Origin of the sequence: Afipia sp. OHSU_II-C1 (genome assembly GCF_000497575.1) — a bacterium.
GTDB lineage: Bacteria > Pseudomonadota > Alphaproteobacteria > Rhizobiales > Xanthobacteraceae > Afipia.
In genome coordinates this window covers 1-57,671 of the sequence record NZ_APJI01000021.1, presented here as the reverse complement: position 1 = coordinate 57,671, position 57,671 = coordinate 1, and the positions used below count along the sequence as shown (strand labels likewise).

Genomic DNA, 57,671 nt, shown 5'->3' with positions numbered 1-57,671 from the left:
CTGCGCGGCGAAACAGGAACGCATATCGTGCGGAACCCATAGCCGCTTTCGTACTCACAATAAAAAAAGCTTCGCTGACTGGGAGAAAAGAACCGTAACTCGCCCTGGCATGGATTCAATGATCGCGCCTTGACGATCTCGCCACGCCGGCAAATGGGAAGGGATCACCAATGAACCATGTCACGAATAGAGCCCTCTCGCGAAGAGAGCTTCTTGTCTCGTCGGCGTTTGCGGCTGTTGCGGCGGCGATGCCGACCCCGGTACGTGCGCTCTCCAATCCGTCGGCGCTTGCCCAGTCCACAAAGGGCATTGTCACAAGCCCGCACGAACTGGCCACGCACGCTGGCCTTGAAGTCCTGAAGAAGGGTGGCAATGCCATTGAGGCCGCCATCGCCATCGGCGCGACTCTTTGCGTGACCTACCCGCACTTCACAGGTCTTGGTGGTGATTCGTTCATGGTCATGAGCGATCGCAGGGGCAACATCCGCACATTGTCCGGGGTGGGGCAGGCTGCTGCAAACCCTCCGAATTACAGCGGCAGCGTGCCGATACGGGGCCCCGGATCGACGCTGACCGCTGCTGCCACTGTCGATACCTGGGATCAGGCTTTCGACTTCAGCCGCAAGTCATGGAGCGGCAAGCTGAGCTGGGCGTCGCTGTTCGACCGCGCGATCGAATATGCTCGCCAAGGATTTCCCGTCACACCTTCGCAGCGTTTCTGGCAGGAATTTGAAACCAAGAATCTGAAAGACTGGCCCGACGTTCAGCGCATCTTTATGCCAGCCGGGAAGATGCCGGAAATTGGCGAAACGCTGGTGCAGCCCGAGCTCGCCAATTCTCTGGAAATGCTGGCCGCAAATGGCGGGCGTGATTTCTACGAAGGTCAGCTCGCGGAACGCATCGTTTCCGGGTTGAAGAAGATCGGCTCGCCGCTGACAGCCGAAGACCTCGCTCGCTGCCGTGCACGCGATGAAGCTCCCTTGCGTGTCAGCTATCGCGGCGGCGAACTAGTCGGGCTGCGCCCGCCGACGCAAGGCATCACCACCCTCGAGATCATGGGCATTCTTGATCGTTTCGATCTTGCAAAATATCCGGAAGGAAGCGCGGATCATTATCATTTGATGGTGGAAGCCGTGAAGTATGCTTTCATCGATCGCAATCGCTACATTGCCGATCCGGAGTTCGTCGACGTTCCCGTCAACCGGCTGCTTTCGAAGGAAAGCCTGGATGCTCATGCCAAGGCCATCAGCATGGAAAAGGCGATGTCCTGGCCGCACGTCTTCAAGAGAGGGGACACAGTCTATATCGCGGCAACGGATCAGAACGGAAATTGCGTCAGTATGCTGCAAACGGTCTATTTCGACTGGGGCAGTGGCATGGTCGCAGGCGACACTGGAATTCTCTGGCACAACCGCGGCGCCTCATTCAATCTCGATCCCGCGAGCCCGAATTGCCTCAAGCCAGGCAAGCGCCCGTTCCACACGCTCAATCCGGGCATGTATCTCAAACAAGGAAGACCTCATCTTCTCTACGGAACACAGGGCGCGGATGGTCAGCCGCAAACACTTGCAGCGGTGCTGACACGGCTGATCGACTACAATATGGACCCGCTCACCGCGCTATCCCGGCCGCGCTTCCTTCTCGGCAAGACGTTCTCCGATTCACGCGACAGCCTGAAGCTGGAAAAGGACGCCGGTGAAGAAGTGTTCAGGAAACTTGCGGAGCGGGGTCACGAAATGAGTCCGCTTCCTGCGCAAAGTCCGCTCGCCGGACATCCCGGCGCCATCCGCATCGAAGCCGATGGACGGATGACCGGAGCCCACGATCCGCGTAGCGACGGGCGAGCACTAGGCGTGTAACAGCCCAAGCGTTTCCGCTGTTGACGACGGAGTCACAGCGGAAACGGCTCGGCGGCGGTTGGCTTTACGGCTTGTCGCGCCCCCAGGGGAGCAGAGAAGCCGGGAAATCCGCCGCATAACGCCGTCCTTTTGGCGCGCGGGGTGGTTCCTGATAGGGATTTGGATCCGGCTCCAGTGCTTTGCGATATAGATGCCAGGTCGCATGTCCGAGTACCGGAAGAACGACGGCGAGACCCAGGAACAGTGGGATCGATCCAATCACCAGCAGCGCGGCAACGATCAGTCCCCACGTTGCCATGGCAACAGGATTCTTCATCACAACCCGCAGCGAGGTCCGGATTGCGTCGATCGTATTTGCATGTCGATCGAGCATCAGCGGAAACGCCACAACGCTGATGCACAAGGCGATGACAGCGAACAGGAAGCCGACGCTGCATCCGACCACCATCAGCTTTAGTCCTTCCTTGGTCGTGAAAATGCGTGAGGCAAAATCGGGAATGCTTGCAGCAGGGGTGTTGCCGAAGATCGCAACGTAAATAGAATCTGCGGTGGTGACCCAGACAACAAAGAGAATGAGCAGGATCACACCCAGACCGAGCATCGCTCCGAAGGAAGGTGATCTCAACACGGCAAAAGCGTCCCACGCTGAAGGCTCTTCCCCGCGTTCGCGGCGGCGGCTGAGCTCATAAAGACCAAGCGCGGCGAAGGGGCCAATCAACGCGAATCCAGCGGCCAGCGGAAACAGGAGCGGCAGTACCGAATAGCCCAGCACCGTCCTCGCTATCAAAAGTCCAAGCACCGGATAGATAATGCACAGGATAATCGCGTGACTTGGAATCGCCTTGAAGTCCTCCCAGCCCAGCCGCAAGGCTTCACGCAGGTCAGATGTGCGGATGTCGCGAACGACAGGCGTTGTTGCGTTATAAGACGCGTCTGGTCCAGCCTGTGAAATATTGTCGGAGTACGGTGTGGCCATGGTCACAATCTCCCATGCGTTCGCACCGGCGAGATTGGGCGTCTTTTTCAAGCGACGTTCAATCGCCTTCGTGCGCAGAAATGGCGACCAGACAAACGGCCAAGTTCACGAAAGAGCTTTGCCGAGCAAAAGCGGGTCGCGACCTGTGAAACAAGTATAGCGCAGCCTGATAAGAATAGCACGCGTTGTTAGCTCCATTGTGCATCTGCAAAATTTGCCACCGTGGAAGCAGCGCACTTGGCTGATCCAGATTGCAATGCGGCATCGCACGCCCACGCCGCGATCAACAAGCATCATTCATCCGCATAACCCGGTCTATTGACAATCAAGCCTGCCGAGGAACATCCTCTGGTGGTAATGCCCGCAGTTCAATGACACCAGCGATCGTGAATAGACCCCGACCGGCTTGAACCGCTCTTAAAATGATTACGTCGGGTTCGATGTTGCGACCGGTTAAGGGGGCAAGGCGGCCAGCATTGCGATGGCTAGGTCAAAGTTGTGCCATCCATGTCGACATGAGCCGTGCCCCTTAAGTCTTGTCCGTAGCCTCTAGAGGCAAGGATGAACAAGGGATGGCTGTAGCACTCATACTGCTTTTGGTCGCGGTCGCTTCCGTGCTGTTCCACCTCTGGAGTCCCTGGTGGTGGACGCCGATTGCTTCAAACTGGAGCTACATCGACGATACAATCACGATGACGTTCTGGATCACCGGAGCGGTGTTCTTCGCTGTCGTTGCTTTCATGGCCTATTGCGTCTTCCGCTACCATCACAAGGAGGGAAGGCAGGCTGCCTACGAGCCGGAGAACAAAAGGCTTGAATGGTGGCTTACCATAGGAACCGCGATCGGTGTCGGTGCCATGCTCGCACCGGGTCTGGTGGTTTGGCACCAGTTCGTCACCGTGCCGGCCGACGCCACGGAAATTGAAGTCATGGGCCAGCAGTGGCGCTGGAGTTATCGTCTTCCGGGAAAGGATGGCCGGCTCGGTACATCCGATGCCCGCAACGTCAGTGCCGAAAATCCTCTGGGTCTGAATCCCAAGGATTCCGCCGGACAGGATGATATCGTGATCGAAAACGGCGATCTGCATCTGCCGATCGGCAAGCCGGTCAAGGTGCTGCTGCGGTCGATCGATGTTCTGCACAATTTCTACGTGCCGGAATTCCGCGCCAAGATGGACATGGTGCCGGGCTCAGTCACCTATTTCTGGTTCACCCCCACGCGGACAGGATCGTTCGAGGTTCTTTGCGCTGAGCTTTGCGGCCTGGCGCATGCTCAGATGCGAGGTAAGGTCATCGTTCAAGAGGAGAAGGATTACCGCGCGTGGCTTGAGCAGCAGCAAACGTTCGCGGAGCTATCCGGTCAGCGCAACATCATGAAGGCGAACTTCAAGGCAGGAAGTGAATGAGAATATCAAGGAGGGGATGTCACATCTCGTGAGCAGGCCCCTCTCTGATGAGTGAAGACCAAGGAGGACATTCCCGATGGTTGATGTCCCGTCTGACGTGCTCGCAGGAATTCCGCCTGCTGAAGTGGGTGAGGTCGATCTTTATCATCCGCATAGCTGGTGGACTAAATACGTTTTCTCGCAGGATGCGAAAGTCATCGCGATCCAGTATTCACTTACCGCGATGGCCATCGGCATGGTCGCGCTGGTGCTCTCGTGGCTGATGCGGCTGCAACTCGGATTCCCCGGTACGTTTTCATTCATTGATCCAAGCCAGTATCTCCAGTTCATCACCATGCATGGCATGATCATGGTGATCTATCTTCTCACGGCGCTTTTTCTCGGAGGTTTCGGAAACTACCTCATACCGTTGATGGTCGGCGCTCGCGACATGGTTTTCCCTTACGCGAACATGCTGAGCTACTGGATCTATTTGCTCGCCGTGCTTGTGCTGGTGGCGACATTCTTCGTTCCCGGCGGGCCGACGGGCGCCGGGTGGACGCTCTATCCGCCGCAGGCAGTTCTCTCCGGAACGCCGGGGCAGGAGGCAGGCATCATCATGATGCTGCTGTCGCTGATCCTGTTCATTATCGGCTTCACCATGGGCGGCCTGAATTATGTGGTGACGGTGCTGCAGGCGCGCACACGGGGCATGACGCTGATGCGAATGCCGCTGACAGTATGGGGCATTTTCACTGCGACGGTGATGGCGCTGCTCGCGTTTCCGGCGCTGTTTGTCGCTTCGGTGATGATGCTGCTCGATAGGCTTCTCGGCACCAGCTTCTTCATGCCCACGCTGGTGGAGATGGGTCAACAGATGAAATATGGCGGCGGCAGTCCGCTATTGTTCCAGCATCTGTTCTGGTTCTTCGGTCATCCCGAGGTCTACATCGTGGCGCTGCCGGCGTTCGGCATCGTCTCCGATCTCATCAGCACGCACGCGCGAAAGAACATCTTCGGCTATCGCATGATGGTGTGGGCGATCGTTGGCATCGGTGCGCTGAGCTTCGTGGTGTGGGCGCACCATATGTATGTTAGCGGCATGAATCCGAAGTTCGGCTTCTTCTTCGCAACAACGACGCTGATCATTGCGATCCCGACGGCTATCAAGGTCTATAACTGGGTTCTGACCCTGTGGCGCGGCGACATTCATCTGACCGTGCCGATGCTGTTTGCGCTCGGCTTCATTGTCACGTTCGTCAACGGAGGGTTGACCGGCCTGTTTCTCGGCAACGTGGTCGTGGACGTCCCGCTATCCGACACGATGTTCGTTGTTGCTCACTTCCACATGGTGATGGGAGTGGCGCCGATCATGGTCGTGTTTGGCGCGATCTATCATTGGTATCCGAAAGTTACTGGGCGAATGCTAAGCGACGGACTTGGCAAGTTTCATTTCTGGGTCACGTTTCTCGGAGCCTATGCGGTTTTCTTCCCCATGCACTATCTCGGCCTCCTGGGTATGCCGCGCCGCTATCACGACATTGGTGAAACGGCGTTCGTCCCGGCATCCGCGCACGATCTGAATGCATTCATGAGCATTGCTGCTTTGATCGTGGGGGTCGCTCAACTCGTCTTCGTATTCAATCTGTTCTGGAGCCTGCGTAAGGGAAAGAAAGCTGGCGGCAATCCTTGGCGAGCGACCACGCTGGAGTGGCAGACGCCTGAAACCCCTCCGGCCCATGGCAACTGGGGCAAGGAACTCCCCGTGGTCTATCGCTGGGCCTACGACTACAGCGTGCCCGGCGCCGCGCAGGACTTTATCCCGCAGAATGAGCCACCGGCTGCTCTGGCACCGAAGGGGGCGCACCCGTGACAGCGATTGTCCTGTTCATGGCTGGAATCGCGGCCATTGCGGGATGGTGGCTCTCGCAGCAGCGCCTTGCCGCCAAGCCATGGCTGGAGGAGGGCGTCATCGGCGATTTTCCCGGTGGGAGCGTTTCGTCGCTGCCGCCCGCGAAGATTGGACTGGGTGTATTTCTGGCGGTTGTCGGATCGCTGTTTGCCGTCTTCATCAGTGCGTACTCCATGCGCATGGAGTTGATTGACTGGCGGTCGCTGCCGGTACCGAAGCTGTTGTGGTTCAACACCGGCGTTCTGATCGTAAGCAGCGCAGCACTTCAATGGGCGCAAGTCCCGGCGCGCCGGGATGACGGTGACAATGCGCTGATCGGCTTACTCGCAGGAGGCGTCTCTGCCGTCGTTTTTGTGATTGGCCAGTTGCTGGCGTGGCAACAACTCAACGTAGCCGGCTATTTTTTGACGGCTAACCCGGCCAATGCCTTCTTCTATCTCATCACCGCGGTTCACGGACTGCATGTGCTGGGCGGCCTCGCGGCGCTGGGCAGGACCATCGCCAAGGCCTGGCGCGGCGTTGAGGTCTCGCGGCTGCGCTTGAGCGTCGAACTGTGCACCATGTACTGGCACTTCCTGCTTCTGGTTTGGCTGATCCTGCTTGCGTTGTTGACCGGCTGGGCGGACGATTTCGCCGCCATCTGCCGCCAACTGCTGACCTAAGGAGATTGGGACCGATGGCGGAGACTGTGCTGACACACACCGGACAACCCCACGCGCGGGCCAAGGGCTGGCGAGGCATTACGGCCGACTGGTCGTCAGATCAGCGGGCGTTCAAGAATGTCTCGTGGGGCAAGGCCATGATGTGGATCTTTCTCCTCAGCGACACCTTCATTTTCGGCTGTTTTCTGCTGTCCTATATGACGGCGCGAATGTCGACGACGGTGCCTTGGCCGAACCCCAGTGAAGTGTTCGCGCTCGAGATCGCTGGACATCATATGCCGCTGATCCTGATCGCCATCATGACCTTCGTGCTCATCAGCAGCAGCGGAACCATGGCGATGGCCGTCAACTGCGGCTATCGCCGCGATCGCCGCAAGACTGCGATCCTGATGCTGGTGACGGCTGCATTCGGCGCGACATTCGTTGGCATGCAGGGCTTTGAGTGGACAAAGTTGATCATGGAGGGTGTCCGGCCATGGGAAAATCCGTGGGGGGCGGCGCAGTTCGGCTCATGCTTCTTCATGATTACAGGCTTCCATGGAACCCACGTCACCATCGGCGTGATCTTCCTCATCATCATTGCGCGAAAGGTCTGGCGCGGGGATTTCGACACCGAGCGGCGCGGTTTTTTCACGAGCCGGAAGGGACACTACGAGATCGTCGAAATCACCGGGCTCTATTGGCATTTCGTGGATTTGGTGTGGGTCTTCATCTTCGCATTTTTCTATTTGTGGTGAGGTGACAGATGGCTGAAGTCACGATGAACGGAGTTTCTCATGCGGCACCTGCCGCTGCGCCAGCTGCGACGCATGCGGAAGGACAACAGCACCCGATCAAGCTGTATCTCGTGGTCTGGGCATGGCTGTTTGTCCTGAGCGCCTGTTCGTATCTCGTCGATTATTTCGGTTTTCACGGATATCTGCGCTGGTCGCTGATCCTGCTGTTCATGATTCTGAAGGCAGGTTTGATCGTTGCCGTTTTCATGCATATGGCCTGGGAGCGGCTCGCGTTGAGTTATGCCATCCTGCTGCCGCCGCTGGTGCTGTTAGTGTTCGTGGCCATCATGGTTCTGGAGTCGGACTACACGTTGTTGACCCGGATCGTGTTCTTCAAGTCAGGGGCTTGAGACTGGTGGGGGCCTCGTACGCACGGAGGACTGCCATGACGACATATATCATGCTGGCGAACTGGACCGACAAAGGCGTGCAGGCCGTGAAGGATTCGCCGCGCCGCCTGGATGCGGCGAAGAAGGCGCTCAAGGATATGGACGGCGAGTTCAAATCATTTTTCCTGACCATGGGACAGTATGACATCGTCGCGGTTTACGAAGCTCCAGACGACGCGGTTGCCGCGCGTTTCAACCTGCAACTTGGAATGATGGGAAATATCAGGACGCGCACGTTGAAGGCGTTCCCCGAAGCAGCTTACCGGGAAATCATCAATTCGCTGGGCTAACCCGCCCAGCCAACAGCGCGCTCGTTTCAGATTTGGTTTTCTCAGCCGTTCTGTTTGTCAGACATGGAGTGGTCGCATGCGCATTTTCGTTCTCGTCGTAGGAGCAGGGCTTCTCTCGGTTGTTCCCGCCATCGCCCAGGATGTCGCCGCGGGGGAGAAGGTTTTTGCTCAATGCCGGGCATGCCACCAGACCGGCGAGAGCGCGAAGAACGCGGTCGGTCCGGTGCTTAACGGATTGTTCGGGCGGAAAGCTGGGACTATTGAAGGCTTCAACTACTCGGCGGCGAACAAGAACTCCGGCCTCACTTGGGATGAAGCGACCTTCCGGGAATACATCAAGGATCCAAAAGCCAAGATTCCGGGCACCAAGATGATTTTCCCGGGCCTGAAAGATCCAAAGCAGATTGACGATGTCGTCGCCTACCTCAAGCAGTTCGATTCCAAGGGGAAGAAAGCAGAGGCAGTTCCGCCCGGCATCAGGCAGGCAAGTGTACAATAGGTTCCAGGAGGCTCGCGAGGCGTCGGAGGTGGCGGGGGCAACTGCGGAGCGCGGGAGGTTCCCGGCGGCCTGACTGTCAACGCCAGCCCGGACGCAGGGCGTCACTCTTCACCGCAATGCGGTACCAGGCTGCCAGCCAGGGGCTGGCGTTGTCACACTCGGCGGCCTTCCAGTGCGGCGGCGCTAGATATTGCTGGTGCGGCATGTGATCCCCGTGCCGGGATTTTGATAATTATTTAACTGCATCAATAGCTTACACATGTGTTACCCAGCGGTAAACGGTGTCACACCGCTGTCATGTGGATTTCATAAAAAGTGCAGGCTCGGCCTTCTAAGAAGGCGGCCTCGAAGCGCGATAACGATCTCGAACGGTCAGGCGCTTCGCTCACACGATGGAGAGACCCAGTGAATTTCATTACAAAAACGATCGTCGCTGCCGGCCTTGTTGCCGCATCGACCTCGGCCTTTGCCGCCGACATCACCGGCGCGGGTGCGACGTTCCCGTTCCCCGTCTACTCGAAGTGGGCTGACGCTTACAAGAAAGAGACCGGCAACGGTCTAAACTACCAGTCGATCGGTTCCGGCGCCGGCATCAAGCAGATTCAGGCCAAGACCGTGACCTTCGGCGCGACCGACGCGCCTCTCAAGGCTGAACAGCTCGAGAAGGATGGCCTCATTCAGTGGCCGATGGTGATGGGCGCGATCGTGCCTGTCGTGAACCTCGAAGGCATCAAGCCGGGCGAACTGGTGCTCTCCGGCGAACTGCTGGGCGACATCTATCTCGGCAAGGTCACCAAGTGGAACGACCCCGCAATCGCCAAGCTGAACCCGAAGCTGACGCTGCCGACCGATGCCATCACCGTGGTGCGCCGTTCGGACGGTTCGGGAACGACCTTCAACTTCACCGACTATCTGTCGAAGGCCAGCCCTGAGTGGAAGGCCAAGGTTGGTCAGGGGACCGCTGTTGAATGGCCCACCGGCGTCGGCGCCAAGGGCAACGAAGGCGTGGCCGGCAATGTTGGCCAGACCAAGAACTCGATCGGCTATGTCGAGTATGCCTATGCCAAGCAGAACAAGCTGACCTACGCTGCGATGATCAACAAGGCCGGCAAGACCGTTCAGCCGACCGTTGCTGCGTTCCAGGCGGCGGCTTCCAATGCTGATTGGGCCAAGGCTCCGGGCTACTACGTGATCCTGACCGACCAGCCGGGCGAAGCTTCGTGGCCGATCACCGCCGCAACCTTCATCCTCATGCACAAGACTCCGGTCGACAAGGCCGCCTCCGTGGAAGCGATCAAGTTCTTCAAGTGGTCGTTCGAGAAGGGCGCCAAGATGGCTGAAGAGCTCGACTACATTCCGATGCCTGAGCCGGTGGTCAAGCTGATCGAAAAGACCTGGTCGGCTGACATCAAGAGCTAAGCAAACGTTCCGGAGGAGAGGGTAACCTCTCCTCCGTTTTCTTGGACGACCGCTGGCGCAACGCGTGTGCAGCCGGCAACTATGCAAAGTGAATGGGACAGGGGACTAGCGTGGCAGAGATGGCGGTTCAGAGCACCTCAATGGAAGCAGCCGGACCTTACGATCGCGCAAAAGCTCTGAGCGCATTCAAGTTCGGCGACAAAGCATTCTACTGGACCACCAGGGCCTGCGCGATCGCCGTCTTGCTTATTCTCGGCGGCATTATTCTCTCTCTGATCGCTGGCGCGTGGCCCGCGATGAAGGAATACGGGTTTGCATTCCTCTGGACGCAGCGCTGGGCGCCGTCCGCTGATCCTCCGGTTCTGGGCGCGCTTGGCCCAATCTACGGCACACTGATAACCTCGGTGATCGCGATGATTATCGCCATCCCGGTTGGTATTGGCATCGCGGTGTTTCTGACAGAACTCTGTCCGCAGTGGCTGCGCCGTCCGATCGGCATCGCCATCGAATTGCTCGCAGGCATTCCGTCGATCATCTACGGCATGTGGGGCTTCTTCGTACTTGGCCCATTCCTGGCAAACTCATTTCAGCCTTTCATGATCCGGCTGTTTGACGGTGTGCCCATTCTCGGCACGATTTTCGCGGGGCCGCCGTCCTATCTCAGCCTCTTCAACGCCGCGCTGATTCTGGCGATCATGGTGCTGCCGTTCATCACCGCCATTTCCGTGGACGTGTTCAAGACCGTGCCGCCGGTTCTGAAGGAGGCGGCCTACGGCGTCGGCTGCACCACATGGGAAGTCGTCCGCAACGTCGTCATTCCCTACACCAAGGTCGGCGTGATCGGAGGCATCATGCTCGCGCTCGGCCGCGCGCTCGGCGAGACGATGGCGGTGACCTTCATTATCGGAAACTCGTTCCGGATATCCTCATCGGTCTTTGCTCCGGGCACGACAATTTCAGCGGCCATCGCCAGCGAATTCGCGGAAAGCGACGGTCTGCATCAGTCGGGCCTCATTCTGCTCGGCCTGCTGCTGTTCGTGCTGACGTTCTTTGTGCTGGCTGCTGCGCGGCTGATGCTGATGCGTCTTGAAAAGAAGGCGGGGAACTAAGTCATGAACCCGATCTATGCCTCACGCCGCCGCTGGGACATCGTCGTCCGCTTCCTGTGCCTTGGCGCCGCTGTTTTCGGAGTCACCTGGCTCGCGCTGATCCTGTTCACGCTGTTCTACAACGGCTTCGCCGGCCTGCATCTCGGTGTCTTCACCGAGAACACGCCGCCGCCCGGATCCACCGAGGGTGGATTGCTGAACGCAATCGTCGGCTCGATCATCATGACAGTGCTCGGCGTTGGCATCGGCGCGCCGATCGGGCTGTTTGCCGGGACCTATCTCGCTGAGTACGGCAAGCACGATCGTCTGACCTCGGTGATTCGTTTCATCAACGACATCTTGTTGAGCGCTCCGTCGATCATCATCGGTTTGTTCGTGTATGGTGCGATTGTTGTCCCGATGGGCGGCTTCTCGGCGCTGGCGGGTACGCTGGCGCTCGCCGTGATCGTGATCCCGGTCGTCGTTCGGACCACCGAAGACATGCTCGGCCTGGTGCCTAATCCGCTGCGTGAAGCTGCGTCCGCGCTCGGCCTTCCGCGGTCGCTTGTCATCAAACGCATCGCATATCGTGCTGCACGTTCTGGTCTCATCACCGGCGTTCTGCTGGCGACCGCGCGTGTCGCCGGTGAAACTGCGCCGTTGCTGTTCACAGCCCTGAGCAATCAGTTCTTCAGTCTCGACCTGACCAAAACGATGGCGAACCTGCCGGTTACCATCAACAACTTCGTCCAAAGCCCCTACGATTACTGGAAACAGCTCGCATGGACCGGGGCTTTGCTTATCACCTTGACCGTACTTGCCCTTAACATTGGCGCGCGCATTCTTGGCGCCGAGAGGACATCGAAATGAACGAGCAGCTTTCTGTTAGCGTAGATATTCCTCGCGGGCCCGTGCCGGGTGTTGCCGGCCGGCTGGATGCGCGGCCCAAGGTGACTGCGCGCGATCTCAATTTCTACTATGGCGAACACCACGCCCTGAAGAACATCAACCTTGCTCTCGGCGAAAATCGCGTCACGGCGTTTATCGGTCCGTCGGGCTGCGGCAAGTCGACGTTGCTGCGCATCTTCAACCGCATGTACGACCTCTATCCCGGTCAGCGTGCTGTCGGTCAGTTGATGCTGGATTCGACCAACATTCTCGATCCGAAGCTCGATCTGAACCTGCTGCGCGCCCGGATCGGTATGGTGTTTCAGAAGCCGACGCCGTTCCCGATGACGATTTATGAGAACATCGCGTTCGGCATCAGGCTCTATGAAAAGATTTCGAAGTCCGAAATGGACGGCCGCGTCGAGGCCGCGCTGAAGGGCGGCGCGCTCTGGAATGAGGTCAAGGACAAGCTGAACGCCAGTGGGCTCAGCCTGTCGGGTGGCCAGCAGCAGCGCCTGTGCATCGCACGCACTGTCGCCGTCCGTCCTGAGGTCATCCTGTTCGACGAACCTTGCTCGGCGCTCGATCCGATCTCGACCGCCAAGGTCGAAGAACTGATCCAGGAACTCAAGGAGGACTACACGATCGCCATCGTGACGCATAATATGCAGCAGGCGGCGCGTGTGTCTGACAAGACAGCGTTCATGTATCTCGGTGAACTGGTCGAATTCGACGACACCAACAAGATATTCACTTCGCCGACCGATCGGCGAACACAAGACTACATCACCGGCCGCTTCGGCTGACGCGCATTTGCGGGAGAGACATACCATGGGTTCAGATCATACCGCCAAAGCGTTCGACGACGATCTTCAGGAGCTCAACCGGCTTGTTGCCGAGATGGGCGGCCTGGCTGAACGGCAGATCGTCGATTCCGTAGACGCGTTGATCCGGCGCGATGTCGCGCTGGGCAAGCGCGTTGTCGCCGCCGATCTCGAGATCGACAAGTTGCAGCATCTGATCGAAGAGCGTGCCGTGCTGACCATCGCTCGCCGTCAGCCGATGGCTGTCGACTTGCGCGAAATCGTCAGTTCGATGCGTGTTGCGACCGATCTTGAACGGATCGGGGATCTGTCAAAGAACATAGGCAAGCGCGTCGCAGCGCTCGATAGCGACTTCCATCCGCTGAAGCTGATCCGTGGTCTGGAGCACATGACCGACCTGGTTCAGTCACAGGTCAAGTCGGTGCTCGATGCCTATGCGGCGCACGATCTGCCTGCCGCGATGACCGTCTGGAAGGGCGACGAAGAGGTCGATGCAATCTGCACTTCTCTGTTCCGCGAACTTCTAACCTATATGATGGAAGATCCGCGTAATATCGGTTTCTGTATTCACCTGATGTTCTGCGCCAAGAATATTGAGCGTATCGGCGATCACGCAACCAATATCGCCGAGACGGTTTTCTACATGATCGAAGGCCAGCAAATGCTCGATCAACGTCCTAAGGGCGACATGACGAACTTTGCAACGGCCGCGTCAGGCAGTTAATTTGTACGACGAACTAAAGGACTGGAAATGAGCGCCCGAATTCTTGTGGTCGAAGACGAAGAAGCGTTGACCACGCTGCTTCGCTACAACCTGGATGCCGAGGGCTACGACGTCGAAACAGTCGCGCGCGGCGATGATGCGGATACCCGGCTCAAGGAGCATGTTCCGGATCTTATCGTGCTCGACTGGATGCTTCCGGGTCTCTCGGGGATCGAACTTTGCCGTCGGCTCCGCGCAAGGCCGGAGACCAAGCAGATCCCGATCATCATGCTGACTGCGCGTGGCGAGGAAAGCGAAAGGGTGAGGGGGCTCGCTACCGGAGCAGACGACTATATCGTCAAGCCGTTCTCGGTGCCGGAGCTGCTTGCGCGCGTGAAAGGATTGTTGCGGCGTGCGAGTCCCGAGCGTCTCGCGACGGTTCTAGCCTTCGGCGATATCGAACTTGACCGGGACCGCCGGCGTGTTGCCCGTTCCGGCCGTCCGATCGATCTTGGTCCGACCGAATATCGGCTTCTGGAGTTCTTCCTGGAGCATCCGGGGCGCGTGTTCAGCCGTGAGCAGTTGCTTGACGGCGTGTGGGGCCGTGACATCTATATCGACGAGCGTACGGTGGACGTGCACATCGGCCGCCTCAGGAAACTGCTGAATCTTGGGCGTGAGTCGGATCCGATTCGCACAGTTCGTGGCGCGGGTTATGCGCTCGACGATCGTTTCGCCAAGGCTGATTCACAGAACTGAGCCGCGGGCTAGCTGACCTTCACCTCGCATACGTGAGGTGTCGGTTCAGCCGCGTGCGGGCGGTCAGATCGCGTTGATGACTTCTCCGTCCTCCTTGACGAATCTGCCGATGTGGGGATTGGGCAGAATATCGAGCACCGCCTCCGACGGCCGGCATAGTTTGGTGCCTTTGGGCGTCACGACAATCGGCCTATTGATCAGGATGGGATGTGCGACCATCAGATCGAGAAGTTCGTCATCTGTCCATTTTGGATCGCCGAGCCCAAGTTCGGCATAGGGCGTGTCCTTCTCGCGCAGCAGCGCGCGCACCGAAATTCTCATCGCCGCAGTAAGCTCGAGCAACCTCGCGCGGGTGGGCGGGTGCTTCAGATACTCGATAATCTCCGGCTCGGCTCCGCTTTGCCGGATCATTGCAAGTGTGTTGCGTGACGTTCCGCAATCCGGATTGTGATAAATGGTAACGCTCATGGATGTACCCGGCTCGCTTATCTGGGCTTTTCGACAAGCTTTGTACGTGGATGGTCGGATGGCGTCGAGCCTATTGGTTGACGGTTGCTTGTTTTATCAAGCCTCCAAGTCTACGCTCGTTGCGCGGGGCATTGCTTGGGATATTGGAATCGATGAGGCCGAGATTAGCCGATGTTGCGCGTATGGCGGGGGTGGACGTATCCACCGCTTCACGCGTGTTGCGCGGCGAGGAAAGCCAGCGCATTCGCCCGGAGACGCGCGAACGGATTCTTGAAAGCGCTCGTAGCCTGGATTATTCGCCGAATACGCTCGCGCAGAGTTTGCGGACCTCGCGCAGCCGAACACTCGGTCTTATCGTTCCTCAGCTCGACAATCCGGTGTTTGCGTCTGCTATTCGCGGCGCCGAAAAATCTTCAGCACGGCATGGCTATTCATTGCTGATCGCTCATCGGGAGTCAGGTGCGACCGACGCTGTGTATCATCGCCTGTCGCACGGTAATCGTGCTGATGGGCTGCTCGTCGCGAGTCTCGACGACGACAGTTTGTTGCGCGAAGAGCTTGAATCCACTCACACGCCTTTCGTCCTGCTGAACCGGCAATTGTCGGGTAGTCCTTATTGCGTGGTGCTGGACAGCCGCGCCGCTGCAGCGATTGCCGTCGATCATCTGGCGCAGATGGGACACAGGCGGATTGCGCATCTTGCGGGCCGTCCCGGCGGATTCAATGCTGGCGAACGATTGGCCGGCTATCGCGACGGATTGAAGCGGCACGGTATTCCGTTCGATCCGAAACTCGTCGCCGTCGCTGGGTACACTGCGGAGGGCGGAGCGGATGCGATGCGCAGCCTTCTTGCGCTAAAGCCCACGGCTGTTCTTGGTGCGACGCTGGTCACCGCAGCTGGTGCGATGGCGGTGTTGCATGAAGCCGGTCTCCAAATCCCGCGCGACATATCGGTGGTGGGCCTGCACGACGCACCGGTGGCGACGATGCTCTATCCGCAACTGACGTCGGTGAAAATGCCCACGGAATTGATGGGCGAAATTGCGTCCGATCTTCTGATCGACCTTTTGAATGGCGGTACACCGCAACCCGTCGCGCCATTGGCGCCAGATGGTCTCGTCATCCGCGCTTCCACAGGCCCAGCTCCGCTCTGAAATTTTAACTTGACCACTGGCGTAGTTTATACGACGTTTGAACAAACGATTGCTCAAGCTGCTTGTTCAATCGCCAGAAAACATAATGCGATCAGGGGAGTGCGCCGAGTGAGCGTGACGAATTTGGCCTCTGAAAAGGGGTTGTCATGACTGCTACCACCATCGCCGCAGTGCGCGAAACCGATCGCGTTGATGAAAGCCTTGTCTCGGCTTTCGGCGCAATTGTTGGCAACGCCAACGTTTTGGCATCGTTCGATCAGCGTCTCGGCTATGCACGCGACCGTCTTCCGTTCGCGGTTTTCCGCGAACGCGCAGGCACGCTCGCCGGAGCGGTGCCGCGCCTGGTTGTGCGTCCAGCGAACGAGGATGAGATCATTCGGATCGTTCAGCTTGCGAAGGCGCGCAACATTCCGATCATTCCCTATGGCAATGGCTCGGGTGTGCTGGGTGGTGCTATTCCGCTCGGCGGCGAAATCATGCTGGACACGCGCCGCCTCGACAAGATTGTCTCGATTAATCCGACCGACGCTATCGTGACCGTGCAGGCGGGCATGAACGGCGCGGAGTTCGAGCGCCAGCTGAATGAAGCGGGATATACATGCGGCCACCTGCCGCAGTCGATTGAGATTTCGACTGTCGGCGGATGGCTGGCATGCCGTGGCGGCGGGCAGGCCAGCAGCCGTTATGGAAAGATCGAAGACATTGTTGTCGGCCTGAAGGCGGTGCTGCCGGATGGTACGCCGTTAGAAGTGCGTCCTGTCGCGCGGCGCTCGGTCGGACCGTCGATCCGCGATCTGATGATCGGCGGTGAGGGCGCTTTCGGTGTTATCACTGAAGCTACGCTGCGAATCTGGAAAAAGCCTGAGACCGAGCGCGGCGTCGTGCTAGCGTTCCCGACGCAGCAAGCGGCCCTGGACTGCGCGCGCCTCATCATGCAGGCGGAGCTGCGCCCGGCTATCGTGCGGCTCTACGATCGGGTCGAGAGCGATGAGCGCACCAAGGACATCGCCTTGTTCAAGACCAAGCCGTACCTGGCGATGATGATGTTCAGTGGCAGTGAGCCGCTGGTTTCGGTCGAGCAGGATATGGCGCTGGGCATCGCCAAGAAACTTGGCGGCGAAATCGGGCCGGATGCTCCTTTCCATCATTGGAAGGAAAACCGCTACGTTGCCTATTCGCAGAAATGGCACGATGCAGGCTATTTCAACGACACCATCGAGGTGACCGGCAACTGGTCAGCGATTCCTGCGATGTATGAATCCATCGGCAATGCCGTGCGGAAGATTCATCCGGGCATCCACTTTGGCGCGCACTGGTCCCACGTCTATCCGGAAGGCGCTTGTCAATACATGACGATCCGTCTGCCGCCGATGGCGGATGAGGTGGCGTTGCCGATTCATGCCAAGCTTTGGGATGCTGTGCAGAAACTGACGTTGGAGCATGGCGGCTCGATCGCGCACCATCACGGCGTGGGCCTCTTCAGAAACCCATGGATGCAGCGCGAACTCGGCGCGGGCCTTGGAGTGCTCCAGAAAATCAAGGATGCGCTCGATCCGGGCAATCTTCTGAATCCCGGCAAGCTCGGTTTGCGCGCCGGACCGAACGCGAAAGACATCCGCCGTGATTGACAGGGCGCGCAACGGCGCGGCATTCGGGGAGGGTGTGCATGGCCGTGTCTGATCCTCTCCTGGTTGGTATCGATCTCGGTGCGGGCTCGCTCAAGATCAGCATCATCAAGGGGGATGGTTCGCTGGTCAGCGAGGCGTCGGCGCCGGTCGCGACATCGTCGCCGCACCCGGGCTGGAGCGAGCAGAACCCTGATGACTGGTGGCTGGCGGCATGTGACGCACTGCTCCGTGGGTTGAAGGCGTCGGGGCATCCTGCGTCCGATATCGCCGCGATTTCGTTCTCCGCGGGCGCACATACGCAGGTGCTTGAGGATGCTGACGGCCAAGTGATCCGTCCCGCGATCTTGTGGAACGACCAGCGCAGCCGCGAGGAGACGCAGCAACTCCGCGACAGGGCTGACGCGCGTATTCTGGAAATCGGGGCCAACCGCGCCAATCCAACCTGGACGCTACCGCAGATGCTGTGGTTGCGTACACACGAGCCGCAAGCGTTTGCACGTGTCAGACGGCTTTACCTTGCCAAGGACTGGCTGCGTGCACAGTTCACCGGCACTTGGGAGACCGACACCATCGACGCGCTGGGCACCCTGATGCTGGATGCGCAGTCGGTAGAGTGGTCGAAAGAGCTGTGCGACATGATCGGCTGGCCGATGGCGACGTTGCCGACGATCGTCAAGCCGAGCGCCGTTGTCGGCAGGGTGACGGCGAAAGCAGCGCAGGCGACGGGTCTTGCAGAAGGCACGCCGGTGGTTTGCGGTACGTCAGATACCGCTGCGGAAACCTTCGGCGCCGGTATGGTCCGTGAGGGCATGGGCGTTGTGAAACTTGCAACGGCTGCCACCGTGAATGTCCTGTCACCGAAGGCGCGGCCGGACTTCTCATTGATCAACTATTACCACGTCGTACCGGATCACTGGTATGTTATCGCCGCCACCAATTCCTGCGCGTCCGCGCACAAATGGCTGCGTGATACATTCTTCCGCCGTGAAGGCGAGGATGGCAGCGCCATATTCGACGCCATGGACGCGCGTGCTGCTGTGGTGCGCCCGGGTTCAGAAGGGCTGTTCTTTCATCCTTATCTTAATGGCGAACGCAGTCCGTATTGGGATCCGCTGTTGCGCGCGGATTTCGTCGGTGCGGGCTTCAATCATAGCGGCGGTCATTTCGTCCGTGCGCTTTATGAAGGCGTGGCGTATTCGCTGCGGGATTGCCTCGAGGTCCTGAAATCCAAGGGGCTTGGGTTCTCGGCGACGCGCTTGACGGGCGGCGGCGCACGCAGCGCGTTGTGGCGGCAGATCGTAGCGGATGTCCTGAACATCACAGTTGAGCTTCCTGCCGTTGCCGACGCTTCATATGGAGCCGCATTGCTGGCAGGCGTCGGCATTGGTGTGTTCGAGGACGAGCACGCGGCCGCCGGTGTCGTCCAAATCGTGTCCCAGGCGATGCCGGACCCAGCTCGAGCGGCTGTCTACGATCAGGGTTTTCCGATTTACCGCGATATCCAGAAGGCGCTCGCGCCGATCAACCATCGCATCCACGGTTTCGTGGCCGGTCAGAGCAAGTGATGCATGTCAGAGATTAGGCTCGAGAAAGTTCGCAAGGCTTATGGTCCGGTTGTTGCCGTTCACGGCGTCGACTTGACGATTCGCGATGGTGAATTCGTTGTTTTTCTGGGGCCGTCAGGCTGCGGAAAGTCGACGACGCTTCGCATGATGGCCGGCCTTGAGGAAATTACCTCAGGCAGGCTCTTCATTGGCGACCGCGATGTCACGGCGCTGGAGCCAAAGGATCGCAACATCGCGATGGTGTTCCAGAACTACGCGCTGTATCCGCACAAGACGATCTACGAGAACCTCGCCTTCGGCCTTCGGATGCGGAAGATGGAGCCCGCGCAGATCGACATGCGGGTTCAGCGCGCAGCGAAGATGCTGGGCCTTGATGAATTTTTGAAGCGCAAGCCGAAGCAGCTTTCGGGTGGCCAGATGCAGCGCGTTGCACTCGGCCGCGCGCTCGTGCGTGAGCCAGAAGTGTTTCTGTTGGACGAGCCGCTGTCGAATCTGGACGCCAAACTGCGCGTCCGGATGCGCGAAGAAATCGCGCGGCTTCACCAGGAAGTCGGCACCAGCATGGTGTATGTAACCCACGATCAAGTTGAGGCGATGACACTTGCCAATCGCATCGTGATCATGCGCGACGGTCATGTACAGCAGGTGGGAGCGCCCCTCGAGGTATATGATCGCCCTGTAAATCTGTTCGTAGCGGGCTTCATTGGCTCGCCGGAAATGAACTTGATCGAAGGACGGGCTACAAGCGGCGTGTTCGAAAGTGGCCAACTTCGGATCAGGCTTCCTGAGCAATACCGGGCAATCAACGAAGATGCCGTGCTTGGCATTCGCCCGGAACATATCGCGCTAGGCGAAGGCGCCGATACGCTCGCATTTGAGGTCGGCGTCGTCGAGCAGCTCGGGGCGCAGACCCTCAGCATCGGCGAGGTGAGCGGCGCTCGCCTGCGTGTTCTCACCGATCGTGTTGATAACTGGAAATTCGGACAGCGAATTCCCGTACGGCTGCAAGCCGGGCGGCTCCACCTGTTCTCGAAGGCAACGGGACAGCGACTTTAGACGACCAAGAACCAGAACAAGCATTCACAACAGTGAAATTTCTAGGGGAGACAAGGGAAATGGCTAAGGACAAGATATCGAATATCGATCGCCGGACGCTCATTAAGGGGGCGGGTGCCGTTGGCGCAGGTCTTGCTGTGGGCACCCTCGGCGCGCCGGCGGTTTGGGGACAGGGCAAGAAGACCTTGCGTTTCCTCAACACCGAAACGTCGATTGACAGCATTCGTGCGCTGAAGGTTGCTTGTGCCGAGTACGAGCGGATGACGGGTACGCAAGTCATCGTCGACTCGGTGCCGCTTGACGATGCCTTCACCAAGGTGACGACCTCTCTGCGCGGCGGTCAGCCTTACGATATTGCGACCTTCGCATTCGTTGGTCACGTTCTGCTGTTGCAGGCAGAAGGTCATCTGATGCCCTTGACTGAACTGACCAGCCAGCACAAGTGGGGACCGAAGATTCTCTTCCCCATCAAGGGGGAGACCTACTGGTATCCCTACGATTACAATCTGGCCTGGGTCTATTATCGCAAGGACCTTTACGAGAAGAAGGGCCTGAGCATTCCCAAGACCTGGGCCGACATGCTCAAGAATTCGCAGGCGCTCAATGAGGACGGCCGCTCGGGCTCGCTGTTTCCGATCGGCAGCAACGGCGCGACCAACTGGCTCTCGCCGGGATTCATGTGGGCCGAGGGCGTCAAGCTGTTCGACGACAAGTGGAATGTCGCTATCGACAATGCCGCCAACGCTCCGAAAGTTGCGGCCTATCTCGACTTCTTCGCTGACCTCTACAAGACCATGCCGTCAGGCACCAGCCAGGCGAGCTTCGGTGAAGTTCTGTCGAATTTCTCCTCGGATAAGGTGGGGCACACAGCTTATGCGGGCCGCATCATTGAGGCCCTCGAGCGCACGTCGCCGGCTCTCGCGACCAAGTATGGCATCATGCCGTACATGGACAGCGCAGGGAAGGCGAAGGCCGTCAACCACGGTTATGACGGCTGGGTCGTGCTGAAGACGCCGAACTCCAGTGAATCGATGAAGTTCATGAAATGGTTCACCGAGAACCAGTACATCAACTTCCTGCACACCGCGCCGCTGCACTTCCAGCCGCCACGCCTCGATGTCTATGAGGACGCTCGCTGGCGAGCTCATCCGCTGATCGAGAAGCACAAGGACGCTGTTGAAACGATGAAGAACTTCATCGTCGACAAGTCGATGATCTTGACGTCCGTGGATACTGAAGGCCCCGTGCCGGATCTGCGTCCCGGCAAGGTATTTGAGGGCTTCGTGATTCCCGAGATGTTGCAAAACCGCATCCTGAAAAATATGCCCGCAGCCGATTGCGTGAAGGCGGCAGGCGACAAGATGCGCAAGCTCACGGCATAAGAAACGCGTGTGCCAACTGCCCGGCCGGATGCTCCCGGCCGGGTTTTTCCACGGAAAGACGAATTTTGAGTTCGAAGGCGACGATATACACCTTCCTGGTGATCGGACTTCTCGTGACGCTCGTTCTGATCGTCGCGCCGGTGGCGTATGCCATCAGCCTGAGCTTCTACAAGCTCGACTCGTTTGTCGGTGCGGCCAAGTGGGTCGGTTTCGACAACTATGTTACGATTCTGCAATTGCCAGAGTTCTGGCGGGCGCTCTGGAACGGCATCGTATACTCCCTGGGATCGATCGTTCTTCAGGTGATCCTCGGAATAGGCTTTGCACTGATCCTGAACGAGGTTTTCCCGGGCCGAAACTTTGTGCGCGGCCTCTCCATTCTTCCGTACCTGTTGCCAACGGTCGTTGTCATCCTGACATTCAAGTGGATGGTCGATGGCAGCATTGGCATTATCACCAAGGCCATTGCGGCGATCGGATTGCCACCGGTGAACTGGTTCGAGAGTTCCGGCGCGGCGATGGGTTCAACCATCCTGGTTAGCGTCTGGATGTGGACGCCGTTTGTCACGACGTGCTTCCTCGCAGCGCTTCAGACCATTCCGGTATCTCTTTACGAGGCCGCCAAGGTCGACGGGACGACGGCTGTTCAGCGCTTTTTTCACATCACGCTTCCGATGTTGAAGCCGATCCTGACGGTTGTTGTGCTGCTGCGTGCGATCTGGATGTTCAACAAGTTCGATGTGATCTGGCTGCTCACAAAAGGCGGTCCCGTCGGTTCGACGGAAAATCTTGCCATTCTCTCGTATCGTCACGCCTTCAGTCTGTTCGACATCGGTGGAGGTGCTGCGATTGCCACGATCTCGTTTGCGATCCTGTCAATAGCGGTGTTCTTCTATTTTCGTATTTTCCCGCTGGAGGATGATTAATGGCCATCACCCGCCGTTCGCTTCCCGCTCGTCTCGGAATCTATATCGCGGCGGCTGTTATAGCCATTTATTCGGCATTTCCGATCTATTGGATGGTGATTTCAAGCCTGCGCGAGCCGACGAGTCTCTTGAGCCGCGTCTCTTTGCTGCCCGGACCGTTGACGCTTGAATACTATCGAAATCTCCTTGAGCTGACCGATTATCCGACGCACTTCCTGAACAGTGTCATCGTTGCAGTGGTAACCGTTGCCGTAACGATGATCTTCTCGATTATGATTGCTTATGCGGTAACGCGTCAGCGTATTCGCGGCAAGAAGCTGATCGTCGGAGCCATGTTGTATGCCTACATGTTTCCGCCGTTGCTGATCGCGATTCCGATGTTCACGATCTTCGCGCAACTTGGTCTTAGCGATACATTGACCGGGCTCATTGCGTCGCATTTGACGCTGACGCTGCCACTGGGTGTCTGGTTCCTTTGGGGATTCTTCAAAGGAATGCCTTTCGAGCTGGAGGAAGCCGCGATGGTCGATGGATGTACGCGGCTTGGTGCATTTCTGCGGGTCGTTCTGCCGTTGTCGTTGCCGGGACTGATCACGGTTGCGATCTTCTCGTTCTTGCTGTCGTGGACCGACTACACTTTCGCGCTAATCATGATCGGAAGTGATGCGAACAAAACGCTCCCGGTGGGACTTGCCTCGATGGTTGGATCATTCGATCTGCGCTGGGGGGAAATCATGGCGGGATCGACGCTGATAGCGCTGCCATTGTTCGCGGCATTCGCGCTGCTGACGCAGTATTTCATTCAAGGCCTCGGTGCCGGCGCAGTAAAAGGCTAATCATGGATCTTGGACTGAAAGGCAAGGCCGCACTGGTGACCGGCGCGGCAAGAGGTATCGGTAAGGCTGAAGCGCTTGCGCTTGCTGCGGAAGGTTGTTCGATTGCGATCAATGATATCGATCGCGAGGCCGCTGACGCCACGGTCGCCGAATTGCGCGCGAGCGGGACGAAGGCGGTAGCCTGCATTGGCGACGTATCCGAGGAGGCCGGCGCAGAGGCGGTCGTGGGCGAAGCGCATCGCGGTCTCGGTCATCTCGATATTTTGGTGAATAATGCTGGAGCGGGCGGACGCCACCTCGGAAGCCTGGCCGAAAACATGTCCCTCGACGACTGGGATATTATTGTCCGCACCCATCTGCGCAGCACCTTTCTGTGCAGCAAGCACGCAGTTCCGTTAATGCGCGAGGGACGTTTCGGCCGCATCGTGAATACCTCGTCGATGAATGTTACGGGTGGCGGACGTCCTGGCGTGACGAACTATTCGGCTGCGAAAGCAGGGGTTATTGGGTTTACACGGACGCTCGCAAAGGAAGTGGGCAGTGCTGGCATTACCGTGAATGCGATCGCGCCCGGTTATGTCGAGACCGCGCTGATCGCGGGGTTTTCCGCGGAGAAGCGGGCGATCATCGCCGGGCAAAATCCGCTCGGCCGCTTCTGCCAACCGGAAGAGGTAGGTTCGCTGATCGCCTTTTTGTGTTCCGCTCAGGCTGCTTTTATCAATGGCGCGCTGATCTGCATGGACGGCGGCAAGCGTGATTTTTTCTGGGGTGATCAATGACCATTCGAGCATTCGGCGGCCCGCATCGATACGTTCAGGGCCCCGGCGCTCTGAATGAGCTTGTGACGCTGGCTCCGCTATATGGCCGCCGACCGTTCATTGTGGCGGATGTGGCGGTGATCGGCACCCTTCGCAAGCAGCTCGAAACATTGCTCCAGCCATGCACCGACGGCGTGGAGTTCGCTGAGTTCTCGGGAGAATGTTCTGCTGCCCAGATCGACGCGATGACGGCCATGGCGAACGCTGCTAGGGCCGATGTCATCATCGCGATTGGGGGCGGCAAGGCGATCGATACTGCGAAAGGTGTCCGCATCCAGCGAGGCGGAGGCATCATCGTGGTGCCGACGGTGGCCTCGAACGACGCGCCAACCAGCCGGCTTGCAATCATCTACACCGACGATCATGTTCTGAAGGAAGTCAGGCTGATGCCGACGAACCCGGACGTGGTCGTTGTCGACACTTCAATCATCGCGCGTGCACCGCGTCGTTTCTTCGTTGCCGGAATCGGCGATGCGCTCTCCAAGAAATTCGAAGCGGAACAGTGCTTTGGTTCGGGCGGCATGAATTTCTATAAGGCGCGCCCCGCCGCGCTCGCAGTCGCGATTGCCGATCAGTGCTATCGGGTGATCAGGAAGGAAGCGGTTGCATCACTTGCGGCGATTGATCGACAGTCGCCAGACGACGCGTTTGAGAATATTGTGGAAGCGACGATTCTGCTTAGCGGGCTCGGTTTTGAAAGCGGGGGCTTATCGATCGCGCATTCGCTGACACGCGGGTTCTCGGCGGTTCCGTCACTCAATGGCGCGCTCCACGGCGAACAGGTGGCATTTGGTCTGTTGACGCAGCTTTGTCTTGAGCAAAGATCGCCTGAATTTCTCGCTGACATGGTTACCTTCTTTAAGACCATTGGCCTTCCGACCAGCCTGAAAGACCTCGGTTTTTTCGGCGACGAGCAGGCTGGCATCCGGACGATCGCTCAGCGGTCGATCGCTGAAGCGCCATATCTCAGGCAATTTACCGGAACGGTGACCGAGCAAAGCCTGATTGATGCGCTTGGCCGAGCCAACCGCAGCACCGCGTTTCTATAGAGATGGAATCGCAGCCTCTAACGTGCTGCGCTTCGTCGGTATGACCTAGCTTGGATTCGATGGAGGCTACCCGACGCGATTCAGGACGACTGAGCATCCTTAGGGGAGGCGGCACCGGAGTCCAGCCACCTTTGCTCATTTGTTTTTTCAAAGAAGTCTTTGGTCAGGACGGCAACTTCCGTCCGGTTCCTGACTTTGAGCTTTCGCATGATGTGGCGAAGATGAACCTTAACGGTGTGCTCGCTCATTCCGAGTTCATAGGCAATCTGCTTGTTGGCCATTCCCTGGCAAAGTGCTTCGACAACCATCATCTGCCGTTCTGTCAGAAGTTCGTTCGCTTTTGATGTCGCCGATTGCTTGTTTCTATCAAGCTCCAGGCTGCTGACAGGCACAAACGTGCCGCCAGCTTCCACCAGACGGACGGCTTCAACTGCGACATTGAATGGCAAGCTTGTGGGAATGTAACCGCGCGCGCCATTTCGCAATGCATGCATCACATAGTTGGTGTCGTCTATGTCGGACATGATGACGACAGGAATACTTGCCGCACTTGACTCAAGAAACTGGAGATCGGCAACGCTGGATGATCCGCTGCCATCGACGAAGAATACGATGACCGTCGGGGTGAGGGCGCTTTGTTCGGTAGAATTTCGCCATTCGCAGATATTTGTGAACGCGAAGATGTCGTGGCTTCTGTAAGAAATTTCAAGACAGCGAACAAAGCAGTCTCGAAAGAATGCGCGTGGATGGATCACAACGATTCCCGGCTTCTTCGCCGCAGGTTTGTGGTCTTTCCCGTTTACGCCGTTGAGACGCGTGATCTCATTCGGTTTGGTGTGGGTTTTGGTGTCTGCGCGATGATGCGGTGGGTGAGGATGCGGATCCTGGGAGTTGATCTCGCGTCGAAACGCCGGTTCTGGGCGGGGATTTGTCTCGCGCTGGATACGTTGGCCATCGGAAGGAGCTAGTGTGAAAAGACGAGCTCTATTCGGCAACGATCGTTTTAGAAGAGATTGCTTGATTGCAAATTGCTGAAAACGATCGCTGGGATGAATCTTGTGCGGCTGGATCGTATTCTGGTTGGCACGAGGTTCTGGAAATTCGTTACTAGAAAATTGTTCAGACAAATCGTCCAAAGGTTGGTGTCGTTTACGGAATGAAAGTGAGTATGAATAGCCGTTGATACTCATAATACGCCCCTACTCATTACTTCGGTCGTCGCACGTACCTTTCCATTTCAAAATCGATATTTCCGGATCCGATCAATTTGCCTCTAATACTCAATATAGTCCTCTTTTTTTGCAATCCTGCAACGTTTTTGTGTGGAGGCTCATCGCGCTGCACAAAACTTGCGATTTGAAAGTTGATCGCTTGTTCTAGGCACCTCATCGCGGGTTCCGCGAGGGAACTTCAGAGCACAATTCGGCCGGGCTCTGCCATAATGTCACTGATATGTATCGAGACGTGCGCATCGAAAAAGCGTTCCCATGCGGCTGACACGTCGTCTCGCTCCGCCATCGTGTCGGAATCCGCATCTTGCAGGTCGCGATGCCGATCCTGCCATCCGCTCCCCAGGCCGGCGACGAGGATTGAATTCCCCACAAGCATCGAGCCGAACGCGACCGCATTCCGGCAGCCGGTTTCAAAGTCTCGATTATGCGACGTACTCAGCAAGAGCACTTCTTCCCCGATCAGACCGGATCGAATTGTCGTGATGTCTTCCCAGGATTTCGCCTGCACACGGCACAGAGCCTCGCCCTCGATCTTGCCGGCTTCGATCCTCGCGGCGATGGTGATCAGCATGACCATGAAGCCGACCATATACGGTTCCGACCATGTAAGGTCAGATATACCGCCGAGCCGATGCCGGCTTTTTTCGACCATCGGCGAGATCACAGCGGTAGCAGCCCTGTGTGCTCTGCGGACTTTGGACAGATCAAGGACCCAGCGCCACATGTCGCTGCTCTCCGTAACGTCTCCAAAAAGTGTCAGAATGCAAAAGCCGCCCTTGTTTTGTTCAAGGACCTGCTGGATCATACCTCAATAATCGCGTGGTGCTCCAGACCAGTCAGGAGTGGACTTCTTCATGACGTCCAGCCAGCTTCCGCAAAAGCCGGATTTCGAGGCGCTCGCGGCATCGGCGCCCGCATCAGCCGACCGCCGTACACTTATTCTGGCGCTGATCGGAAACCTGGTTTCAAGCTGGACCAACAACGAGAGCCTGTTCATTTACGTTCTCATGCTTCTTTTGCGAACGGACCAGGCCTCTGCCGCCCTGGCTTTCGCCACGCTTAATACAACGCGCGCGCGGCTCGACCTTATCCAGCGCTTGGCAAAGATCACTATCCGGGACCCTAATCTCGAAAAGTCGCTTTCCAAGATCATTGAGCGTTTCAATGAGTCCACCCACGTTCGGAACGAATTCAATCACTGTATGTATATCGTCGATGCAAGCGGGCAGATAACCCATACGCAATCGATGCGGATTGTGCAGACCAAAGATAGCCTTCGGTTTGGCGAAATGAAGCCGATGGATGAAGCGCGGCTGAAGGGCATGGTGAAGGCGACAAAGGACATGACGCGCATCAACCGTGATATCTGGGATTTTCTGCCGCGTCTGGAAAGCCACCTGGCTTCGACGAATAAGCCACCGCGCTGATGCGACTGACCACTCAGCGAGGTCGCGGGTGAAGGCGGTGATCAACTATTCCCGGTGGACAAACTGCTCGGCGGCTCATTTTCGCGCTGCGCTCCAGGGGGCTGTGGTGTAGGCTATTTCTATGGCCGCTGTCTCATGCAAGATGGTTATGGCCAATTCTCACCCATTCGAATAGGCCGGACTAAGCCAATAGGATTAGTCTGGTTATGACCGAATGACGTATGCGCCGTCGAATTCGCACCGAATGGTGACATTTGTCTAATTCTTAAGACGATGCGCGATGCTCGAATGTGCGGCTATTCCAAGACTTCCACATAAGTAACGCTGATGATGCGGAGTCTCGCAAATAATTGCGAGGGGATCGCAGTCGGGAGACCGACATCAACCGCATCGCAGCGCATTGATTATCGCAGACGTAGAAGATCAGCGATCTTCAAGGCGACGAGATGCTCCTTATCCCATAGGAGTTCGTCATGGGTTATCACAAGCCAAAGAAGAACGATCCGAACCAAGACCAGAAGCAGGATCAGGATCAGGATCAGAAGCAGGCCAATTTGCAGGCACAGCTTCAGGGACAAGGTCAGCTTCAGGGGCAGGGACAGGCCCAAGGTCAGGCCCAGCTTGCTGTTCAGTCGCTCGATTCCAAGAGCGATAACGACAACAAGAACGATAACAAGAACAGCAACGACAACAAGAACAGCAACGACAACAAGGTCGACAATAACCTTGACAACAAGGTCGACAACAAGGTCGACAACAGCCTCGACAACAAGGTCGAGAACAAGGTCGAAAACACCATCGACAACAAGGTCAACGTTGACGTTGACGTCAAGGTCGACCTCGACCTGAAGGCAGACGGCCTCAGCAGCCCGGTTATCGATCTGTCGTGCCTGAGCGATGTTCATGGTTCGGTGATCATGCCGGACGTGGTGAACCAGAAGCTCGACGGCAATGGTAACCAGTTCAATCTCGATCAGGTCAACAACCTGGTGGACAATGACACGCTGTGCGATCCGAAGGTTTCCTTCAAGGGTGGCGATGATGGCCACGGCTTCTCGATGGACGCCAAGATCGAGGGCGGCGACGTCAAGATGGACTCCAAGATCGACGACGTGGCTGGCAACAGCGCGACGGGCGCCATTGCAAGCGCCGACGCCGCTCTGACGCAGGACGCATTCAACCAGACCATCACGCAGGGTGCGAACATCCAGTTCAACAGCGTCACCGCGAATATCGCCGGCGATGACTGGACCGACTCCCATAATCTGGGTTGATTTCACGGGTTTCCCCGCGCGGCGTTCGCCGCGCGGGTTTTCCTTGAACTTCACACGATTGAACGATTTGCTTTCGCGGCTAACCCCGCAGGATCGTCGCTTGCTTGAGCCTGACATAGGAGGCTCCCATGGTACCCGGCGGCATAACCGAAGTAGTTTGGCATTTCGCGGGATACTTCCAGATCATAAATGACATCGCGCGAGATCGTATCGATTACGATCCCTCGGCATTCCGAAATCTGCAAGACGACTACGTCACGCCGCGTCCAAACTATGAAAGCGATCCGGTTTTTGACCCTCTCGACAGCCAGGGCCTGAAGACGCTGGAGCCTGCGCCATTTGAGGAGCTTCATACTCCTCGTCTCCTCCCGATAAAATCCCTCAGCCCGTCGCCCCCACAGCCGGATCTGGATTCTGACGGGCTGGCTGGGCTTCCAAGGCTATCACTGCCGCGTGGCGCCGGCGGTGGAGGTGGAGGTGCAGAGTTCAAGATCACCGTCCAGCATCAGGAAGGTGGCCAGCAGACTGAGCTTGAGATCAAGCAACACAACTTCATGGTGGACAACGACAATTTGCTTGTATTGGCGCATGGCGAGGACCTTGTTTGTGGCCTTCCTCTCGATGCTGCGTTCGTCGCAGCTCAGTCTGATCTGATCGCGCAGCACAGCGAGGCTGTTCTTGAGAGAATGGCGGACGAGGCCAACGATCAAATTCCGAAGGAATGGTGGATTCCCCAGAATGGAACCGGCATCACCGAGTTCGTCACGACGTACAACGAGGATCAGGTCTCTCAAGATGGTGCGCCTGGAGCTCATTCTGTTCAGCCTGGCTATTATCTGAATGGAGTATTGCAGGATCCGGCACCTCTTCCGCCTTACGAGACTCCGATTCCGCAACCTGAGCCCGCGACGGATCTCGGCAACGGTCTGGGACAATGGGCAGAAACCGGTGCCAACAACAGCTGGAACGCCAGTCTGATTGTCGATCTGAGCGAATCCGGACGCTCGATGATCGTGATGGGAGACTACTTTAAGACCAATGCGATCTTTCAGACCAACTCGATTGTTGATCATGATCATGTCGAGATGGCCGGAGGCGACCCCCTTTCAATCCTAAAGGGAGACAATCTGACGGATAATATTGCTGACTTCGTCCAGCACCCCGGCATTTACTCAGACGTGAAAGCGACCTTTGCCGGACCGCATTGGAACGTCGATGTGGTGGATGGAAATTACTACAGCATCCACACCGTGGTGCAGATGAACTATCTGCTCGATAACGACATTGTCGTTCAAAAGAGCGCGGACTCGCACTATGAGCTATACAGCGGCGGAAACGAGCAGGGCAATTTAGCCGAGGTGTTCGACGGAACAATTCACTACGATCTGATCATTGTTGCCGGCGCTTATCACGGCATGAATGTGATTTTCCAGAATAACCTACTTCTAAACAACGATTTTATAAAGATGCTTGCGGACGGTACCGATCCGTCACAGTCCGTCGCTTCGGGTCAAAACGAGCTGAACAACAAGGCAACAATCGAAAATTATGGTGACGATAACTTCGAGCCGATGAATCAAAATCTCGAAAGTCTAGTCTCCGCGGTTGGAGCCGGAACGACGACACTCGATCCATCCTACGGAAAGTTTATTGACGGATCCGGCGGCGTGTTCAACGTGCTGTATGTCAAGGGCGACTATTACGATCTCAACGCTGTCTGGCAGACGAATGTCGTTTCAGACGTCAACATGGTTATGCAGTTCCTCGATCCACCATCGGCCGCAGCTCTCGCGCGTGATACGGATGGCGCAGAGTCCCAATCTGTAACAACCGGAAAGAATCTTCTTACCAACGACGTCGCAATTATCGATGTCGGTGCGACGAATACTTTCGTCAACGGTCAGGTGTACGGCGATACGATCCTCGTGCAGGCAAATCTGCTGCCGGACGACAAAGGCCATATGCTGACGCAGGATGCGCAAGCTCTGGTTCCGGAGTTGATCGCCTTCGTCAACGAGAGTCAGGAAGAGACGCCGGCGGCGCAGCCCATACTGTGCACGCCCGTGCACGAAGATCCAATAGCCAGCGTCACGCACTGAACAGCATGGCGCGGACCGGAAGGAAGGCATCTAGTTAACAAGAGCGACGTATTACGGAGGCTGGGGTTGATGGCACGGGGCGACAACGAACCTCACAACGAAATTGGTGCATCGACGCACCTGACCGAGGAAGAGAGCGCGAAACTGCGCACAGCAGAGGTCGTTCCGTTCCCCGTCCGGAACGATACAACGGATGCCACGAATGACGTGCCGCGTGCTCCCGAACCGGCAGGAGATCAATCCTCAACAGCCGCTGCTATTCGGCAGGCGTTGTCAGCGGCAGACAGCGCAGCCAAGCGATCGGATGAGCATGTGTCGCCGGAGGTGGCGAAGACACCGCCGGAACCACAGAATGAGGCCCGCCCACCAGCGCCGGTCAACGCCGGCGCAACAGTCCCAGCTGTGGTAAATGGAGGCGGTGGCGGTGGTAACGGGCCGTCAAATGGTGGCGGTGGAGGCGGTGGAGGAGGCGGAGGCTCTCCACCTCTCCATAAACGGTCCAGCGACAACGAATTCCGTGATGTGCTCGGCAAAGGCTTGGCCAACGCGCGGCGGAATCTTGTGACCGTTGGAATATTCTCTGTTGCGGTCAACCTCCTTGTTCTCGCGATCCCGGTATACCTTTTCAATATGTCGGACCGCGTGATGACCAGCAGAAGTACCGACACGCTTGTTATGTTGTCGATGATTGTCGTGGTGGCGATTGCGGCGCACGTTCTCATGGACATGATGCGCAGGATCATTCTCATGCGCGTCGCCGTAGAAACCGAAGCGCGGTTGGGCGGCCCTGTCCTAAGCGCCGCCGCGAAAGCGGCACAGGGCGGTTCGAGCCGCGAGTTTCAGACGCTGGCGGACCTCCAGCACCTGCGCGCATTCATTACCGGCCCGGTGCTGCTCACGATGTTCGACGCGCCGGTAGCTCCTGTCTATTTTGCTGTGGTCTTTCTGATTCATCCCCATCTCGGGCTGATTGTTCTGTCGTCCGGCTTGGCCCTCATGGCTGTCGCCATACTCAACCAGAAGATCACAGCCATTCCGTTTACGCGCGCCAATGCTTTTGGAACGCGTGCGAATCTCCAGGCCGAAGCGATGGCTCGCAACGCGCAGGTCATCAATGCCATGGGGATGATCCCGGAAGGTGTGCAGGTCTGGGGCCACGAAACAGTCGAGTCCCTGAAGGCACAGGTTGCCGGGCAGGATCTCAATATTATGATGACCGGAATCTCGAAATTTTTGCGCCTCTGTACGCAGATCGCGATTCTCGGCTGGGGTGCGTGGCTGGCGCTGGAGAGTCAACTGACCAGCGGCATGATCATTGCTGCTTCGATTGTGGCAAGCCGCGCTCTCGCTCCAATGGAAGGGACCATCGAGGGGTGGCGCGGCTTTGTACAGGCGCGCTCAGCCTACGGGCGTGTCAAAGCTCTCCTTCAAAATTCGCCGTTGAACCTGGACCGGCTGCGGCTTCCGCGTCCGCAGGGGCACCTGAGCGTCGAGCGCATTCTCTACGTTCCGCCGCCTACCAAGAAGGTCATTCTGAACGGCATCAGTTTCCAATTGCAGCCTGGGGAATCGCTGGCGATTGTTGGCGACTCCGGAACAGGTAAAACCATGCTCGCACGCATGCTCGTGGGCTCAATCATCCCTACGGCCGGCAATGTACGCCTGGACATGATGGATCTTCGGAATTGGGATACACGGCAGTTCGGCGAAAGCGTCGGTTATCTGCCGCAGGACGTCCAGCTTTTCCCCGCGTCCATCAAGGCGAATATCGCTCGAATGCGTCAGGACGCGGTCGATGAAGACATCTTCGATGCGGCTGAAACAGCGGATGTCCATGAGATGATATCCAGTTTTGCACAAGGGTATGAGACCGTTGTCGGCATGGACGGAAGCCCATTGTCCGGCGGTCAAAGACAACGAATTGGGCTCGCGCGCGCATTCTATGGAAATCCGCGCCTCATGGTTCTCGATGAGCCGAACTCAAATCTTGATGCGAATGGTGAGAGGGCGCTGGCCAAGGCACTCGTTCGCGCCAAAGAGAAGCAGATAACGGTTGTTACCATTACGCAGCGTGCAGCGCTTCTCAGGAGCGTCGACAAGATCATGATTCTCAACAACGGATCGGTTCAGGCGTTCGGTGCTCGCGATGAGATCATTCCGCTTATTTCCGGACGCAAGCCGAATGGCGGCGATGGACCGCCGATGCTGAATTCTTGACGACGATTGCTGCTGCGAGGCCGATATTGACATTTAACTGACTGTCGAGGTGCTGTGGTGTCAGGCAAAAAGCTCACTGCGCAGGAACAGGTAACCGGGGGAACTTGGTACGATACGCTTCCGCGGTCGACGCGGCTGCCGACCATTGGCGGAGTTCTCATCATGGCAGTTGCGGTGATGGGTTTCGGCGTATGGGGCAATATGGCTCCGATTGCGGGCGCTGTTGTTGCGTCGGGCGTATTCGTCGCGACGGGACAAAACAAGATTATTCAGCACCTTGAAGGTGGCGTTATACGAGAGATTTACGTTCGCGAGGGCGATATCGTCGAACAGGGGCAGTTGCTGGTTGACCTGGATGAAACCGCGCCGCGTGCCGAATTACGCCGGCTGTTTCTTCGCCGGACGCGCTTGACGGCGATGGATGCCCGCTTACAGGCCGAAATGCGCGAGGCTCCCGAGATCACGTTCCCTGATGAACTGGATCAGACGCTGAACGAGCCCGAAGTGAAGGAAATTCTGGAGAGCCAACGATTAACCTTTACTGCCCGCAGGAACAATATGAACAGTGAAATCGCGGGCATTAATGAGGGCATCAATGCCTTGAACGAGAGAATTCAGGGATCGAGAGTCCAACTCGATGGTGTGCGTCGGCAAATCAAGTTCATTGAGGAGGAAATTGAGGCGAAAGAGTATCTGCTGAAGACCGGATTGGTCAGGAAGCCGGAGGTTTTGCTGTTGCAAAGAAGTCAAGCGAACCTTGAGGGAGAAGTGGGCCGGATCATGGGCGATATAGGCGACGCCAAGGAGCGTATCGCGAAATCTCTCGAACAGATCAACGGCGTCAAGAAGACCGCCATCAAGACCGCAGTCGAGCAGATGCATGAGGTGCGCGGTGAACTGGTCGACGTGCGTGAGAGAATGCTGAGCGCGAAGGGTGTGCTGGATCGCATTCGCATCACAGCACCTGTCAGGGGTGTCGTCGTCAAGCTGCGGTATCATACGCAAGGAGGTGTGATCGAAGCCGGCAAGAACATCATGGAAATATTGCCGCTTAAGGACGAGCTTATTATCGAAGCCCGCGTGCGCCCGCAGGATATCGATAGCGTCAAGCACGGACAGCACGCAACCGTCCGACTCACCGCGCTGAATCAGCGCATCACGCCGATGGTTTCGGGAGAGGTCATCTATCTCTCGGCCGATACGCTGGCCGACGAGAAGAAGTCACAGCAGGTTGGACCCACCGATATCTATATCATCCGCGTCAAGCTGAATACCCATGAAGCGGCGACCATTCCGGGATTCAGCCCGACGCCAGGCATGCCGGCAGAAGTCTACGTCAAGACATCGGAGCGAACCTTCTTCCAGTACCTCGTGAAGCCGATCCACGACAGTATGACTCGTGCGTTCCGCGAGCGATGAGGAAGGAAATTGCGATCTTAAACGAGGTTTGCGGAGGAAGGTTGAAGCGCTGGTTCAAGGTATTGAGCATCACAAGCGAGGTCACACCGTGCGAATTGATGTCATAAACACGCTACCGGATTTCACCCGGCTGGAAGAGAACTGGAACGCCGTTTATGACGCGGATCCGGATGCCCAGTTGTTCATGTCCTGGAAATGGCTTTCGGCTTGGCTCGGGCAAATCTCCAGCCCCTGGTTTGTTCTTGGAGCAAAAGCGAGCGAAAAGGCAGATGCGCCTTACGTGGCATTTCTGCCGTTGCGTATCCAAACGAAGCTGGAGAACGCGCGTTTCCACAATGAACTAAATATGGCCGGTAATTTCTCCGCCGATTACACCGGCATTCTCTGCGCGCCGGGATTAGAGCATCAGGCCATTCCGGCATTTGCCCGGCATCTGAAGCGGATGAATTGGGCCCGCCTCAACCTCGAAAACATTCGTATGTCGGAGCCACGTATCCGACTTCTGTTGGCGCATTTTCCGAAAGCCAGTTTCCAGACCAGCGAGATCAACCGCATCGGAAAGGTCGACAATATCGACAATAATCTATGTCCGTTTGCGGCGCTTCCGCCGGACTGGAATGCATACCTCGATATGCTGAGTGCGAACACCCGGCAGAAAATACGACGCCTGTTGAGGCTTGTTGACGAAACCGGTGAGTACCGCATCACCGTCGCAACATCAGAGACGATTGAGCGAGATCTCAATACATTGCTTCGATTCTGGGAGGTTAAATGGACGCCGCGAAAAGGCGACCTGGTTCATACCCTGATACGCTCTAATCGGGCCATGCTGACGCGAAGCTTCAGGGCCGATCTTCTATTTTTGCCGACACTCTGGAAAGAAGACCGACCGCTCGCGGCGCTTGCGACACTGATCGACAAGCGGAAACGCTCTTTCCTGTTTTACATGACCGGACGAGATGAGACATTCGATGGCCCGCCGCCAGGTGTAATTTTGCATGCCCATAGCATCCGGCATGCAATTGCGAACGGATTTACCGAATATGATTTTCTGCGCGGCAATGAAACCTACAAGTACTCATTCGGTGTGAAGGAGCGCCGCATTCGTTTTGTCATGATAGGCACAAAGAATGGACTGAATCTCGGCGGCAGGCTCGATCAACGAACCATCCCCGACGTTCTACAAGAGGCGACGGAGCTTCATCAGAAGGGAAAGCTCGTGGAAGCCGAGCATGGCTACCGGCAGATTATGGAGATCCAACCGAAGAATGCCGATGCGATCCACCGGCTCGGTCAGCTGTTGGTCAGCAAGGGAGACCACGCCGGCGCCAAGAGGCTCTTCAAGACGCTCACCGGGATCAGACCCGAGATTTACAAACCCTGGCTCTGCCTTGCGCAGTCGTGTGATGCGCTGGGGCACCATCTTGAAGCCGTCAGCGCCTATCGAGAGGTCATTCGATTGAAGCCAGATCTACCGGAGGCCTTCTCCAGTCTAGCGGCGACACTCGTCAAACTCGGTCGGATCGAAGACGTCAATATGGCGCTTGTCGCGGCTATTGGACGAGTGGAAAGCGTACCCCAGATGAACGGTCGGGAGCCGAAAACACGACGTGTTATCAATGGCAGTATAGCGCAGGGTGAAGCAGCAGCAGTGTAGCCAAGTCTGGCAAGAAACCGAGGCACCAGAACCCAAATGAGCAGCAATCTCAGTATGCAAGGGTTGGCCGGGACTGTAGTTTCTGACGGGTTCGTATTTGCTGCGAACGAAATTGAGTGCCCCGCTGTATGCGCCCCGGCAGTCTTTGTCGATGCCGGCCTGTTGTTTTCCGGTCATTACGATCGGGTCGGCCTTGATCTGGTTATTTCCAGCGGACCGGAAAGTTTCACCGTACATGAATATTTCAAGGGCGAGTACCGCGCATCGCTGATGTCTCCGGAAGGAGCGAGCCTTGCGGGGCGCGTGATCGAAGCAATGACGGCACGTGTCCAGTACGTTCAGGCTGACCAGATTGCGAGCGCGGTAGCTGCTGTGGGAAATGTCGCGAAGGTGAGCGGCACCGCAGTCGTAACGCGTAGTGGTGTGCCTGTCGAACTAAAGCAGGGCGACAGGCTTCTCAAGGGAGACGTCGTCCAGACCGGTCCGGACACGACGATTGGAATCAGCTTCGTAGATGGCACGGCGCTGGGACTTGCATCGAATGCGCGCATTGTTCTGGATGAGATGACGTATGATCCAAACGGGTCGTCCAATTCGTCGCTTTTAAGCCTGATACAGGGCACGATTACCCTTGTTGCCGGGCATACTGCGAAATTCGGAAACATGCGCGTCGAAACGCCGGTTGCCACAATGGGAATCCGGGGCACGGCTGTTATGGTGGAAATCGTCTCAGACGATGGGCCGAGCAAGTTCTCCGTACTCAAAGAGCCAGATGGAAAGATTGGATCGTTTCATCTTTACGACAAGGGGACCGGAGAGCTCCTCAAGGTTGTATCTCACGCTGGTCTCGTCACGATTGTCACACCGCTCGGCGCAGGGCAGCCGGTCTCCGCGATAGATCAGCTAAAGACGCTTGCCGATATTCAAAGCGAGAGAGGTCTTATTCAGCAGGTTTTCCAGATCTACTATCCCAACTACAATCCAAACGGACCGGGAGGCGACAAAACCGGTTCCAGCGTAAACCCCCTTGCAAATTTTGCCGGGATTTCTTCTGCGCAAGGAATCGAGTCCGGTGTGCCGGGCCTGATCGCTCTTGCAAGCGGCGTTGTTATTACGCCGGCCCTGGCGACGCCGCAGGATCTCCTGATTTTTCCGGATGCTCCCCCGGCTCCGGCGGTGCGCGCGATTGCAGTGGCAAACGTCGTGGATGTTCAGGCGTCGCAAGGCCCCGTTGAACGGAATTTTGCCATCAGCGATCAGGTTACGGTTTCAATCAATGGACAGGTGGTAGATCAGTCGACAGGGCGCTATGTATCAGGCACTGGTAGCGTGACCGGCGTGGAAAGCACTGTACCGGCCCCTCAGGGCGTCAATCTCGCCAGCCTGGTGCATATCGATCCTGCAACGGGCGTCGTAACATACGACGCGAGCCAGTTTGCATTTTTGGGCGTTGGGGAATCGGCAATCTATACGATTGGGTTCGATAGCCAGCCCGGAACATCCATTGTTCCTGAGACTTTAACGCTGACCATCAATGGGTTGAACGACAAGCCAACCGTCGAACATCCTATTCCGGACCAGCGGGCTAGGGAAGGCTGCAGATTCGAATATGTCATCCCAGCGTGCGTGTTTGCCGACCTCGATGCAAACGATACCTTAAATTTCCGTGCGACGTTGGCGAACGGCGATCCACTTCCAAGCTGGCTTACGTTCGATCCCGTGTCGATGACGTTTTCCGGAACACCGCCGAAGGGAGAAGAATGCGTACTCCATATCAAAGTTATCGCGAGCGACGAGCACAATGCGACAGCCGTTGATCAGTTCGATATCGTGATCGCGGAAAGTCACCAGCACCATCATCATTTCCACGATGACAGTGCGATTGCCTTGAGTGGCCAAGATTTGACTACAGTAAGCGACAACCGTGAACCGGTGACAGGAGCTAGCGACGTCGCCTCGGAAAATCAGGGAGAAGATTGTCACAAATCGGAAATGATAGATTCTGCCGGTTGCAGCGATAACTGCTCCCATGAATCAAAACCAGAAAGAGACGATCGACCAAACTCGTCGACAGACATAGCTTCATTATCTCACAGGGAGCATGTCACATATGAGTCAAATAGCGGAAGCGGCATCAGCGATATGCGCGCCCATGGATCAGCCCAGACGCCTGTTCCGAGCAATTTTGATTCCGATCGTTCGGACCACACGGAGATGCATACTGGATGGTCTCGCTCAGTGGTCGACTATTCAAGTCAGATGAATTCATCGCACGATAATCACAGCTCTTTCTCGACCAGCTACAGCGTGACATTTAACTGGAGCAGCACGTCCGGGAGAGGGCGCGATGCGGACAGCTTCGATTTCAGGTCGGATCTCGGTCGCAATTTGGACCACAGCCATTCGACATCCGATTTCACGCAGTTCGAAAAATCGTGGTCCGGTAACGGGAGCGATGTAGCCGCTCTTGTTCAAGCCGTGACAAGCGTCGAGTTTTTCGCCAGCCATGACGATCACGCGATAACGACGCGCTTCAGTTCATCGGTAGAATTGCATACGCACCAGAACGATTTCCACCTGACCTAGGTAGTTCGGAGCATATCCTGGCCGCTAAGGTCCCGCTCCGACTGGCTGCGAGGCGGCCTTCTTCGTCTTGCGCTCGGCGAGCCAGTTCTCGAACCGCTGTATCACGACAAAGAATGTCGGAACGAACAGAACGGCAAGGCAGGTCGAAGCAAGCATCCCGCTGAACACGGTGATGCCGATTGACTTACGGGCACTCGCGCCGGCGCCGGTAGCGAACACCAGCGGAGCCACGCCGAGGATAAAGGCAAACGACGTCATCAGGATTGGCCGGAACCTTGCCCGCGCGGCTTCGACGGCAGATTCCAGCAGTGGTCTGCGATCCCGGACATGGAGTTCCAGCGCGACTTCCACAATGAGAATGGCGTTCTTGGCCGACAACGCGATCAACAGGATCAGTCCGATCTGTGTGTAAAGGTTGTTTTCGATCCTTAGCCCTGTGAGGACTGCCATAGGTCCGAGCAGGGATAGCGGCACGGCAAGAATAACCGCAATTGGTGCAAACCAGCTTTCATACTGTCCAGCCAGAACCAGATAAACCAGCAGCAGGGCGAGGCCGAACACGTAGTAAATCTGGCTGCCGACGGCTTTCTCCTGATGTGACATCGCCGTCCACTCGTAGCCTGTGCCCGGCGGCAATGTCTTGTCGGCAATTTGCTCCATCAGCGTAATGGACTGGCCAGAACTGTAACCCTGCGACGGCAATCCAATAACGGTCGCGGACGGGTAGAGGTTGTACAGGCTGATCAGAGAAGGGCCAACAGCCGGGGTAATTGTCGCGATCGTGCCCAGCGGGATCATCGCGCCTTGTTGATTACGCACCGTCAGGTTTGCGATATCCTTAGCAGTCAGGCGGAACTGTGCATCGGCTTGGGCATAGACCTGAAAGGTGCGTCCAAACTTGTTAAATTGATTGACATAGGACGACCCGAGATAGGCCGCCAGTGTCGAGAATACCTGATCGGTCGTGACATGCAGTGTTTGTGTCTTGATCCGGTCAACCTCGACGTCGAACTGCGGGACCATTGAGCGGAACGGAGAACTGACACGTTGTAGCGCGCTTTGCGTCTGGGCGTTAGCGACCACCGCTTGGGTGACGGCCTGGAGCTTGCCGAAATCGGAATTGCCGTCACGCAGCTCAACCTGCATCGCAAAACCGGCGGCATTGCCGATACCTTGAATGGGCGGAGGGGGAAGCACGAAAATCCGTGCTTCCGGAATCGCCTCGAGCTTCTGATTTAGTCCCACGACGAGAGAGCGCAAATCTTCTCCGTGACCACGTGCCTCCCAGTCCTTCAGGATGAGATAGGCAACGCCTGCATTGGCGAGACTGGAACTGTTATCAAGTGCCGAAATGCCGGAGATGCCGATAACCTGCGCAACGCCGGGTGTCTTTCCGGCGATTTCAGTAACCTGATCCAGCACGCGCTGGGTGCGGTCGAGCGCGGCACCATCTGGCAACTGCACGGCTGCCAGCAGATATCCCTGATCCTCGATCGGAATAAATCCCGTTGGCACGCGAGACAGGCCATAGCCGCCGATAGCAATCAGGATCAGCGCGATGATCAATGAGATACTGCTGTGCCGAACCATGCGATCGATAAATGAACTGTAACCCCTCTCGATCCGGTCATAGATCGAGTTGAAGCCGCGATAGAACCAATTACGCTGCTCTGGCGGGATTGGCCGCCGAAGCCAGAGCGCGCATTGCGTGGGCTTCAGGGTCGCAGCATTGATGGCGCTGATCAAAGCGGTTGCGGCGATCACCAGCGCGAACTGCGCATAGATGCGGCCGGTCAGACCAGGAAGGAAAGCCGCCGGAAGAAATACCGACACCAGGACCAGTGTGATTCCGATAATCGGCGCGAATAACTGATCCATCGCCTTGATCGCGGCATCGTGACCCGACAGGCCCTGCTCAATGTTGTGGGCAGCCCCTTCAACGACGACGATGGCGTCGTCGACCACGATTCCGATCGCAAGTACGATGGCAAACAGTGTCGACAGGTTGATGGTGAAGCCAAGCGCCGCCATCGCGGCAAAAGCCCCGATGATGGTAACTGGGACTGTCGTTGCCGGAACCAGCATGGCGCGCCAGTCCTGCAAGAATACCAGAATCACAACGAGGACAAGAAATCCCGCCTCGATCAATGTTTTATAAACTTCGTGAATCGACGCCGTGACAAATTTTGTCGTGTCGAACGGAATGTCGAACTTCACGTCCTGCGGGAATCCGCGGGCCAAATCTGCCATCTTCTGCTTTACGGCCTGCTGGACCTGAAGCGCGTTCGCGCCCGGTGACTGAAAGACGCCAATTCCGATCGCTGGTTTTCCGTCCAGCGAAAATATTTGGCTATAGGTCTGGGCGCCAAGTTCAACGCGCCCGATGTCACGAACGCGGACCACATCGCCGTTGTTACCGGTCTTGACAATCACATTTTCAAATTCGCGGGCATCTTCGAGCCGACCGTTGATGTTGAGAGTGTACTGGAACGCGTGCCCGGGGGGCGTCGGGGGCATTCCGATTTGCCCGGCAGTGACTTGCTGGCTCTGCTGCTGAATTGCCTGGATGACATCCTGAGGCGTGAGCGCCAGGGCTTGCAGCCTGTCTGGATCAAGCCAGACTCGCATGGAGTATTGACCGGCACCAAAAACGGTAACGTTACCAACTCCGGAAAGGCGCGATAGCTCATCCCGAATGTTGATCGTGGCGTAGTTGCTGAGAAAGAGGCTGTCGTAGGTGGCGTTAGGTGAAGTCAGAGTTACGAACAGCAGGATTGCTGTCGACCTCTTCTGGACCGTGACACCTTGCGTCTGAACCGATTGTGGAAGGGAGGATAACGCACTGGAAACCCGATTTTGGACCAGCACCTGCGCGAAATTCAGATCGGTGCCGATCTTGAATGTTACTGTGAGCGAGTAGGTGCCATCAGCAGCGCTGTAGGACTGCATGTAGAGCATGCCTTCGACGCCGTTCACCTGCTGCTCGATCGGCAGCGCGACGGTGTCGATGACCGTCTTGGCGCTAGCGCCTGGATAGCGTGTCGTGACCTGCACGGTCGGCGGAACCACGTCGGGGTACTGTGCGACGGCAAGGCCCAACAAGGCCACGCCGCCGATCAGGATCATCAGGATCGCGATGACGTTTGAAAGGACCGGCCGTTCGATGAAGAATTTCGAGATCATGGCCGGTTTCCGGTCCTAGTTTGTCGAAGCGCGAGGCTGTTCTATTTTTTGCAACTGAGGATCGACCTTCTGGCCGGGAATTGCGCGCAACAGGCCAGCGATCACAACACGGTCATCAGGTTTCAGTCCGTCTTCGACCACACGCAACTCACCTTCGAGAGGGCCGGTCTGTACCTTGCGTTGTTCGACGACATTCTCCTTGTTGACCACAAGGACATATCTTCCAGCCTGATCGCTTCCCAACGCGACATCGGGAATCAGCAAGGCATCCTTCTGCTGATCGAGAGGAACGCGAACGCGTACGAAATATCCCGGCAGCAGCACCCGGTCGGCGTTTGTCAGAATTCCGCGGACTGCAAGCGTTCCGGTCGACTGATTGACCGTCGGCGCGGCGTAGTCGAGCTTTCCTCGGTGAGGAAAGCCACTTTCGGTCTGAAGCCCGACCTCGATCGGCGTTTCCTTGAGATCCTTCGTCGTGAGACCCTTCTCAGCGGCAGCCGCGCGTATCCGCAAAACGTCCTGTTCATTGACGTTGAAATTTACATAGATCGGACTTTGCTGAACGATGGTCGCGAGCTGGGTCGGCGAAGAAGCACCGACGAGTTCGCCGATCGAGACGAGACGCGCGCTCACGACTCCGTCGAACGGCGCGGTGACATTCGTATAGCCGTAATTGACTGCCGCGATCTTTGTATTGACCTGAGCCTGCTGGAGATTGGCTTGCGCATTATCCCTTGAGGATGTGGACTGTTCGAGAGTCGCCTGCGACACGACCTGCCGCGAGACCAGATCGGATTGACGCTTGAAGTCGGACTCAGCCTGCCTCAACGAGGCCTGCGCACCAGCTTCCGCCGCCTGTGCCTGCTCCAGCTTCAGCTTGTAAGTTTCAGGCTCGATTGTGAATAGCGTCGTGCCCTGCTTTACGAAAGCCCCATCCTGATAGGAGATCGATTGGAGAAATCCCTGGACGCGGGCAACAAGGTCGACCGTGTTGACCGGTCCGGTATTGCCAGTGGCTGTTAAATACCGAGTGATGGTGCGCTGCACAGGATGACCAACGTCAACCTTCGGCGGTGGCGGCGGTACAAAACTATTCTGTTCGCAAGCTGTTAGCGCAGTCAGTAAAAAAATGACTGGAGGAATACGCAGCCTAGATGATGCGCTGCGCTTCGCAACGCTGGGAAATTTAATGCTGGCCGGACACGAAGGTTTCATTTCGATGCCCTGTTAAAATTTCTTTTCGCGGAAATTATTCCGCTCGGAGATAACAATCACTGTCTCATGGATACCAACAATCTACTTGCGGTGGAACCCAAAAGAGAAAATGATATCGACCGCTAGGAATTTTCTGACAATTTTTTTGAATTCACTTCTTTGCGGGCATCGTCCTTCGGACGCCAATAAGGATTTCTTCAAATGATCGACACGTTGAGACGTGTGGCAACGCTATGGTCGCTCACGGCAACGATTTTCTGGGTGACAACGATGTTGGTCGTCGCCCAGCAACCTACCGATGAGCAACGAAATGCCATCCGCTCTGCATGCCGCTCGGACTATGAAGCGAATTGCGCCAGCGTACCGCCCGGCGGAGCCGCTTCGTTGCAGTGCCTGCAGAAGAATATGTCGAAGCTGTCGGGCTCCTGCCAGCAGGCGGTCAGGGCTATCGAACCGGCCGCTGCACCGAACGCAGAAACTGCACCGGCTCCCGCCGCGTCAGCGCCGGCGAAAGCGGCTGCGCCAGCCGCTGCTCCCAAAGCAGCAGCGACCACATCAGCGCAAAAGCCGAGCGACGCGCAGACAGCAGCCATGCGCAGCGCCTGCCGCTCGGACTACCAGAAGAACTGCGCCAGTGTCCCGCCCGGCGGTGCGCCGGCGTTGAATTGTCTTGAAAAGAACAAGTCAAAGCTTTCGGCGAGTTGCCAGCAGGCGGTGAGCGCGGTGAGCGGCACCGCAACCGCGCCGGCCGCCGGGGGCACACCGGCGGCCCCCGCAGGAGCTACAGCAGCAGCCCCGGCGCCCGCCCTGGTCTTGCGCCCAATGCGGCCGCGGGAGGAATTGTTTGTCCTGAGATCCGCCTGCGGAGCGGATGTCCGCACACTTTGTGACGGCGTCGCGCCTGAAGTTTGTAGAAGCCGTCGAGAAAATTGAGAAAGAGAAGAACGATACCGAATAGTTTGACGCCGCGGCCAATGAAGCTATGACGCAAGTAACCGAACAGAAGTATGGCCGGGTCGGTGCTGGAGACATGTGCGCCTGCTGATATGACCAACGTGGCCACAATCATTTTTTCGACGTGACCGAACATTTCCTTCGAGGCTTGCATCGAGATGCTCAGCATAGAATGTAAGCCACCTAGTCCTGATGTCCTGCATGGTTCTCCCCCCGCGACTGACCGCGTGCGACAAACTGGCCTTGAACGGTTGTCTGATCAAAGGCCTTGGTTCGTCTCAGTACAGCGGCTCCCTAAACAAGAAGCAAGAACCCCAATTTATCGTTTCCCCAAGACACGTGCGGAACGGCAGGGAATGAATCTCTGTTTGCCACACACGATCAACTGAGAATCGGAAAGGAACAAACACATGCGACATGCCATGTTGATAGCCGCTCTTCTGTGCGTCTCCAGCTCCGCGTACTCACAGGATCTGACAGCCGAGCAGCGCAGCGCTTGCATGGGGGACTATGAAAAATTCTGTAAAGGCGTTGCTCCGGGAGGAGGGCGAATTATCGCCTGCCTGTCCAAGTCAAGCGACAAGCTCACACCTGAATGCAAGAAAGTGCTAACTGCAGCAGAGAAGAAATAGTTCTCAGGTCCTGACGCGCCCTTGCGAATGTTGTTTGCCCCAAGATCAACCAAGACAGCTTAAGGAGTTTGCCATGCGCTCGCTTCTGCTTATTGCCTCCGCCATCCTGGCATTTTCAGGAACAATGGTTGTCGAAACGACTGATGCCAATGCGGCGGTTTGCGCCCGCGGAGTGTACCGCGCCGGCTGCGCCGGGGCCCGGGGAGCTGTGGTTGTGCGCCGGCCGCCGGCCGTTGTTTGCCGTACGGTGTGGGTCGATGGCGTGCGTGTGCGTCGCTGCAGATAGCAGCATCATGCCGGCGGTCTGCTGATCTCATCCCCTGTGCGAGATTGGCCTGGTCGAATGCTCAGGACGAAGCATTGCCCTTTATCTTCCGGCAAGGCGTCGATGCGGTGGATGACATTCGGACAATGCTCGTCACCGAGGGGGGCTGAACAAGATCCTTGCGGCTGAGAAACCGCAAGGTGCCGCGCGGGTAGGCATCGCAGAAGGCTGACAGCGTCGCAGCCGTTGCCGCCACGCTGTCCTGTTTCGGGATTACAGCGATCCCACCGTCTCTCAGGATAAAGGCGTCCTTGACGTTCGACATGTTCATGGTCGCAAGACAGATCTTGAACAGGTTTTGATAGGATTGCGGGGGTTGCATCAGGTCCCCGCCCAGACTTCCAAGCAAATAATCCCGGCTTTTTGTGCAGCTTTCAGCATTCGCGGAGTTGGCCGCAATCAGAATCCCAGTGACGCCTGCAATCAACGCTCGCATTGTCAGCGGCCCGCGGCCGCGGCGCGAGGCGCGGGACGTTCCCTGGGCATCGGCCTTGCGGGAAGGGGCTGCTCCACCTTTTCAACACCAGTTCGCAAACTCGAACGGGGCAGGCCGTATGTCTCGGCGGCGCAACGTTCCCAGGACAGCGCGCGGGCATGTGTGGCTGCGCCGGCCGCGAGAATTGAGCGGGTATTACTGTCTTCGGCCAGTTCAGTGATTGCCTGAGCGACGGCCTCGACGTCGGGCTCAATAAGCAATCCGGTCTCGTCGGCGAGAACAGCATCCGGAACCCCACCGATTGCTGTCGCGACACTCGGCAAGCCACCCGCACCTGCCTCGAGATAGACCAGACCAAAACCCTCGACGCGCCCCAGCGAATCCGGAATTCCGGTCAGACAGAAGAAATCGCTTGCGCCATAGATGTCGCGGATTTTCTCGTTCGGCAATGATCCGAGAAGATGAACTTCGCAATCCGCAGTCTCGATCATGTCGCGAAATTCCTCGACATAATCTGCCTCGCCGTTGGGACCAATCACGAGCCAGGCGATGCGCCTGCGCAATTCGTCCGACAAGCGCGATAACGCCGCAAGCGTCATGAGGTGCCCCTTGCGGCGGGTAAGACGGGCGACGGTCACCATGACAATCTTATCCAGCCCCACGCCATAGGCATGACGCGTTGCCTTTCGATTTTTGCGCGGGCCGAACCAGAAATCCGAGACGCCAAGCGGGATCGCGGAAACGCGCTCGCTTTCAATTGTAAACCGTTCTCGAAAAAGTTCCCGCGTGAACCGGCTGTTGGCAGCGATCTCGGTTCTCGGTCCAAATACGCCTGCAGCTCGAATCGCAAACCGTTTGAGCGGTGTTTGAGTCTCATTGATTTCCGAACCGTGGACGGTCATCAGTAAGCGCGCCTGGGTCCGATGCCGCGACAGAGCCAAGGGAATGAAGAACGGCCAATCTGCCGCATGGATTACATCGTAGTCTTCGATGCGCACCCGATTGCGGGCGAGAAGAATTTTGGCGGGAAGATTCCGCATCGAGTGTAGCCCACCGCGAAAGCGATAAAGCTCGAAGGGAAGGGACCTGTCGATCTCCAGCGAACATTCAGAGTAATCTGGAGCTACCACCGTGACCCGCGCGCCGAGTTCGGTAGCCGCAGATGCGATCTCCTTTGCGTAGGTTCCAATCCCGCCTGTCGCGGGCGCGAACTCACTCGTCAGCAAGAGGATATTCATGGAGCGTCCCTCAATAGGCTTGCGGAGTCACCAAGCCCCGGGTGTTCTGAATTTCCTGGTGATAGCGGAAGACACGGGCGAGTTGAGTGCCCGGCGTAAAGGTCCGAATGCTGGCCGCGATACGGGATGATTCCATCTCGTCCCTTGCAATGGCGTTGCGAACGTCGATGAAACGGTGAACGAGGCGCTCCACCATGTCATCCTTTGAGTCGCTTCGCGGAACGAGATACCCGGCTTCGCCATCGCGGATCACCGCCTCGAGTTGAGGTAGATGCACGGCAACAACGGGTCGTCCCACCCCAAGGGTTTCGAGAACAAATCGCGGCATTCCCTCGAACTCGGAGGTCAGAATGCCTGCATGAACTGACGCGAGCGTCGCAGCCATTCCGGCTGCGTCCTTGAATCCATGACGAACTGTGATGGTCTCGATCGCCGCGAACTCCGGGAATCGATGCGGATCACTGGTGCCAATGTAATGAAATTCCACCTTCTCCGGCATCACCTGACGCAGACGGTCGATGGTCCGGAACATCAGCGCCGGATCCTTGAACTCGTCGAGCCGGCCGGCAAAAACGACGCGGAAAGACTTGTTATCGCGAGGCAGGGGTTGAGGCTTGAAGATATCGGTATTGACCCAGGTCCACAGCGTGTCGATCTTCTCTCTCTGACGAGGATAGGTTTTCTGAAGACGTTCGGTGATGTATGGATTCACGCACAGGAATTTCTCACTCGTCGCCATGGCAAAGCGCTCGCCGGCATTGTGGACGAAGGAATATCTGCGAAGCAGCGAATCCATCTGGAGCTTGGGAACGCCCTCGCCGTGAAGCATCTGGACGAACGGAAGGCGAAGGACAGCCGGTAGCCAGGAGAATTCAACACGGCGCAGGTCGATCGAGCATCGCCTCTTGCGAATCTGTCGGGAGATCAGGCCGAAGTTGCGTAGAAGCGCGACGAAGAACTGCCCGGTCAGTGACGAGCGGATAGTGCGGGCGGCTTCCCGCGCCCGACTGTCAGAGTAATGCAGTATGGGCAGAAAATCGAACGTGCGGCCCCTAAAGGTGAGCTTGTGGACCTCTCCGAGCTTTAGATCGCCGACGGAATCGGTGCCGATGAAAAGCAGATCGGTATCGGTCGGGTGAAACGTGATGAAATCCCGGATATAGGTTTCCAGGCCGCCGACTTTCTCGCCGCGCGGATCGAATGGATGAATCAGGCAAATCTGATACCGCGCGCCGGCGTGGCTTACATTGCGCGCGCGCTGCGCCAGTGTGACTGAGGATGTCATGCCGCTTTCCTTGTCCGTGCACTTACAATTTGTGGGATGCTGCGCGCTACCAGCCGTGGAACGATGGCCATACAGCGCGCGTAACGTGGTCCGAGCCGGCGGGGACTCCGCAGCATTCGCCACGCCCATTCAAGACCGATCTTTTGGGTGATTCGCGGTGCGCGATCCTGAGTGTGGGCGATGAAGTCGAGGGCCGCCCCGGTGCAGAGCAGCCCAACCCCCGGAAGGCTGTCGAGACAACGCGCGGCAAAAACCTCCTGCCGGGGGGCGCCTAACGCGATGAAGCAAAGTCTCGCTCCCGATCTTCGAATACTTTCGATCGCGCGGTCGGCTTCGTCCGAGTAAGGGTCAAAATCGCCGCTGGGTGCATAGTATCCGGCAATCTGAAGCCCCCTGAAGCGGCGCGACAGGCGGCGCGCTGTTCTGTGAAGTGTCAGATTGTTGGACCCAAGCAGATAGACAGGAATTCCGCTTCGTCCGGCTTGCTCGCAGAGAGGTTCGACAAGGTCGGCACCGGTCGTTCTCTCGATCTGCGCACCCGCGAGACGGCCGAGTGCAACAATGGGAAACCCATCGGCGGTGACAAAGCGCGCCCGGCGATAAGCGGCGCGAAAGTCCGGCCGTCGCTGCAATTGCACGACGTGGTCGAGATTGAGTGTACAGACAATAAAGCTATCGCCGCTTTGTGTTGCCGAGACGATCGACGATACAGCTTGAGGCATGGAGAGAATGTTGATGGTGATTCCATCGACAGTCACATCGTTTGAACGATGCAGATTCGGTTCCAGCATGTCTATCCCCCTGATGACAATGTGGCGTGCTCAACGGCTTGGACGTTTCTGGCGACGGAACTCTACGTGCCAAAAACTTCTATCGATGAGCATCGTCACGAAAACGTACCAATGCGTCGCAACGATGGCGTCTTGTCCAAAGAACACGATGACAATGAAACTAAATCATTCTCGCGATGGAGATCTGCCATGCATGTGAAGTTGTCTCGCCGGGAGGCGATAACGGTGCTCGCTGGCGCGGGAGTTGCAGTGAGCGGCGGTGATGCGTTCGCTGCGGCGGATGAAAGTCTCGGCGCGATTGCGGCAGCAAATGGATTCGTGTTCGGAGCTGCTGCTGGTCCGGTTATCGATAAGGATCTTGCCTACCGTGAACTCTACACAAGGCACACGCGCATCGTTACGACCGACATAGCCTTGAAAATGGGCACCATCGCGCCGCAATCCGGATCGAAGCATTTTGAGAGCGCAGATCGCTTGCTGCATTTCTGTGCAAGAAACGACATTCCCATGCGAGGGCATTGCCTCATTTGGAACGAATGGGTTCCGTCATGGATCAAGAGCATGAGTGTGGCGGAGCGGAAGAGGTTCTTCGACGAGTACATCGAAGAAGTCGTCGGTCGCTATGAAGGAAAGCTGCAGTCGTGGGACATCGTCAACGAGCCGTTCTGGCCCGGACACAAGGCGCCTGGCGGGTATCGGCTTGGCCCATGGTATGAGACATTCGGCACCGACTATGTTCGTCGTGCATTTCAACGCGCAGCTTTGGCCGACAAGAACACGAGATTTGTACTCAACGAAGCTCAGACTGAGCGCGATGATGCGGTCGGTCGAGCCGTTCGCGAGGGATTATTGCGTCTGGTTGATGAGTTGAAGGATGCGGGCGTGCCGCTTCATGCGGTCGGCCTGCAGGGTCACCTTCAGCCGCGCTACCCGTACGATGCTGGGCGATTCGCCGAATTCGTTCATGCGCTCGCTGAACGAAAGGTCGATATTTACGTCACGGAATTCGACGTACGCGACGATACGTTTCCGGACGACATTCCAACCCGTGACGCCATGATTGCAGATACGGCCGAGAGGTTTCTGAGTAACGTCTTGAGTATCGCCGCTGTCAAAATGGTGATCGCCTGGGAGCTTGCCGACAATTACTCATTCTACACGGATGCAGCAAAGAAGAAGAACCCTCTTGCGGAACGGCTTCCGCGGCCTTTGCCGTTCGACGATGCGATGCAGAAGAAGCCGCTTTGGTTCGCGATGGCGCGGGCTTTCCGGAATTCAAAACGAACATAGCCTCCCTCCTGTCTCTTAGTCATGCTTGCGATCGTTGTGGACGGGCGCGCAGCATCCTGAACATTAGGGGCGCATAGAGCAGGACCAGCACGACGCTATAAATGGCCGCACCGCTCGCCACATGCGCAGCCAGCGATATGAAGTTTGCGGCTTCCGGCATCAGGCGAAGAGCCGCTCCCATCGCGGCGGTCGCAATCGCAATACGGAAAAGATGGCCCAGCGGCAGTGTGAGATTGAACTGGGAGAATCCGATGGCGAAGCTCGTAATCGCGGCCGCTGCAGCGGCAATGACAGTCGCGACGGCTCCGCCGATAATGCCCCAATACCAGATAAAGGCGAAACTGAGAGCCACAGTCACCACTGCGTCGATGCTCGCGACGACGATCATCAGGCGGGTTCGAGTATGAAGGAGAAACACTTGATCGCCAAAATGGGCGCGCAGGTTACGGATCGCACCCGCCAGAACCGAAAGCGGCAGGACAGCGAGGGTCACTTGCTGGAATGGCATTGCAATTAGCAGGTGGACAATTTCCGCTCGCAACATGAAGATCCCAACGATGCTCGGCGCAAGAATAGCGACAAGAAGCGCGCTATTTTCCGAAAGCTGTTGCATCGCGGCGTTGCTGCCGCTGCTTTCCATCCGCTTTACGGCTATCGGGAAGGCTGCAGCTGTTACCAGCATTGCAGCAACGGCAGCAGCCCTTTGGCCGAGGCCGTAACCAACGGCGAACAGGCCAGCTGCAGCGACACCCAATATATCGTTGACGATAAAGCGTGAAGCATTGAGGCCGACCCAGCCGAGTCCGCTGCCGACAATGATTGGAATACCGTAATGCAATGCATGATTGACGATTGTGCGATCAACTGGCCAGAGATTGCGCCCAAAGCCGATCTTCGGGAGCACAATGAGTACCGCGGCGAGCTGCGCGATAGCGTAGCCGGCGAGCGGCCATTCGGGATTCTGGCCAAACAGATCGATCATGAGGAGGCCGATCAGAAAGCCTAACGCTGGGCCGATGATCTGTTGAACTGAGTAGACGCCGATCTTCTGCTGTACGCGAGCGCGCTCACCGATGTAAAGATTGAGCGATCGGGTGATGACGTAGGCGACTGTCGCCGTCAGAAGTCCGGCCTTGGCGTCTGGTGCAATCACCAAAAAAAGGATGCCGATTATGGCAACACTCTGGATGAACACGGAAAGCAGCAAGATCGCATTTTCCGTCCGATAGAAGCGTTGAGCTTCCTCTCCGGTCTGAAAACGGCCGAAGAAACGGAGTGCATACTGAGACCACCAGGCGAGAAAGCCGATTTGCAGGAGTTCGTGCGTCGCTGTCAACAGTGTGATGACGCCCAAGGTGTGTTCATTGACGACGTGAGTCCAGACAATCATGGCGATCAACTGGAACAGCGGCCCGATGAGTTGCGCAGGCATATAGAGCAAGGTGTGGCGCAATAGCATAATCAGACCCCCAGCCGGCTTGAAATGCGTGACGGGACAACTCGCCGGACTATCAGCATGAGAGCGATGCTGATCGATGCTGATATGCCAAAGGTCATCACGAAATCTGTGAGAGCCCCAAATGAGCGCAAGGACGCGTGGTCGCGCAGGGCCATCACCACGAAAATATGCCAGAGATAGATAAAGTAGCTACCCGAGCCGATAGCGGCGAGAAATGGCAGTCTTAGGTGAAGGATGAACAGCAAGGTGCTGAGCAGGGCCGCGTAGCCGAAGAACGCGACCGAGTCATAATCAGCAGCGTCGCCTATGTTGAAGATTCGCACTGCGGCGTAGATCAGATAGGCAGTCACCACTGCGCCCAAGATTAGTATACGCATGTGGCGTAGTACCAAGCCGATGCCTGTTACCCCGACAAGGGCTCCGAGCGAAGCGAAGGAGAACCAGAACGGAATGTCGCGTAGACGGACTTCTTGAACAAACGAATCGGAGAAGCCAGCGTGCAGCAGGAGCGGGTCGAGATAATTGCCGGAGATGAGTCCAAATACAAACGATAGTGCGATGAAGATGACAAGTCGCTGCGAGGTTTCTGAGTTACCAGAGCCTGACAACCGCAACATCAGCCACAATCCGATGGTACAGCCGATGTAAACAAAGACGTAGTAATAGACAAATACGTAGGCGAGAACGAAGCGTGCAACAGTCGTTGTAACCCGATGATCCATCGCTGAATTGTGCCAGGCCATATAGAAATAGGCTGCGACAAAGGCGATAGCATAGGGAATGAGCGCGGTCTTGATCCGCTTCCACAAGGCGATCCGCCCGGAGAGAGCAGTTAGATATCCCGACGCAAACAGGAAAATCGGCACGCAAGGGCGCAATGCTGCATCGGCCAGCTTGGCCGATGATGTATCCAGTGGCTGCGGGAGCGAATGGATGCCGATCACCATTAGAATCGCGATACCGCGCATGGTGTCGATGCCAGTGTCCCGGCCAGCTATCTGCACGCGCTCATCCTGATGCGCAATCCAACTTTCCGGTATCCGGGCGGCAATTGTCATCGCGCCCCCTCCGAGGATGAGGTCGCCGCGATGGATCTATGAGCGGGAAGTTGCCGGTCGAAAATCTCGTTGAGAGAGTGCCGCAAAGGTGTTTCGAAAAAACGATAGGACAAAAAGCTTGCCATCGCCAAGGCAGCTATTGCGACGGGCAATAGCGACAGCTTTCCGCCGGGCAGGTCGGTTAAGGCCCTCGCACCGAATGTCAGAACCAAGGTAGCGATCGGGATATGCAGCATATAACAGGAATAGGTGTATGCCGAAGCTCGATCAAATCGCAGGCGCGTCAGCAAAGTCGTTGCGCCGCAATAGTCACATTGGATAGCGAGAACCGCGATCGTATATACCGCGACAAGCGCCACCATTTCCGGAAGCAGCCAGCCGAACAGGGTGAATGCAAGCAAGGAGAGGGTGAATGCCCGGGAAGAGACTGGCCACCGCGCGATTTGGTCGCGAAGGAGATAGCAGGCAACGCCGAGATTGAAGCCCGGCAGCGCCCTGAAGATGCCACCGTTGTTGATCCATTCGGCCCACGGTTCAGTTCCCGCTGCTGCCACGTAGATACTATTGGCAAGTGCGGGGAGTATCACCAGCGCGACTACCAGCATTCTGCGCCGTTTCGTAGCGAGGGCAACGAGCGGGAAGAGGAGATAACAGAACATCTCCGCAGACAGGGACCAGCTCGGGAAGTTGAAGGTCAGCCGTTGTCCGTCGACAGCATGAAGCAAGAACAGCTGTGCGGGAACATCAGATAATGGGTAGCGCGCGGGATTGTCGGTCTTCGCAAAGCCAAGGTAAAACGCCAGGGCGATGGCCAGGTAGAACATCAACGTGGCCAGATGGAGTGGATAGATCCGCGCCAGCCGGCGCCCGAGAAAGCGAAAAATCGCGGGGAAGCTTTCAACCTTGCCGATATACTGGCTGGCTATCACAAAGCCGGACACAACGAAGAACAGATCGACAAACAGGTTGAAGTGCAGGGTGTGCTCAAACACGAAGCGCCCCGCGGAGTGATCCTTTAAGTAGTCTGAATAGTGCAAAATGACGACAGCGCCGGCGGCGATGATCCGCAGTCCATCCAGATGACGTGTGCTGTCTCTTGTCTGCAACAAGCCTATCCTCGCCCTGTGTTCCAGCCTCGTCGCGTTTCAAAGCGTGATGCCGCGATCTTTCTGATTATGCGGTTCAGGTTTCGTCGAAAGCCCAATTTGCCGATGGGCGAGTCGTGCGATCAGGTCGAGGACGGCGTCACGATCCGCTGAGGCCAAATCGTTCCAGCGATCAAGGTTTTTCGCTGCTTGTGCGGCATGCAATGCCCGCCATTCCGGAGCAGATGCCGCAGCGATGATTCTCTCGGCCGCTGAAGTCGGATTGACGGGATCAACAAATATTCCCGACTGATCCAAGACTTCATGGAAGATGGCAGCGTCGGGCGCTACGATCGGGAGACCTGCATATTGAGCCTCAAGCAGGGGTAAGCCCAGGCCTTCTTCGTGAGAGGTGCAGATGAACATATCTGCGCTCTGTAGAATCCGGCGGACACGGTCGGCGGATTGATAACCGTGCAGGATCACGCCAGGGCACTTTTCGAGTTCATCCCAGTCATTGCCCCAGCCCTGACGCCCGACAATTTCCAGTGTCGCATCGGGAAATCCGCGTTCGCGCAGGGCAGCGAGGATTCTGGCAGCTGCGACGAAGTTCTTGCGCGGTTCTACAGTTCCGAGGGTCACGAGACGGAGCGCTGACGGCGTTCCGGCTCGTTCAAGGCGATTATCCTGACGAATGCTGAACACATTCCGTACCGGCGGTCGGTATAGCGTGATTTCTGCATCGGTTCGGCAGCGAGTCGCGAGCTTACGCTTGGTATCCGCCGAGTTGACGAGAAAGCGGGGATACGTTCGCACCGCGAGCCTGAACGGTTCGGCCATATACATTCTTGCGCGCCGATTAAGATCGTCTCTGCGGGACAGCAGAAAAATATCATGAATGTATGGAACGACTCTTGCCGCGAATGGCCATAGCAGCGGACTCGGCGGAAAACCGGGACAAAGCAGAATCGATGGAATACTGAGCAGGCGCAGCGGCAATCCGAATGTCTGCGTCGCCACCATTCGCCCGGTGCCTTGCGCCAGCACCGGGGTTACATCGAGCGGAGCCAGTGCTGTGCGCGAGAATAGTTCAAGCGTGATGCGTTCGAGACCGGTGACGTGGCGTCCGACATGAGTGTGGTCGACATAGATAGTCATGCGAATCTCGATGTTGCCGGAGTCCGGATAGATTTATTGGAAGTTCCGCACTGCGTCCTCGCGATCCGGACCGGATATCGTGGCAACAGCAGCGTGATAAGGATGATAAACTGCGCGAACTGAATGTTCTTTGATGAAAAACTTACCGAGCTTGCTGCGATCACCAGTATCAGAACCATGATCGCCCAAGCCGCCGGATCTGCTCGTTTGAGAATTTCCACAAAGAAGCAGACAAGTCCGACCGTCAGCATTGTTGTGTGAATGATACCGAACTGAACAACGCATGAAATCCAGAAATTCTCGATTCCATAGTTGAGGCCAAGCTGTGCCTGAAGCGCGTTTACGCGGACGGGATTCGGGCCTATAACGAGTTCGTGCCAGTCGAAATGAGACAGCAGATCGAACGTCGCGAAACGTGCCAGCGCGCTGCCCTTGTCGGATGAAAACCGCAACAGCATCTTGTCAAAGATTCCGAGATCGTAAGCAGCGAAGATTCCCGCACCCGCTACAAACAACAGGCAGATGGTCCCGATAACCGTCGGGAGTGAAACCCGCTTGCCGCGCAGGATCCGGAACGCCTCAGCTGCGCCGAGAAAACTCATCAAGAGCAAAACAGTGACAAGGGCAGTCCGTCCACCAAATGCCATCAACGATCCGAGGCACAACGCGATAAGTGGAATCCGGATCATGGCCGCGGAGCAGAGGGCGGGGCGAAGAGTCATCGCAAGAATATAGGCGCCGACAATGCCGGAGGCAGTGAGGGGGTGTCCGAGAAAGGCCGAGGAACGCCACTCCCCGACGACCAGTACATCGCCGAGCGTCAGAGGTATGAGGCGATGGCCGGAGAAATACTCATAGTATCCAACGCAGACGTTCAGCAGTATTGTGAGGTGAACGGCCCACACCAATGGCTTCCGCTGTGGCGACTGAAGCCGCCAGATCACAAGGCAGAGCACGACCGGAAGCAGGAAGGTGTCTATGATGACTGTGAACGGTCTGGTCAGCACGAACATCTGGACAAGCAGGAACGACCAGCAAGCCAGATAGACAAGAATGAGTTTGGCTTCGGAGAACATACGATCGATCTCGCCAACAGGATCGCCGTTGCGTACCAATAGAAGACCGAATGCCAAAAACGATGCATATGTTGCAGGATGCAGCTTCTCATAAAAGCTGCCACCGGCGGTCAGATAATGAATCTTCCAGTTGGTCAGCATTGCCGACGACAATGTGAATGTTGCGACGACCGCCACCAACATCAGACCGATGATCATGCTATCGATAGCGCTGTTGATAACTGCCGACTCCTGGTTATGCGGGCGCGGCGGCTGGCGAAATCCTGTCGCGGCAGGATACCCGCGAAGACCGAGCGGCAATGGCTCGTTTACCGGAAAGGCGCGCGCGGATTTGTGCATCGGTCCGCGTGCCCTCATTGTGCCGGCCTGGGCTTTAGTCCAGCGGTGCCATACGGCTTCAGATAGGCGGAACTTTTATAATAGTCATAAAATCGCAGACGACTGAGATCGACCCGCGTCAGCACAGTCCCAAGAATCCGCTCGTGAACCGGAGAGAGAAGATTGATCGTATGGGAGATAACCTCCTGCGGTGTCTGATCCCAACCCATGGCAAGAATGATCCGATCGGAAAGTTCGGCGAGGGCGCGACCGTCAACCAATGGGACAAGGGGGGGAGAGTCGATGATAATCAACTCGTAGTGCTGACGTAGATGATCGAGAATGTCGACAATCCGCTCGGAAAACATCAGCTCGGTTATCAGTTCGACATCTTTCGCCGCGGGCGATGGCAGGATGGAAAGTCCGGAGCTTCGATCCAGCAAGATCGCTCGCTCCAGTGGAGTCTGTCCCATGGCGACTTCCATCAGTCCGGCGTCGGCATGAGGGGCAAGCGCGCGCGTCAACTGAGGATTGCGGAGATCGCCGTCGATTAGAAGTGTTTTGACGCCGAGCGTAGCGAGCGAAAGGGCGAGGTTGGCGGCAAGCGTCGTCTTTCCCTCGTTGTCGAGCGAGGAGGTAACCAGTACTACCTTGAGTGGCTGGATCCGCATCGTGCGTTGAAGTGCCAGGCGGACTGCGCGGATGGCCTCCGCAAAAAAGGTGCCCGGCTCGTCAATGGCATAACGCATCAGTGGCGGCTGCAACGGAGGCGGCAACAGCCTTACCGTTCTCGGATTATAGCGGGCAAGTTCATCACGCCCGCGTTTCGCCCGTGCGGCGAGTTCGCGCGTACCGATCAGCGGAACGGCCGCGAGCGCGGGCACGCCGGAAATCGCTTCCGCCTGTTCAAGTGTCTTTGATCTGCCCCCTTTGAAGTGGTCCTCCC

50 protein-coding genes and 1 pseudogene (1 of these 51 running past the window's edge) are annotated in these 57,671 nt (G+C 57.1%); 35 read left to right on the top strand and 16 right to left on the bottom strand.

Translation table 11 applies throughout. The annotated features are described in order from the left end of the window. Together arcC and ggt are read left to right on the top strand one after the other, a co-directional pair. Positions 1-42, top strand: the end of a protein-coding gene (arcC, locus tag I554_RS0121805) for a carbamate kinase (RefSeq protein WP_244432827.1). The gene continues 891 nt to the left of window position 1, outside the view; 42 of the gene's 933 nt are visible here — the last part of the coding sequence; its start codon lies off the left edge, out of view; it ends in the stop codon at positions 40-42. A gap of 206 nt (positions 43-248) precedes the next feature. Then, on the top strand, positions 249-1,859 hold the full coding sequence (ggt, locus tag I554_RS0121800; protein WP_244432828.1) for a gamma-glutamyltransferase: 1,611 nt from the start codon (positions 249-251) through the stop codon (positions 1,857-1,859). A gap of 64 nt (positions 1,860-1,923) precedes the next feature. Here ggt and I554_RS0121795 read toward each other — a convergent pair whose 3' ends face one another. Beyond that, on the bottom strand, positions 1,924-2,835 hold the full coding sequence (locus I554_RS0121795; protein ID WP_024575836.1) for a DUF2189 domain-containing protein: 912 nt from the start codon (positions 2,833-2,835) through the stop codon (positions 1,924-1,926). A gap of 572 nt (positions 2,836-3,407) precedes the next feature. Between I554_RS0121795 and I554_RS0121790 the strand changes: the two genes are divergently transcribed. The 13 genes from I554_RS0121790 to phoB all read left to right on the top strand — a co-directional run bounded on the left by I554_RS0121790 (position 3,408) and on the right by phoB (position 14,429). Beyond that, entirely contained in the window at positions 3,408-4,241 is an 834-nt protein-coding gene (locus I554_RS0121790; protein ID WP_024575837.1) for a cytochrome c oxidase subunit II, read from the top strand. Positions 4,242-4,317: 76 nt separating this feature from the next. Further along, entirely contained in the window at positions 4,318-6,093 is a 1,776-nt protein-coding gene (gene ctaD, locus I554_RS0121785; protein WP_024575838.1) for a cytochrome c oxidase subunit I, read from the top strand. Next, positions 6,090-6,794 carry a cytochrome c oxidase subunit 3 gene (locus tag I554_RS0121780; protein ID WP_024575839.1) on the top strand — a complete coding sequence of 235 codons (705 nt, stop codon included), beginning with the start codon at positions 6,090-6,092 and terminating at the stop codon, positions 6,792-6,794. Before ctaD ends, I554_RS0121780 begins: the two co-directional genes overlap by 4 nt. Positions 6,795-6,808: 14 nt before the next feature. Then, positions 6,809-7,531, top strand: coding sequence for a heme-copper oxidase subunit III family protein (locus I554_RS0121775; RefSeq protein ID WP_024575840.1), 723 nt, complete (start codon positions 6,809-6,811; stop codon positions 7,529-7,531). 8 nt (positions 7,532-7,539) lie between these two features. After that, on the top strand, positions 7,540-7,920 hold the full coding sequence (locus I554_RS0121770) for a cytochrome C oxidase subunit IV family protein (RefSeq protein ID WP_024575841.1): 381 nt from the start codon (positions 7,540-7,542) through the stop codon (positions 7,918-7,920). 35 nt (positions 7,921-7,955) lie between these two features. Then, positions 7,956-8,249 carry a GYD domain-containing protein gene (locus I554_RS0121765; protein WP_024575842.1) on the top strand — a complete coding sequence of 98 codons (294 nt, stop codon included), beginning with the start codon at positions 7,956-7,958 and terminating at the stop codon, positions 8,247-8,249. A gap of 76 nt (positions 8,250-8,325) precedes the next feature. Then, positions 8,326-8,748, top strand: coding sequence for a cytochrome c family protein (locus tag I554_RS0121760; protein ID WP_024575843.1), 423 nt, complete (start codon positions 8,326-8,328; stop codon positions 8,746-8,748). Between the two features lie 405 nt (positions 8,749-9,153). Further along, a complete protein-coding gene (gene pstS, locus I554_RS0121755; protein ID WP_024575844.1) occupies positions 9,154-10,167 on the top strand; it encodes a phosphate ABC transporter substrate-binding protein PstS in 1,014 nt (337 codons plus the stop codon). Between the two features lie 110 nt (positions 10,168-10,277). Beyond that, entirely contained in the window at positions 10,278-11,276 is a 999-nt protein-coding gene (gene pstC / locus I554_RS0121750) for a phosphate ABC transporter permease subunit PstC (RefSeq protein ID WP_024575845.1), read from the top strand. Between the two features lie 3 nt (positions 11,277-11,279). Next, the gene (pstA, locus tag I554_RS0121745) at positions 11,280-12,125 is read left to right on the top strand and encodes a phosphate ABC transporter permease PstA (RefSeq protein WP_024575846.1); all 846 of its coding nucleotides are present in this window, start codon (positions 11,280-11,282) and stop codon (positions 12,123-12,125) included. After that, complete coding sequence (gene pstB, locus I554_RS0121740) at positions 12,122-12,949, top strand: phosphate ABC transporter ATP-binding protein PstB (RefSeq protein ID WP_024575847.1); 828 nt, start codon at positions 12,122-12,124, stop codon at positions 12,947-12,949. The genes pstA and pstB overlap by 4 nt, the downstream gene beginning before the upstream one ends. A 25-nt stretch (positions 12,950-12,974) precedes the next feature. Next, positions 12,975-13,691, top strand: a complete 717-nt coding sequence (phoU, locus tag I554_RS0121735) for a phosphate signaling complex protein PhoU (RefSeq protein WP_024575848.1) — start codon at positions 12,975-12,977, stop codon at positions 13,689-13,691. Between the two features lie 27 nt (positions 13,692-13,718). Beyond that, complete coding sequence (phoB, locus tag I554_RS0121730; RefSeq protein ID WP_006019438.1) at positions 13,719-14,429, top strand: phosphate regulon transcriptional regulator PhoB; 711 nt, start codon at positions 13,719-13,721, stop codon at positions 14,427-14,429. A 63-nt stretch (positions 14,430-14,492) separates the two neighbouring features. Here the strand turns inward: phoB and arsC are convergent, their stop codons facing one another. Continuing rightward, positions 14,493-14,897, bottom strand: coding sequence for an arsenate reductase (glutaredoxin) (arsC, locus tag I554_RS0121725; RefSeq protein WP_024575849.1), 405 nt, complete (start codon positions 14,895-14,897; stop codon positions 14,493-14,495). Between the two features lie 152 nt (positions 14,898-15,049). Here arsC and I554_RS0121720 point away from each other — a divergent pair, with 152 nt between their 5' ends. From I554_RS0121720 to I554_RS0121680, 9 genes are all read left to right on the top strand, one after another. Beyond that, positions 15,050-16,051 (top strand): LacI family DNA-binding transcriptional regulator, encoded by a 1,002-nt coding sequence (locus I554_RS0121720; protein WP_024575850.1) that lies wholly within the window; start codon positions 15,050-15,052, stop codon positions 16,049-16,051. 146 nt (positions 16,052-16,197) lie between these two features. Further along, the gene (locus tag I554_RS0121715; RefSeq protein WP_024575851.1) at positions 16,198-17,679 is read left to right on the top strand and encodes an FAD-binding oxidoreductase; all 1,482 of its coding nucleotides are present in this window, start codon (positions 16,198-16,200) and stop codon (positions 17,677-17,679) included. 38 nt (positions 17,680-17,717) lie between these two features. Further along, positions 17,718-19,244 carry a xylulokinase gene (gene xylB / locus I554_RS0121710; RefSeq protein ID WP_024575852.1) on the top strand — a complete coding sequence of 509 codons (1,527 nt, stop codon included), beginning with the start codon at positions 17,718-17,720 and terminating at the stop codon, positions 19,242-19,244. A gap of 3 nt (positions 19,245-19,247) precedes the next feature. Next, positions 19,248-20,300: a sn-glycerol-3-phosphate ABC transporter ATP-binding protein UgpC gene (gene ugpC, locus I554_RS0121705; protein ID WP_024575853.1), complete on the top strand. Its 1,053-nt coding sequence runs from the start codon at positions 19,248-19,250 to the stop codon at positions 20,298-20,300. 59 nt (positions 20,301-20,359) lie between these two features. Next, entirely contained in the window at positions 20,360-21,682 is a 1,323-nt protein-coding gene (locus I554_RS0121700; protein ID WP_029659604.1) for an extracellular solute-binding protein, read from the top strand. Between the two features lie 65 nt (positions 21,683-21,747). Beyond that, positions 21,748-22,608, top strand: a complete 861-nt coding sequence (locus I554_RS0121695) for a sugar ABC transporter permease (RefSeq protein ID WP_024575855.1) — start codon at positions 21,748-21,750, stop codon at positions 22,606-22,608. Next, complete coding sequence (locus tag I554_RS0121690; protein ID WP_024575856.1) at positions 22,608-23,444, top strand: carbohydrate ABC transporter permease; 837 nt, start codon at positions 22,608-22,610, stop codon at positions 23,442-23,444. The genes I554_RS0121695 and I554_RS0121690 overlap by 1 nt, the downstream gene beginning before the upstream one ends. Positions 23,445-23,446: 2 nt before the next feature. Beyond that, on the top strand, positions 23,447-24,223 hold the full coding sequence (locus I554_RS0121685; protein ID WP_024575857.1) for an SDR family NAD(P)-dependent oxidoreductase: 777 nt from the start codon (positions 23,447-23,449) through the stop codon (positions 24,221-24,223). Beyond that, positions 24,220-25,311, top strand: coding sequence for a glycerol dehydrogenase (locus I554_RS0121680; RefSeq protein ID WP_024575858.1), 1,092 nt, complete (start codon positions 24,220-24,222; stop codon positions 25,309-25,311). Before I554_RS0121685 ends, I554_RS0121680 begins: the two co-directional genes overlap by 4 nt. Positions 25,312-25,391: 80 nt before the next feature. On the opposite strand, the gene I554_RS0121675 is transcribed toward I554_RS0121680, so the two are convergent. Both I554_RS0121675 and I554_RS0121670 read right to left on the bottom strand, forming a co-directional pair. Next, entirely contained in the window at positions 25,392-26,501 is a 1,110-nt protein-coding gene (locus I554_RS0121675) for a response regulator transcription factor (RefSeq protein ID WP_244432826.1), read from the bottom strand. 220 nt (positions 26,502-26,721) lie between these two features. Beyond that, a complete protein-coding gene (locus I554_RS0121670) occupies positions 26,722-27,348 on the bottom strand; it encodes a hypothetical protein (protein ID WP_244432825.1) in 627 nt (208 codons plus the stop codon). Between the two features lie 49 nt (positions 27,349-27,397). Here I554_RS0121670 and I554_RS0121665 point away from each other — a divergent pair, with 49 nt between their 5' ends. The 7 genes from I554_RS0121665 (at position 27,398) to I554_RS0121635 (ending at position 39,222) form a co-directional block, all read left to right on the top strand. Further along, on the top strand, positions 27,398-27,970 hold the full coding sequence (locus I554_RS0121665; RefSeq protein WP_024575862.1) for a hypothetical protein: 573 nt from the start codon (positions 27,398-27,400) through the stop codon (positions 27,968-27,970). 473 nt (positions 27,971-28,443) lie between these two features. Beyond that, positions 28,444-29,244 (top strand): hypothetical protein, encoded by an 801-nt coding sequence (locus tag I554_RS0121660; protein WP_024575863.1) that lies wholly within the window; start codon positions 28,444-28,446, stop codon positions 29,242-29,244. A 128-nt stretch (positions 29,245-29,372) separates the two neighbouring features. Beyond that, the gene (locus tag I554_RS0121655) at positions 29,373-31,343 is read left to right on the top strand and encodes a hypothetical protein (RefSeq protein ID WP_024575864.1); all 1,971 of its coding nucleotides are present in this window, start codon (positions 29,373-29,375) and stop codon (positions 31,341-31,343) included. Positions 31,344-31,412: 69 nt separating this feature from the next. After that, positions 31,413-33,560 (top strand): type I secretion system permease/ATPase, encoded by a 2,148-nt coding sequence (locus tag I554_RS0121650; RefSeq protein ID WP_024575865.1) that lies wholly within the window; start codon positions 31,413-31,415, stop codon positions 33,558-33,560. Positions 33,561-33,722: 162 nt separating this feature from the next. Continuing rightward, entirely contained in the window at positions 33,723-34,979 is a 1,257-nt protein-coding gene (locus I554_RS0121645; RefSeq protein ID WP_244432824.1) for an HlyD family type I secretion periplasmic adaptor subunit, read from the top strand. Next, on the top strand, positions 34,960-36,636 hold the full coding sequence (locus tag I554_RS0121640) for a GNAT family N-acetyltransferase (protein ID WP_244432823.1): 1,677 nt from the start codon (positions 34,960-34,962) through the stop codon (positions 36,634-36,636). The genes I554_RS0121645 and I554_RS0121640 overlap by 20 nt, the downstream gene beginning before the upstream one ends. A gap of 36 nt (positions 36,637-36,672) precedes the next feature. Next, positions 36,673-39,222 carry a putative Ig domain-containing protein gene (locus I554_RS0121635; protein ID WP_244432822.1) on the top strand — a complete coding sequence of 850 codons (2,550 nt, stop codon included), beginning with the start codon at positions 36,673-36,675 and terminating at the stop codon, positions 39,220-39,222. 24 nt (positions 39,223-39,246) lie between these two features. Here I554_RS0121635 and I554_RS0121630 read toward each other — a convergent pair whose 3' ends face one another. Together I554_RS0121630 and I554_RS0121625 are read right to left on the bottom strand one after the other, a co-directional pair. Beyond that, positions 39,247-42,405: an efflux RND transporter permease subunit gene (locus I554_RS0121630; RefSeq protein WP_024575869.1), complete on the bottom strand. Its 3,159-nt coding sequence runs from the start codon at positions 42,403-42,405 to the stop codon at positions 39,247-39,249. Positions 42,406-42,420: 15 nt separating this feature from the next. Further along, positions 42,421-43,620 (bottom strand): efflux RND transporter periplasmic adaptor subunit, encoded by a 1,200-nt coding sequence (locus I554_RS0121625; protein ID WP_024575870.1) that lies wholly within the window; start codon positions 43,618-43,620, stop codon positions 42,421-42,423. 201 nt (positions 43,621-43,821) lie between these two features. Here I554_RS0121625 and I554_RS26565 point away from each other — a divergent pair. The 3 genes and pseudogenes from I554_RS26565 to I554_RS27675 form a co-directional block, all read left to right on the top strand. Beyond that, positions 43,822-44,523, top strand: a pseudogene (locus tag I554_RS26565) (hypothetical protein); the annotation flags it as partial. Between the two features lie 461 nt (positions 44,524-44,984). Then, positions 44,985-45,206, top strand: a complete 222-nt coding sequence (locus I554_RS26560) for a cysteine rich repeat-containing protein (protein ID WP_034462210.1) — start codon at positions 44,985-44,987, stop codon at positions 45,204-45,206. 73 nt (positions 45,207-45,279) lie between these two features. After that, positions 45,280-45,492 carry a hypothetical protein gene (locus tag I554_RS27675; RefSeq protein ID WP_081710841.1) on the top strand — a complete coding sequence of 71 codons (213 nt, stop codon included), beginning with the start codon at positions 45,280-45,282 and terminating at the stop codon, positions 45,490-45,492. Positions 45,493-45,553: 61 nt separating this feature from the next. Here the strand turns inward: I554_RS27675 and I554_RS25780 are convergent, their stop codons facing one another. Genes I554_RS25780 through I554_RS0121595 form a run of 4 tightly spaced genes read right to left on the bottom strand, consistent with a single transcriptional unit; the run spans position 45,554 to position 49,281 of the window. Continuing rightward, the gene (locus I554_RS25780; protein WP_024575871.1) at positions 45,554-45,967 is read right to left on the bottom strand and encodes a hypothetical protein; all 414 of its coding nucleotides are present in this window, start codon (positions 45,965-45,967) and stop codon (positions 45,554-45,556) included. A gap of 2 nt (positions 45,968-45,969) precedes the next feature. Beyond that, entirely contained in the window at positions 45,970-47,205 is a 1,236-nt protein-coding gene (locus I554_RS0121605; protein WP_024575872.1) for a glycosyltransferase family 4 protein, read from the bottom strand. A 10-nt stretch (positions 47,206-47,215) separates the two neighbouring features. Continuing rightward, entirely contained in the window at positions 47,216-48,490 is a 1,275-nt protein-coding gene (locus I554_RS0121600) for a glycosyltransferase (protein WP_024575873.1), read from the bottom strand. Next, positions 48,487-49,281: a WecB/TagA/CpsF family glycosyltransferase gene (locus I554_RS0121595; protein WP_024575874.1), complete on the bottom strand. Its 795-nt coding sequence runs from the start codon at positions 49,279-49,281 to the stop codon at positions 48,487-48,489. The genes I554_RS0121600 and I554_RS0121595 overlap by 4 nt, the downstream gene beginning before the upstream one ends. On the opposite strand from I554_RS0121595, the gene I554_RS0121590 reads away from it, so the two are divergent. Next, positions 49,261-50,571, top strand: a complete 1,311-nt coding sequence (locus I554_RS0121590; protein ID WP_244432821.1) for an endo-1,4-beta-xylanase — start codon at positions 49,261-49,263, stop codon at positions 50,569-50,571. The genes I554_RS0121595 and I554_RS0121590 overlap by 21 nt on opposite strands. Before the next feature lie 19 nt (positions 50,572-50,590). On the opposite strand, the gene I554_RS0121585 is transcribed toward I554_RS0121590, so the two are convergent. The 6 genes from I554_RS0121585 to I554_RS0121560 all read right to left on the bottom strand — a co-directional run. Continuing rightward, a complete protein-coding gene (locus I554_RS0121585) occupies positions 50,591-52,030 on the bottom strand; it encodes a polysaccharide biosynthesis C-terminal domain-containing protein (protein WP_024575876.1) in 1,440 nt (479 codons plus the stop codon). Between the two features lie 2 nt (positions 52,031-52,032). Beyond that, positions 52,033-53,088, bottom strand: a complete 1,056-nt coding sequence (locus I554_RS0121580) for an acyltransferase (protein WP_244432820.1) — start codon at positions 53,086-53,088, stop codon at positions 52,033-52,035. Further along, positions 53,085-54,194, bottom strand: a complete 1,110-nt coding sequence (locus I554_RS26070) for an acyltransferase (protein WP_024575878.1) — start codon at positions 54,192-54,194, stop codon at positions 53,085-53,087. The genes I554_RS0121580 and I554_RS26070 overlap by 4 nt, the downstream gene beginning before the upstream one ends. Positions 54,195-54,233: 39 nt before the next feature. Next, the gene (locus I554_RS0121570; protein ID WP_024575879.1) at positions 54,234-55,331 is read right to left on the bottom strand and encodes a glycosyltransferase; all 1,098 of its coding nucleotides are present in this window, start codon (positions 55,329-55,331) and stop codon (positions 54,234-54,236) included. Beyond that, complete coding sequence (locus I554_RS0121565) at positions 55,328-56,605, bottom strand: VpsF family polysaccharide biosynthesis protein (protein ID WP_192818020.1); 1,278 nt, start codon at positions 56,603-56,605, stop codon at positions 55,328-55,330. Before I554_RS0121565 ends, I554_RS0121570 begins: the two co-directional genes overlap by 4 nt. A gap of 155 nt (positions 56,606-56,760) precedes the next feature. Continuing rightward, positions 56,761-57,671 (bottom strand): CpsD/CapB family tyrosine-protein kinase (locus I554_RS0121560; protein ID WP_024575881.1); only part of this gene is annotated, 911 nt, incomplete at its 5' end.

What these genes read in the sequence shown, in the direction of transcription:
- ggt (WP_244432828.1), top strand. Translation starts at nt 249, where the DNA reads ATGCCGACCCCGGTACGTGCGCTCTCCAATCCGTCGGCGCTTGCCCAG.
- I554_RS0121795 (WP_024575836.1), bottom strand. Translation starts at nt 2,835, where the DNA reads ATGGCCACACCGTACTCCGACAATATTTCACAGGCTGGACCAGACGCG.
- I554_RS0121790 (WP_024575837.1), top strand. Translation starts at nt 3,408, where the DNA reads ATGGCTGTAGCACTCATACTGCTTTTGGTCGCGGTCGCTTCCGTGCTG.
- ctaD (WP_024575838.1), top strand. Translation starts at nt 4,318, where the DNA reads ATGGTTGATGTCCCGTCTGACGTGCTCGCAGGAATTCCGCCTGCTGAA.
- I554_RS0121775 (WP_024575840.1), top strand. Translation starts at nt 6,809, where the DNA reads ATGGCGGAGACTGTGCTGACACACACCGGACAACCCCACGCGCGGGCC.
- I554_RS0121770 (WP_024575841.1), top strand. Translation starts at nt 7,540, where the DNA reads ATGGCTGAAGTCACGATGAACGGAGTTTCTCATGCGGCACCTGCCGCT.
- I554_RS0121765 (WP_024575842.1), top strand. Translation starts at nt 7,956, where the DNA reads ATGACGACATATATCATGCTGGCGAACTGGACCGACAAAGGCGTGCAG.
- I554_RS0121760 (WP_024575843.1), top strand. Translation starts at nt 8,326, where the DNA reads ATGCGCATTTTCGTTCTCGTCGTAGGAGCAGGGCTTCTCTCGGTTGTT.
- pstA (WP_024575846.1), top strand. Translation starts at nt 11,280, where the DNA reads ATGAACCCGATCTATGCCTCACGCCGCCGCTGGGACATCGTCGTCCGC.
- pstB (WP_024575847.1), top strand. Translation starts at nt 12,122, where the DNA reads ATGAACGAGCAGCTTTCTGTTAGCGTAGATATTCCTCGCGGGCCCGTG.
- phoU (WP_024575848.1), top strand. Translation starts at nt 12,975, where the DNA reads ATGGGTTCAGATCATACCGCCAAAGCGTTCGACGACGATCTTCAGGAG.
- phoB (WP_006019438.1), top strand. Translation starts at nt 13,719, where the DNA reads ATGAGCGCCCGAATTCTTGTGGTCGAAGACGAAGAAGCGTTGACCACG.
- arsC (WP_024575849.1), bottom strand. Translation starts at nt 14,897, where the DNA reads ATGAGCGTTACCATTTATCACAATCCGGATTGCGGAACGTCACGCAAC.
- I554_RS0121720 (WP_024575850.1), top strand. Translation starts at nt 15,050, where the DNA reads ATGAGGCCGAGATTAGCCGATGTTGCGCGTATGGCGGGGGTGGACGTA.
- I554_RS0121715 (WP_024575851.1), top strand. Translation starts at nt 16,198, where the DNA reads ATGACTGCTACCACCATCGCCGCAGTGCGCGAAACCGATCGCGTTGAT.
- xylB (WP_024575852.1), top strand. Translation starts at nt 17,718, where the DNA reads ATGGCCGTGTCTGATCCTCTCCTGGTTGGTATCGATCTCGGTGCGGGC.
- ugpC (WP_024575853.1), top strand. Translation starts at nt 19,248, where the DNA reads ATGTCAGAGATTAGGCTCGAGAAAGTTCGCAAGGCTTATGGTCCGGTT.
- I554_RS0121700 (WP_029659604.1), top strand. Translation starts at nt 20,360, where the DNA reads ATGGCTAAGGACAAGATATCGAATATCGATCGCCGGACGCTCATTAAG.
- I554_RS0121690 (WP_024575856.1), top strand. Translation starts at nt 22,608, where the DNA reads ATGGCCATCACCCGCCGTTCGCTTCCCGCTCGTCTCGGAATCTATATC.
- I554_RS0121685 (WP_024575857.1), top strand. Translation starts at nt 23,447, where the DNA reads ATGGATCTTGGACTGAAAGGCAAGGCCGCACTGGTGACCGGCGCGGCA.
- I554_RS0121680 (WP_024575858.1), top strand. Translation starts at nt 24,220, where the DNA reads ATGACCATTCGAGCATTCGGCGGCCCGCATCGATACGTTCAGGGCCCC.
- I554_RS0121675 (WP_244432826.1), bottom strand. Translation starts at nt 26,501, where the DNA reads ATGAGTATCAACGGCTATTCATACTCACTTTCATTCCGTAAACGACAC.
- I554_RS0121670 (WP_244432825.1), bottom strand. Translation starts at nt 27,348, where the DNA reads ATGATCCAGCAGGTCCTTGAACAAAACAAGGGCGGCTTTTGCATTCTG.
- I554_RS0121665 (WP_024575862.1), top strand. Translation starts at nt 27,398, where the DNA reads ATGACGTCCAGCCAGCTTCCGCAAAAGCCGGATTTCGAGGCGCTCGCG.
- I554_RS0121660 (WP_024575863.1), top strand. Translation starts at nt 28,444, where the DNA reads ATGGGTTATCACAAGCCAAAGAAGAACGATCCGAACCAAGACCAGAAG.
- I554_RS0121655 (WP_024575864.1), top strand. Translation starts at nt 29,373, where the DNA reads ATGGTACCCGGCGGCATAACCGAAGTAGTTTGGCATTTCGCGGGATAC.
- I554_RS0121650 (WP_024575865.1), top strand. Translation starts at nt 31,413, where the DNA reads ATGGCACGGGGCGACAACGAACCTCACAACGAAATTGGTGCATCGACG.
- I554_RS0121645 (WP_244432824.1), top strand. Translation starts at nt 33,723, where the DNA reads ATGGCAGTTGCGGTGATGGGTTTCGGCGTATGGGGCAATATGGCTCCG.
- I554_RS0121635 (WP_244432822.1), top strand. Translation starts at nt 36,673, where the DNA reads ATGAGCAGCAATCTCAGTATGCAAGGGTTGGCCGGGACTGTAGTTTCT.
- I554_RS0121630 (WP_024575869.1), bottom strand. Translation starts at nt 42,405, where the DNA reads ATGATCTCGAAATTCTTCATCGAACGGCCGGTCCTTTCAAACGTCATC.
- I554_RS0121625 (WP_024575870.1), bottom strand. Translation starts at nt 43,620, where the DNA reads ATGAAACCTTCGTGTCCGGCCAGCATTAAATTTCCCAGCGTTGCGAAG.
- I554_RS26560 (WP_034462210.1), top strand. Translation starts at nt 44,985, where the DNA reads ATGCGACATGCCATGTTGATAGCCGCTCTTCTGTGCGTCTCCAGCTCC.
- I554_RS27675 (WP_081710841.1), top strand. Translation starts at nt 45,280, where the DNA reads ATGCGCTCGCTTCTGCTTATTGCCTCCGCCATCCTGGCATTTTCAGGA.
- I554_RS25780 (WP_024575871.1), bottom strand. Translation starts at nt 45,967, where the DNA reads ATGCGAGCGTTGATTGCAGGCGTCACTGGGATTCTGATTGCGGCCAAC.
- I554_RS0121605 (WP_024575872.1), bottom strand. Translation starts at nt 47,205, where the DNA reads ATGAATATCCTCTTGCTGACGAGTGAGTTCGCGCCCGCGACAGGCGGG.
- I554_RS0121600 (WP_024575873.1), bottom strand. Translation starts at nt 48,490, where the DNA reads ATGACATCCTCAGTCACACTGGCGCAGCGCGCGCGCAATGTAAGCCAC.
- I554_RS0121590 (WP_244432821.1), top strand. Translation starts at nt 49,261, where the DNA reads ATGCAGATTCGGTTCCAGCATGTCTATCCCCCTGATGACAATGTGGCG.
- I554_RS0121595 (WP_024575874.1), bottom strand. Translation starts at nt 49,281, where the DNA reads ATGCTGGAACCGAATCTGCATCGTTCAAACGATGTGACTGTCGATGGA.
- I554_RS0121585 (WP_024575876.1), bottom strand. Translation starts at nt 52,030, where the DNA reads ATGCTATTGCGCCACACCTTGCTCTATATGCCTGCGCAACTCATCGGG.
- I554_RS0121580 (WP_244432820.1), bottom strand. Translation starts at nt 53,088, where the DNA reads ATGACAATTGCCGCCCGGATACCGGAAAGTTGGATTGCGCATCAGGAT.
- I554_RS0121570 (WP_024575879.1), bottom strand. Translation starts at nt 55,331, where the DNA reads ATGACTATCTATGTCGACCACACTCATGTCGGACGCCACGTCACCGGT.
- I554_RS0121565 (WP_192818020.1), bottom strand. Translation starts at nt 56,605, where the DNA reads ATGATCATCGGTCTGATGTTGGTGGCGGTCGTCGCAACATTCACATTG.